60 protein-coding genes (2 of these 60 running past the window's edge) are annotated in these 54,137 nt (G+C 62.9%); 34 read left to right on the plus strand and 26 right to left on the minus strand.

The features are described 5' to 3' along the window. A protein-coding gene (locus NKH67_RS17195) for a hypothetical protein (RefSeq protein WP_352474765.1) crosses the window boundary here: on the plus strand, window positions 1–159 show its 3' portion. 75 nt of this gene lie to the left of the window's left edge; the window shows 159 of its 234 coding nt (coding positions 76–234); the start codon falls outside the window, past its left edge; the stop codon is at window positions 157–159. Between the two features lie 106 nt (window positions 160–265). On the opposite strand, the gene NKH67_RS17200 is transcribed toward NKH67_RS17195, so the two are convergent. Further along, window positions 266–580: a hypothetical protein gene (locus NKH67_RS17200; RefSeq protein WP_353031416.1), complete on the minus strand. Its 315-nt coding sequence runs from the start codon at window positions 578–580 to the stop codon at window positions 266–268. A gap of 74 nt (window positions 581–654) precedes the next feature. Next, the gene (locus NKH67_RS17205; RefSeq protein ID WP_353031414.1) at window positions 655–1,173 is read right to left on the minus strand and encodes a metallophosphoesterase; all 519 of its coding nucleotides are present in this window, start codon (window positions 1,171–1,173) and stop codon (window positions 655–657) included. Window positions 1,174–1,400: 227 nt separating this feature from the next. Here NKH67_RS17205 and NKH67_RS17210 point away from each other — a divergent pair, with 227 nt between their 5' ends. After that, window positions 1,401–1,730, plus strand: a complete 330-nt coding sequence (locus tag NKH67_RS17210) for a hypothetical protein (protein ID WP_352539898.1) — start codon at window positions 1,401–1,403, stop codon at window positions 1,728–1,730. A gap of 94 nt (window positions 1,731–1,824) precedes the next feature. Beyond that, entirely contained in the window at window positions 1,825–2,373 is a 549-nt protein-coding gene (locus NKH67_RS17215) for a DNA-3-methyladenine glycosylase (RefSeq protein WP_352539897.1), read from the plus strand. 33 nt (window positions 2,374–2,406) lie between these two features. Here NKH67_RS17215 and NKH67_RS17220 read toward each other — a convergent pair whose 3' ends face one another. Next, complete coding sequence (locus NKH67_RS17220) at window positions 2,407–2,829, minus strand: DUF3606 domain-containing protein (RefSeq protein WP_352539896.1); 423 nt, start codon at window positions 2,827–2,829, stop codon at window positions 2,407–2,409. A gap of 23 nt (window positions 2,830–2,852) precedes the next feature. On the opposite strand from NKH67_RS17220, the gene NKH67_RS17225 reads away from it, so the two are divergent. Both NKH67_RS17225 and NKH67_RS17230 read left to right on the plus strand, forming a co-directional pair. Next, window positions 2,853–3,371 carry an EF-hand domain-containing protein gene (locus NKH67_RS17225; RefSeq protein WP_352539895.1) on the plus strand — a complete coding sequence of 173 codons (519 nt, stop codon included), beginning with the start codon at window positions 2,853–2,855 and terminating at the stop codon, window positions 3,369–3,371. A 171-nt stretch (window positions 3,372–3,542) separates the two neighbouring features. After that, window positions 3,543–3,884: an antibiotic biosynthesis monooxygenase family protein gene (locus tag NKH67_RS17230; RefSeq protein ID WP_352821576.1), complete on the plus strand. Its 342-nt coding sequence runs from the start codon at window positions 3,543–3,545 to the stop codon at window positions 3,882–3,884. A gap of 31 nt (window positions 3,885–3,915) precedes the next feature. On the opposite strand, the gene NKH67_RS17235 is transcribed toward NKH67_RS17230, so the two are convergent. From NKH67_RS17235 to NKH67_RS17285, 11 genes are all read right to left on the minus strand, one after another. Then, window positions 3,916–4,749 carry an SMP-30/gluconolactonase/LRE family protein gene (locus NKH67_RS17235; RefSeq protein ID WP_353031389.1) on the minus strand — a complete coding sequence of 278 codons (834 nt, stop codon included), beginning with the start codon at window positions 4,747–4,749 and terminating at the stop codon, window positions 3,916–3,918. An 11-nt stretch (window positions 4,750–4,760) separates the two neighbouring features. After that, on the minus strand, window positions 4,761–6,536 hold the full coding sequence (locus NKH67_RS17240) for a CoA-transferase (RefSeq protein ID WP_352473027.1): 1,776 nt from the start codon (window positions 6,534–6,536) through the stop codon (window positions 4,761–4,763). Then, on the minus strand, window positions 6,533–7,318 hold the full coding sequence (locus tag NKH67_RS17245; protein WP_352473028.1) for an enoyl-CoA hydratase/isomerase family protein: 786 nt from the start codon (window positions 7,316–7,318) through the stop codon (window positions 6,533–6,535). Before NKH67_RS17245 ends, NKH67_RS17240 begins: the two co-directional genes overlap by 4 nt. 2 nt (window positions 7,319–7,320) lie before the next feature. Then, on the minus strand, window positions 7,321–8,526 hold the full coding sequence (locus NKH67_RS17250; RefSeq protein WP_352473029.1) for a CaiB/BaiF CoA transferase family protein: 1,206 nt from the start codon (window positions 8,524–8,526) through the stop codon (window positions 7,321–7,323). Between the two features lie 18 nt (window positions 8,527–8,544). Continuing rightward, window positions 8,545–9,330, minus strand: a complete 786-nt coding sequence (locus NKH67_RS17255; RefSeq protein WP_352473030.1) for an SDR family NAD(P)-dependent oxidoreductase — start codon at window positions 9,328–9,330, stop codon at window positions 8,545–8,547. A gap of 1 nt (window position 9,331) precedes the next feature. After that, complete coding sequence (locus NKH67_RS17260; protein WP_352501149.1) at window positions 9,332–10,327, minus strand: ABC transporter permease; 996 nt, start codon at window positions 10,325–10,327, stop codon at window positions 9,332–9,334. A gap of 30 nt (window positions 10,328–10,357) precedes the next feature. Then, the gene (locus tag NKH67_RS17265; protein WP_352473032.1) at window positions 10,358–11,890 is read right to left on the minus strand and encodes a sugar ABC transporter ATP-binding protein; all 1,533 of its coding nucleotides are present in this window, start codon (window positions 11,888–11,890) and stop codon (window positions 10,358–10,360) included. Continuing rightward, window positions 11,880–12,863, minus strand: coding sequence for an ABC transporter permease (locus tag NKH67_RS17270; protein WP_352473033.1), 984 nt, complete (start codon window positions 12,861–12,863; stop codon window positions 11,880–11,882). Before NKH67_RS17270 ends, NKH67_RS17265 begins: the two co-directional genes overlap by 11 nt. A gap of 139 nt (window positions 12,864–13,002) precedes the next feature. Then, window positions 13,003–14,034, minus strand: coding sequence for a sugar ABC transporter substrate-binding protein (locus tag NKH67_RS17275; protein WP_352473034.1), 1,032 nt, complete (start codon window positions 14,032–14,034; stop codon window positions 13,003–13,005). Between the two features lie 23 nt (window positions 14,035–14,057). Further along, complete coding sequence (locus NKH67_RS17280) at window positions 14,058–14,909, minus strand: IclR family transcriptional regulator (protein ID WP_352473035.1); 852 nt, start codon at window positions 14,907–14,909, stop codon at window positions 14,058–14,060. Beyond that, the gene (locus tag NKH67_RS17285; RefSeq protein WP_352501150.1) at window positions 14,909–16,051 is read right to left on the minus strand and encodes an extracellular solute-binding protein; all 1,143 of its coding nucleotides are present in this window, start codon (window positions 16,049–16,051) and stop codon (window positions 14,909–14,911) included. Before NKH67_RS17285 ends, NKH67_RS17280 begins: the two co-directional genes overlap by 1 nt. Before the next feature lie 610 nt (window positions 16,052–16,661). Here NKH67_RS17285 and cyoA point away from each other — a divergent pair. From cyoA to cyoD, 4 genes are read left to right on the plus strand one after another with little or no spacing between them, the layout of a single operon-like run. Beyond that, complete coding sequence (gene cyoA, locus NKH67_RS17290; RefSeq protein WP_352473037.1) at window positions 16,662–17,585, plus strand: ubiquinol oxidase subunit II; 924 nt, start codon at window positions 16,662–16,664, stop codon at window positions 17,583–17,585. 2 nt (window positions 17,586–17,587) lie between these two features. Further along, window positions 17,588–19,594 carry a cytochrome o ubiquinol oxidase subunit I gene (cyoB, locus tag NKH67_RS17295; RefSeq protein WP_352473038.1) on the plus strand — a complete coding sequence of 669 codons (2,007 nt, stop codon included), beginning with the start codon at window positions 17,588–17,590 and terminating at the stop codon, window positions 19,592–19,594. Then, window positions 19,591–20,241: a cytochrome o ubiquinol oxidase subunit III gene (gene cyoC, locus NKH67_RS17300; protein WP_352449535.1), complete on the plus strand. Its 651-nt coding sequence runs from the start codon at window positions 19,591–19,593 to the stop codon at window positions 20,239–20,241. Before cyoB ends, cyoC begins: the two co-directional genes overlap by 4 nt. Then, complete coding sequence (cyoD, locus tag NKH67_RS17305; RefSeq protein ID WP_352473039.1) at window positions 20,238–20,666, plus strand: cytochrome o ubiquinol oxidase subunit IV; 429 nt, start codon at window positions 20,238–20,240, stop codon at window positions 20,664–20,666. Before cyoC ends, cyoD begins: the two co-directional genes overlap by 4 nt. 78 nt (window positions 20,667–20,744) lie before the next feature. On the opposite strand, the gene NKH67_RS17310 is transcribed toward cyoD, so the two are convergent. Both NKH67_RS17310 and NKH67_RS17315 read right to left on the minus strand, forming a co-directional pair. Beyond that, window positions 20,745–20,942, minus strand: a complete 198-nt coding sequence (locus NKH67_RS17310; protein WP_352501151.1) for a hypothetical protein — start codon at window positions 20,940–20,942, stop codon at window positions 20,745–20,747. Between the two features lie 46 nt (window positions 20,943–20,988). After that, complete coding sequence (locus NKH67_RS17315; protein ID WP_352473041.1) at window positions 20,989–21,456, minus strand: YbhB/YbcL family Raf kinase inhibitor-like protein; 468 nt, start codon at window positions 21,454–21,456, stop codon at window positions 20,989–20,991. A gap of 156 nt (window positions 21,457–21,612) precedes the next feature. Between NKH67_RS17315 and NKH67_RS17320 the strand changes: the two genes are divergently transcribed. The 3 genes from NKH67_RS17320 (at window position 21,613) to NKH67_RS17330 (ending at window position 23,501) form a co-directional block, all read left to right on the plus strand. Further along, the gene (locus NKH67_RS17320) at window positions 21,613–22,806 is read left to right on the plus strand and encodes a DUF3182 family protein (RefSeq protein ID WP_353031393.1); all 1,194 of its coding nucleotides are present in this window, start codon (window positions 21,613–21,615) and stop codon (window positions 22,804–22,806) included. A 90-nt stretch (window positions 22,807–22,896) separates the two neighbouring features. After that, complete coding sequence (locus NKH67_RS17325) at window positions 22,897–23,268, plus strand: SpoIIAA family protein (protein ID WP_352501152.1); 372 nt, start codon at window positions 22,897–22,899, stop codon at window positions 23,266–23,268. Window positions 23,269–23,285: 17 nt separating this feature from the next. Continuing rightward, window positions 23,286–23,501 carry a hypothetical protein gene (locus tag NKH67_RS17330; RefSeq protein WP_352501153.1) on the plus strand — a complete coding sequence of 72 codons (216 nt, stop codon included), beginning with the start codon at window positions 23,286–23,288 and terminating at the stop codon, window positions 23,499–23,501. Between the two features lie 39 nt (window positions 23,502–23,540). Here the strand turns inward: NKH67_RS17330 and NKH67_RS17335 are convergent, their stop codons facing one another. Further along, complete coding sequence (locus NKH67_RS17335; RefSeq protein ID WP_352473045.1) at window positions 23,541–23,804, minus strand: hypothetical protein; 264 nt, start codon at window positions 23,802–23,804, stop codon at window positions 23,541–23,543. Between the two features lie 258 nt (window positions 23,805–24,062). Then, complete coding sequence (locus NKH67_RS17340) at window positions 24,063–24,500, minus strand: Lrp/AsnC family transcriptional regulator (RefSeq protein WP_352473046.1); 438 nt, start codon at window positions 24,498–24,500, stop codon at window positions 24,063–24,065. 129 nt (window positions 24,501–24,629) lie between these two features. Here NKH67_RS17340 and rocF point away from each other — a divergent pair, with 129 nt between their 5' ends. Continuing rightward, window positions 24,630–25,550, plus strand: coding sequence for an arginase (rocF, locus tag NKH67_RS17345; RefSeq protein ID WP_352473047.1), 921 nt, complete (start codon window positions 24,630–24,632; stop codon window positions 25,548–25,550). 3 nt (window positions 25,551–25,553) lie between these two features. After that, a complete protein-coding gene (gene ocd, locus NKH67_RS17350; RefSeq protein WP_352473048.1) occupies window positions 25,554–26,621 on the plus strand; it encodes an ornithine cyclodeaminase in 1,068 nt (355 codons plus the stop codon). Between the two features lie 16 nt (window positions 26,622–26,637). Here ocd and NKH67_RS17355 read toward each other — a convergent pair whose 3' ends face one another. Beyond that, complete coding sequence (locus NKH67_RS17355; protein ID WP_292655465.1) at window positions 26,638–26,799, minus strand: hypothetical protein; 162 nt, start codon at window positions 26,797–26,799, stop codon at window positions 26,638–26,640. A gap of 270 nt (window positions 26,800–27,069) precedes the next feature. Here NKH67_RS17355 and NKH67_RS17360 point away from each other — a divergent pair, with 270 nt between their 5' ends. From NKH67_RS17360 to NKH67_RS17375, 4 genes are all read left to right on the plus strand, one after another. After that, entirely contained in the window at window positions 27,070–29,019 is a 1,950-nt protein-coding gene (locus tag NKH67_RS17360) for a PrkA family serine protein kinase (RefSeq protein ID WP_352449545.1), read from the plus strand. Window positions 29,020–29,038: 19 nt separating this feature from the next. Then, the gene (locus NKH67_RS17365) at window positions 29,039–30,361 is read left to right on the plus strand and encodes a YeaH/YhbH family protein (RefSeq protein WP_352473049.1); all 1,323 of its coding nucleotides are present in this window, start codon (window positions 29,039–29,041) and stop codon (window positions 30,359–30,361) included. Further along, a complete protein-coding gene (locus NKH67_RS17370; protein WP_352473050.1) occupies window positions 30,361–31,899 on the plus strand; it encodes a SpoVR family protein in 1,539 nt (512 codons plus the stop codon). Before NKH67_RS17365 ends, NKH67_RS17370 begins: the two co-directional genes overlap by 1 nt. 102 nt (window positions 31,900–32,001) lie before the next feature. Then, the gene (locus NKH67_RS17375; RefSeq protein WP_352473051.1) at window positions 32,002–32,493 is read left to right on the plus strand and encodes a DUF1772 domain-containing protein; all 492 of its coding nucleotides are present in this window, start codon (window positions 32,002–32,004) and stop codon (window positions 32,491–32,493) included. Window positions 32,494–32,610: 117 nt separating this feature from the next. Here the strand turns inward: NKH67_RS17375 and NKH67_RS17380 are convergent, their stop codons facing one another. Continuing rightward, window positions 32,611–32,856, minus strand: a complete 246-nt coding sequence (locus NKH67_RS17380; RefSeq protein ID WP_023720508.1) for a hypothetical protein — start codon at window positions 32,854–32,856, stop codon at window positions 32,611–32,613. 48 nt (window positions 32,857–32,904) lie between these two features. Continuing rightward, window positions 32,905–34,905: a protein-L-isoaspartate(D-aspartate) O-methyltransferase gene (locus tag NKH67_RS17385; RefSeq protein ID WP_352501154.1), complete on the minus strand. Its 2,001-nt coding sequence runs from the start codon at window positions 34,903–34,905 to the stop codon at window positions 32,905–32,907. A gap of 301 nt (window positions 34,906–35,206) precedes the next feature. Here NKH67_RS17385 and NKH67_RS17390 point away from each other — a divergent pair, with 301 nt between their 5' ends. Both NKH67_RS17390 and NKH67_RS17395 read left to right on the plus strand, forming a co-directional pair. Next, complete coding sequence (locus NKH67_RS17390; RefSeq protein ID WP_352473053.1) at window positions 35,207–37,618, plus strand: phosphoketolase family protein; 2,412 nt, start codon at window positions 35,207–35,209, stop codon at window positions 37,616–37,618. After that, complete coding sequence (locus NKH67_RS17395; protein WP_352473054.1) at window positions 37,618–38,799, plus strand: acetate/propionate family kinase; 1,182 nt, start codon at window positions 37,618–37,620, stop codon at window positions 38,797–38,799. Before NKH67_RS17390 ends, NKH67_RS17395 begins: the two co-directional genes overlap by 1 nt. A 16-nt stretch (window positions 38,800–38,815) precedes the next feature. On the opposite strand, the gene NKH67_RS17400 is transcribed toward NKH67_RS17395, so the two are convergent. Continuing rightward, window positions 38,816–39,031 carry a KTSC domain-containing protein gene (locus NKH67_RS17400; protein ID WP_352473055.1) on the minus strand — a complete coding sequence of 72 codons (216 nt, stop codon included), beginning with the start codon at window positions 39,029–39,031 and terminating at the stop codon, window positions 38,816–38,818. Window positions 39,032–39,142: 111 nt separating this feature from the next. Here NKH67_RS17400 and NKH67_RS17405 point away from each other — a divergent pair, with 111 nt between their 5' ends. Continuing rightward, entirely contained in the window at window positions 39,143–39,745 is a 603-nt protein-coding gene (locus NKH67_RS17405; RefSeq protein WP_352473056.1) for an alpha-ketoglutarate-dependent dioxygenase AlkB, read from the plus strand. Window positions 39,746–39,799: 54 nt separating this feature from the next. On the opposite strand, the gene NKH67_RS17410 is transcribed toward NKH67_RS17405, so the two are convergent. After that, on the minus strand, window positions 39,800–40,264 hold the full coding sequence (locus NKH67_RS17410) for an NUDIX hydrolase (RefSeq protein WP_352501155.1): 465 nt from the start codon (window positions 40,262–40,264) through the stop codon (window positions 39,800–39,802). Window positions 40,265–40,383: 119 nt separating this feature from the next. Between NKH67_RS17410 and ku the strand changes: the two genes are divergently transcribed. The 4 genes from ku to NKH67_RS17430 all read left to right on the plus strand — a co-directional run bounded on the left by ku (window position 40,384) and on the right by NKH67_RS17430 (window position 43,693). Then, window positions 40,384–41,217, plus strand: coding sequence for a non-homologous end joining protein Ku (ku, locus tag NKH67_RS17415; RefSeq protein ID WP_352473059.1), 834 nt, complete (start codon window positions 40,384–40,386; stop codon window positions 41,215–41,217). Window positions 41,218–41,367: 150 nt separating this feature from the next. Further along, a complete protein-coding gene (locus NKH67_RS17420; protein WP_352501165.1) occupies window positions 41,368–42,711 on the plus strand; it encodes a PAS domain-containing HWE histidine kinase family protein in 1,344 nt (447 codons plus the stop codon). A gap of 75 nt (window positions 42,712–42,786) precedes the next feature. After that, window positions 42,787–43,158 carry an avidin/streptavidin family protein gene (locus NKH67_RS17425; protein ID WP_352473062.1) on the plus strand — a complete coding sequence of 124 codons (372 nt, stop codon included), beginning with the start codon at window positions 42,787–42,789 and terminating at the stop codon, window positions 43,156–43,158. Window positions 43,159–43,276: 118 nt separating this feature from the next. Then, window positions 43,277–43,693 (plus strand): HD domain-containing protein, encoded by a 417-nt coding sequence (locus NKH67_RS17430; RefSeq protein ID WP_352473064.1) that lies wholly within the window; start codon window positions 43,277–43,279, stop codon window positions 43,691–43,693. 31 nt (window positions 43,694–43,724) lie between these two features. On the opposite strand, the gene NKH67_RS17435 is transcribed toward NKH67_RS17430, so the two are convergent. Beyond that, complete coding sequence (locus NKH67_RS17435) at window positions 43,725–44,135, minus strand: DUF427 domain-containing protein (RefSeq protein WP_352473066.1); 411 nt, start codon at window positions 44,133–44,135, stop codon at window positions 43,725–43,727. Between the two features lie 182 nt (window positions 44,136–44,317). Here NKH67_RS17435 and NKH67_RS17440 point away from each other — a divergent pair, with 182 nt between their 5' ends. From NKH67_RS17440 to NKH67_RS17450, 3 genes are all read left to right on the plus strand, one after another. Beyond that, window positions 44,318–45,133, plus strand: coding sequence for an endonuclease/exonuclease/phosphatase family protein (locus tag NKH67_RS17440; RefSeq protein WP_302893445.1), 816 nt, complete (start codon window positions 44,318–44,320; stop codon window positions 45,131–45,133). A gap of 63 nt (window positions 45,134–45,196) precedes the next feature. Continuing rightward, window positions 45,197–46,597, plus strand: coding sequence for a phospholipase D family protein (locus NKH67_RS17445; protein ID WP_352473067.1), 1,401 nt, complete (start codon window positions 45,197–45,199; stop codon window positions 46,595–46,597). 467 nt (window positions 46,598–47,064) lie between these two features. Beyond that, complete coding sequence (locus tag NKH67_RS17450; RefSeq protein ID WP_352449563.1) at window positions 47,065–47,352, plus strand: hypothetical protein; 288 nt, start codon at window positions 47,065–47,067, stop codon at window positions 47,350–47,352. Window positions 47,353–47,399: 47 nt separating this feature from the next. Here the strand turns inward: NKH67_RS17450 and NKH67_RS17455 are convergent, their stop codons facing one another. Continuing rightward, window positions 47,400–47,861, minus strand: coding sequence for a cytochrome c3 family protein (locus tag NKH67_RS17455; protein ID WP_352473070.1), 462 nt, complete (start codon window positions 47,859–47,861; stop codon window positions 47,400–47,402). A gap of 202 nt (window positions 47,862–48,063) precedes the next feature. On the opposite strand from NKH67_RS17455, the gene NKH67_RS17460 reads away from it, so the two are divergent. The 6 genes from NKH67_RS17460 (at window position 48,064) to NKH67_RS17485 (ending at window position 52,975) form a co-directional block, all read left to right on the plus strand. Beyond that, window positions 48,064–48,402 (plus strand): hypothetical protein, encoded by a 339-nt coding sequence (locus NKH67_RS17460; RefSeq protein ID WP_352473071.1) that lies wholly within the window; start codon window positions 48,064–48,066, stop codon window positions 48,400–48,402. Beyond that, window positions 48,399–49,496, plus strand: coding sequence for an FAD-dependent oxidoreductase (locus tag NKH67_RS17465; protein WP_352473073.1), 1,098 nt, complete (start codon window positions 48,399–48,401; stop codon window positions 49,494–49,496). Before NKH67_RS17460 ends, NKH67_RS17465 begins: the two co-directional genes overlap by 4 nt. A gap of 62 nt (window positions 49,497–49,558) precedes the next feature. After that, entirely contained in the window at window positions 49,559–50,530 is a 972-nt protein-coding gene (locus NKH67_RS17470; protein WP_352473074.1) for an SDR family oxidoreductase, read from the plus strand. A 4-nt stretch (window positions 50,531–50,534) separates the two neighbouring features. Continuing rightward, window positions 50,535–52,250: an HAD family hydrolase gene (locus tag NKH67_RS17475; protein WP_352473075.1), complete on the plus strand. Its 1,716-nt coding sequence runs from the start codon at window positions 50,535–50,537 to the stop codon at window positions 52,248–52,250. A 105-nt stretch (window positions 52,251–52,355) separates the two neighbouring features. Continuing rightward, complete coding sequence (locus tag NKH67_RS17480) at window positions 52,356–52,508, plus strand: peptide ABC transporter permease (protein ID WP_352473077.1); 153 nt, start codon at window positions 52,356–52,358, stop codon at window positions 52,506–52,508. A gap of 23 nt (window positions 52,509–52,531) precedes the next feature. Beyond that, window positions 52,532–52,975, plus strand: coding sequence for a PPC domain-containing DNA-binding protein (locus NKH67_RS17485; protein WP_023677099.1), 444 nt, complete (start codon window positions 52,532–52,534; stop codon window positions 52,973–52,975). Window positions 52,976–52,985: 10 nt separating this feature from the next. On the opposite strand, the gene NKH67_RS17490 is transcribed toward NKH67_RS17485, so the two are convergent. Beyond that, window positions 52,986–54,137, minus strand: partial view of a DUF763 domain-containing protein gene (locus NKH67_RS17490; RefSeq protein WP_352473078.1) — the 3' portion only. The gene runs 111 nt beyond the window's last position; only the last 1,152 of its 1,263 coding nucleotides appear in the window; its start codon lies off the right edge, out of view; the stop codon is at window positions 52,986–52,988.

Raw genomic sequence — 54,137 nt, forward strand, 5'->3', positions numbered from 1 at the left:
TTGCTGGAGGACTGGTTTGCGCCGGGAACCGGCATGAACCCGGTCAGCAAAGAGGCGCTTGCCACCGCCAAGAACTATGGCTGGCGCTTCGAATGCGAGTTCAAGCATTACCCCGACCGCAAGGAGGGCGTGTTCTGGAAGTGGGTGCCGGCGATCTGACCGGCGCTGGACGGTTCATCGTTCCGCGGAAACGCAGAACCTGTCTATCTTATTGTTTGACGCAAATACCGGACGGAAAACCGCTTCACACTTTTCCTGGAATTGCTCAGCCTCCGCCTATCGGCGTCATCACCTTGCCGGTTCCGCCGCATTCGGGGCAGGTGCGGCCGTCGATCATGCCTGACCCTGCACAGCGGCGGCAAATATTCTCGCCAGCGCCTGGAGTGCCTGCGGGGACTTCGTCCGTGTTGGTCTGAGCGGCTTGCCGGGGGTTGCCCTGCAGCTTGTTTCTCAGCCGGGCGACCCAGCCTTCGTCGACCTCGAGCGGCCTGCTGCTGTCGTCCGGCAGGCCTTCGCCGGATTGGCCGATGGTTTCATGGCGCGGCCGGTCGTTCGCGCCTGTCGTGATCTTCTGAGCCATTGCGTTTTGCCTTTACGCCTTGCAATTTTCGAACGCCTCAGCTGCGCAGAGGTTCCGGTTGCGGCCAGCCGCTTTCAGCCGGGTTTTGCTCGCGCCGCCCTTCGGCCGCGGCTGGCAAGGATGGTGGTCAGCGTGACCGGACGAAAATCCCAGCTGTCGACGCCGACGTCATACTGGCGCGTGACCGGGGTCAGCCTGCCGTGGGAATGGCCATGCAGGTCGATCGATTTCCTGCCGATCTGGTTCCAGGTGCGAAAAGGATAGTGGCAAAGGATCAGCAGGCTGCCGTCGAGCGCCAGCTCCTTGTAGTGTTGCGTGCTCGCCCAACCTGTGGCCTCAATGGTGGCCGCAGCATCGTTGTTGCCGATGATCAAATGCTTGCTGCCATGAAGAGACGCCAGAAGCGACGACACGAACGTGGCCGATCCCCTGGCAAAATCGCCGAGATGCCAGACCTCGTCGTCCGGGCCGACAGTCTCGTTCCAGAACGCAATGAGCGACCGGTCATGTTCCGCCAGCGAGCCGAACGGGCGGCTGTCGATGCGTAAAATGCGCGGGTCGCTGAAATGCGTGTCGGCGGTGAAGTAGATCATGCGCTGGAGCCTGTTTCGAACTGCCGATCTGGGCGCGTGGCGCACCAAGTCCATGTTGCTCTCCCGATGCTTGCTCAACCCGCTCGATCGCCGGTTGTTCCTGTAAGCGGGCCCAGGCGGTTTCCGCTCGTCGGAACTTCAAAAAGGGGGAACTTTGAAACGGGGGAACTTTGAAATGAGACGCAGGTTAGAATGCTTGAGGCCGATGCTCTGAAAGGACCTCGACGATGACCGACGCAGCACCTCTTGGGCGAAGCCCGGCTCAGGCGCGGGGCGATATCGACGCCGGGCGCGAAGGGGACAAGACCCCGGGCATCGATCCGGCTGCGGCTCCCATGGAAACGGACGCGGAATCCGCCGGCAACGCTCCGCCGAAGAGCCCTGCCGCGCGCCATGAAACGGCGAAGTTTACCAACCAGGCGAGCTATGCCAATGCGATGCGCCCGCTGACGGATGAGCCCGACGTCCAACCGAGCAGATATTGGCCGGTGCTGGTGATTGCCGCCATCGTCGTGCTGGCCGCGGCGGTTTTCATCGGCGCAGCCATGCTGCGCTGAATACCTTCATCCGAGAGCTGTGGCTGGACATTTCGTGTCCGGTCCGGGAACTTGCTGACGCGCCAGGTCCAGGCGCGATCGAGTCTGCCGCACAATGACCACGACCCATCGTTTCTTTGCCCGTGACGCCACCACCGTGGCGCGCGACATGATTGGCGCCTCGCTGCTCTTGCACGGCGTTGGCGGCATCATCGTCGAGACCGAGGCCTATCGCCCGGATGACCCGGCTTCGCATGCGTTCGGTGGCAGGACGGTGCGCAACGGCGCAATGTTCGGCGCCCCAGGCAGCGCGTATGTCTATCGCTCCTATGGCCTGCATTGGTGCCTCAATGCCGTGTGCCTGCCCGGCAGTGCCGTGCTTGTCCGCGCAATCGAACCGCAATCCGGGCTGGAGGTGATGCGGGCCAATCGCGGCGTTGACGATCCCCGGCTGCTTTGTTCGGGACCGGGTCGCCTTTGCCAGGCGCTGGCAATCGACAAATCCCATGACGGGCTGCCGCTGGACGTGCCGCCATTCGAATTCAGGCAGCCGGGCGACGCCAGCGCCGTTCTGACAGGCCGCCGGATCGGCATTTCCAAGGCTGTCGATGCAGAGTGGCGGTTCGGCCTGCGCGGCTCGGACTATTTGAGCCGCAAGTTCTGACGCCCGCGGCAGCGGCAGAGCAGTTGCCTGGCATCACTCGTCGGGTTTGCCGAGATGCATGGGTGTCGCCTGCTGGCGGGCTTCCCTGGTCACCTCGTCGGCTCCGGCAGGTGAAATCCCTCGCAATGCCTTCGCAGCTACGGTCAGGCGCCCGCGATCATTGCCGAAGCTCTTGATCAGCTGGCGGACCTGATCGGCGGTGATGCCGTTCTGTTGGGCAAAATACTCGACTTCACGGTCGTCTTCCGTAGAAACGCGGTCGCGCTCGCGGAAATCTCGCTTGCTCTTATCGTCGGCCATTTTTTCCTCCTGGTGGAGCGTCGCATCCATCCATGGCAACGTGGACAACGAGCTTTCGTTGCCGCGATCGGGCGGACTTTTCCGCCGTTGTGCCGACTGCCCAGGAACCATGAGGCGAGCAGCCGGTTTGGCTTGGATGCAGACATATTCGGCCACAATTCATACCGATGGAGAATACGATGACGCTCGCAAGCAAAACCACTGTAATTGTCGCGGCGCTGGCCATGTTGGCCGCGCCGGCATTCGGCCAGACGAGCCCACCTGCGCCCGCCGCGCCGGCACCGGATCGTGGCGCCGAACCGTCGCCCGGAGTGATCGGGCAGAGCCAGGATGCCATGCGCGATATGATGCGCCAGATGATGACTGAGATGCTGGAGGAGAGAATGCAGGAAGATCGCGCGCCCTGGACAGAACGGCGAGGTCCCGACCGCTGGCATCGCGACTACAGGATGGGCCCGCCTGAGCGAGGGTGGGAGATGGGAGGGCGCGGCGGCATTCCACGCGGGATGCATGGCGCGAAGATGCGAATGATGTTCGCCATAGTAGATGCGGACGGCGATGGCGCGCTTTCTCAGAGCGAAGTCCAGGATTTCGTCGGGCGAATATTCAACGCCGTCGATGAGGACGGTGACGGCAGCGTCGACATGCAGGAAATCCGGTCCTTCTTCCACGGAGGCGGCGCCGAGGATCAGGAGTAAGTCTCCTGCCGGTCGGCAGGAGGCCTGTCTGGGGCAGCGCGAGCTCGTTCGGCCGGGGAGGATAAAAAGTCGCCGGCAACTGGATACCAGGCTGCCAGCCGGGGAGATGCGTTCCTTGGCTGGCCTTGCCGAACGCCGCGGACCAAGCAGACCGGCAGGAATTCATTGGCCATGACAGAGAAAGCTACGGAGAAAACCCCGACCATCGCTCGTATCTGGCGCGGCAGAACCGCGCCTGAAAAGGCGGATGCCTACGAGAGTTACAATTACGAGGCCGGCATCAAGCCGCTGATCGAGAAGGCGCTGGGCGTGCAGACCTTTCGCGAGGACACGCCGACCCATTCGGAATTCGTGACGATCTCCTATTGGGAAAACGTCGAGGCGATGGCGGCGTTCACCGGCGGCGATCCGACGAAAATCCACCATCTGGAGCGGGACGAAGAGTTCCTGATCGAGCTGCCGTCGCGGGTGCAGGTGTTGCGCATCCGCTCCAGTCACGGCCGCCTCCAATAGCCCTGAGGAACGCCGCCCGGTTCGGCCCGATCTAGGAAATCGCCTTCAAATCGATCTCGGTGATGTGCCAGCGGCCGAGATTTGCGGTGTAGAGCTTGTCGCCCTTGAAGGCGATGTTGGTTGGGTGGGCGAGCGTCGTTGCCGCCGGATCCTCGATCAGCACCTCGAGCCCGCTATCCTTTCGCCAGCGGTAGATGCGGCTCGGCTCGTAGCATGAGATGAACAGCGAACCGTCCGGCGCCAAGGCGACGCCATCGGGAACGTTGTTCACGCCGTCCACGACGAGCTGGCGAGGTCCTGCCGTGCCGTCGGCACGGATCGGCACATAGCTGAGGCAGGCTGCATGGCTTTCCACGACGTAAAGCCCATCGCCACCCGGCGCCATCGCCATGCCGTTGGCGAAGGCCATGGTCTCGCTGCACCACAGGCCGCCTTCGCCGGTCTTAAAATCGTAGCGAAAAATGCCGGAGCGGTTGTCTTCGCCTACGCTGTCCGACACGTAGAGCCAGCCGCGCGCCTCGTCGATCACGGGATAGTTCGGCACGCGGATGCCCGCCGAGGCGAAGCGCGTCATATCAGCCGTCGCGGCATCCCAGCGAAAGGTCGCCGAATGTCTCAAATCGCATGCAAAACAGTTTCCCGCGCTATCGAAGGCGATGCCGAGCAGAAAGCCTTCCGTGCCGCCCATGCGTTCGACCGAGCCGCCATCGGCGGCCAAGCGCAGCAGGTCGCCGGTTTCGGTGCCGCACCAGATCGAGCCGTCGCGATGGATCGCCACGCCTTCCGGATGCGCGACGCGCGGGCTGGTGAAGATGCCATCGAAGAAGACCCCCGCGGCCGACATTTCGAGCAACGGCTTTGCCATGCGCACCCCCTTCAATCCGGTGCAGTATGCGACCGCTGTGCGGCGATGCAGCGCTCGACCATCCGCCGGTCGGTGGCGAGGATCTCGGCGATCAGGGCGCTGCGCTCCCTCGCGCTGACGAATTCGAGGCGCCGCAGACCGAGCGGGTCGATGCGGTTTCGCAGGATGTCGAGCGTCTCGTTTGAGGGTAGCGCAACTTCGCGGCAATCGGCATCGAATGTCAGGGCAAAGCCGGTGGCATCCTGGAGCTGCTGGCGCGTCACGCACGGCATGGTCTCGATGACGGCCAATTGCCGGCTCTCCCCGTCGAGCCGAAACACGCAAAGGTCGGTGAACACCAATGCCGCGCCGGTCCGATAGCCCATCGGCTCGCGTTCGGCCTCAGTCAACAGGCCGCGCGCCGAGCTGGCAATCTCGACCGTCTCGACCAGCGACTGCACGGAATGGCGGGGGACGTAGAGCAGATAATCGCGATGCATGTTGGCGACGTCGGCCATGCCGCCTTGCCCGGGCAGCCGGATAAGGCTGCCGTCACACTTGCGCAGCGCAATGGTGTTGACGCGCCCACGGCGGTCGACCTGCGCGGCACCGACGATCTCATGCGTCACCGCGCCGGCCTGATAGTAGGTCGAATAGGTGTCGTCGCCGCCGGCATGCGCCACCGCCGTTTCGCAATCGAGGCTTTCGATCAGCGACAGGATCATCCGGCTCGGTGCTATGTCGAGATGGCCGCAACTCATGGTGGCGATGATCATGTCCGGCGCGTGCGTCGCTTTGGCCAGCCGGTAGGCGACATTGGCGAGCGGCGACACCGCGCCGGCACTGGCAAAGCTCTCATTGTCGAGCTCAGCGGCGATGCGGGCGGCGATGATCTCGTCGATGGACGCCTCCTTGTTGCCGTGCACGAGCCTGGGCATTGCGAGGACTGTTTCAGCGCAGACTTTTGCAGCATCTTGAACCCGCTCCGGCACGCCTTCCGAAGGCATGCCCAGGCTGTCCGACAAAGGTATTTCCTTGGCCGCGAACGCCCCCGCCAACGCTTGATAATCCGTCACATAGAATGGCAGGCAGGAGGCGGGATAGGCGCCGCCTGCTGCCAGCGCGATCGCCGACACCTGGTTGCGGGTCAAAATGCTCTGCCGACCATCATGCCGCAGCGCTCCGACCGGGACGATCTCCTCGACCGTCACCAGCACCTGGCGCGCCGCGCCGGCCATGGCGAAATCCAGCGCCCGTGGTCCGATGATCTGGACATTGCCGCTCTCGTCGGCACGCTGGGCATGGACGACGAACGTATCGAGCCGCAAGGCCGGGATGATCCCGGTCGTAATTCCCGCGATCGGATCGGGCGCGGCGATCGCACCCGGCACGCGCGCCAGCATGTCCGAACCCTCCGGAAGCTGAAACGGCATCGACGGCACGTTCTGCTGCCCCGCCCGCAGCGCCTGGATCATAGCCAGCGCCGTCCAGTCGCGGACCGGCACGGCATTGGTCTCGGCGGCCGCGCGGAAGCGCGGCGGCAAGCCAAAAATATCGAGGCTGGAAAAGCAGATATCGACCGCCGCCACGGCATTCGCTTCGAGAAGCAGTTCGAGCGGCAGGCCGCCGGCCCAGCAGACATAGCGAAGATCCTTGACGCCCAAGCGGGCGATGGCCCGCAGCAGGGCGATCGGCAGCCGGGCAAAATGATGGCCACCGACACCGAAGACGTCGCCGCCGCCGACCATCGCCGCCAGGCCCTCGACATCCGTGAAGCGCGGCCGGTTTTGCTTGACCAGGGACGTCATTGCCCAGCCTTCGCCCGCGCGGCGCTTTTTTCGGCGAACGCCTTCACCCGCTGCTGGCCGGTCTCGCTACGATAAAGCCCGCCCAGTACGTCGCGCTCCATGGCAAGGCCTTCCGCCAAGTCGCCCGACACGGCGTGCGCCGTCAGCGCCTTCAATGCCTCGATCGCGGCAGCCGGTTCGGCGGCTATCATGCCGGCGAGTTCCAGCGCCCGTGGCATCAGCTTTTCGGCGTCGACGACCTCGTTGACCAGCCCGGCGGCGACGAGCTCGGAAGCCGGCACGATGGCGCCGGTCATCAGCAAAAGGTTGGAGCGGTTGCGGCCGAGCTTCTGGACGCTGCGCTGCGTGCCGCCGCCGCCCGGGACCAGCCCGAGCTTGATCTCGGGCAGGCCGAGCTTCGCGAATTGGTTGGCGATGACGATGTCGCAGCACAGCACCAGCTCCATGCCGCCGCCGAGCGCAAAGCCGTTGACCGCGGCGATGACCGGCTTGCGGTTGTTCTCGACTGCCGCATACATGCGCGTGCCGGCGGCCTGGAAGGCGTCGAACTCGATAGCTGTCTGGGCAGCGTATTCCTTGATGTCGGCGCCGGCCATGAAGCCGCGCCCCTCGCCGGTCACCACGATCGCGCCGACGCTGTCATCCTGCGACAGCGCCTCGAAAACCTCGGTGATCTCGCTTTGCATCAGCCGGTTCATGGCGTTGAGCTGATCAGCGCGCCGGAAGGTGACGACTGCGACGCGCCCGGATATTTCCAAGGTGAGTGTCTGGTAAACGCTCATCGTCAGGCAGCGTCCACGGTCATGTCGCCGGACGCCTCCAGCGCGGCGATCTCGTCGCTGTGGAGGCCGAACTCGGCCAGTATCTCGCGGCCATGCTGGCCGACCAGCGGCGCCGGCCGCTCGATGGTTGCCGGCGTCTCGCTCATCTTGACCGCCGGCGCGACCACCCTGACCTTGCCGCCGCGCGGATGATCGTAGCTGGTGATCATGCCCAGGTGCTTGACCTGCGGGTCCTCGGCTGCGCGCCTTATGTCCTTCACCTCGGCACACCAGATGTCGGCTGCCAGCAGCCGCGCCAGCAGGTCCTGCGTGGCAAACTTCCTGGTTTCGGCGTTGACCTTGTTGAACACCTCGTCGCGCCTGTCGAACAGGGTCTTCAGATCGTCGTAGACGGCAAGCTGCGGCGCCTCCAGCACTTCATACAGCGTCTTGAACGGGCTCATGGCGATCGACACATAGCCGCCGTCCTTCGCTTCATAGACACCGAACGGCGCCTGCATGCCGGGGTGGCCGATGCCGGAATTCGGGCGCACGAAATCCTCGCCGAGATTGAGCACGGCGACATATTCCTGATTGAGATGCGCCAGCATGCCGGCGAGCAGATTGACCTCGATCTTCTGGCCCTTGCCGGTCTTCTCGCGATAGTAGAGCGCCGACAGGATGCCGTAGACCATGTTCATGGCGCCGATCTGGTCGGCCAGGCCGGCACCGGCCGGAACAGGAGCCTGATCGCCGCGGCCGGTGTTGGAGATCAGCCCGGACAATCCCTGGATCAGCATGTCCTGGCCGGGGCGCTCGACATAGGGGCCTTCCTCGCCATAGCCGGAGCCCGAGCAATAGATGATGGCGGGATTGACCGCCCTGAAATCCTCGTAGCCATAGCCGAGCCTGGCGAGCACGCCGGGGCGGAAATTCTGCACCACCACATCGGCCTTCTCAGCCATGTCCATGATGATGGCATGCACCTTGCGACTTTTCAGGTTGAGCGCGATGGAGCGCTTGTTGCGGTTCCAGGCGAGGAAATTCGGGCTTTCGGAGCCGCCGACCCATTTGGCGAAGAAGGTCATGCCGCGGAACATGTCGCCGGCGCCGGCACGCTCGATCTTGATGATGTCGGCGCCCATGTCGCCGAGCAGCTGCGTGGCGAACGGCCCTTGCAGCAGATGGCTGAAATCGAGAATGCGGACGCCTTCGAGGGCTTTGTTCATTTCATGTCTCGTTGGTTGTCAAAGCAGGTCGGGTACGTAGCGGGGTGCCGCGGTGAGGCCGCCGTCGACGCGCAGGTCGGTACCGGTGGTGAAGCCGGCGGCGTCGGAGGCGAGATACACGGCGGCTTCGGCCACCTCGGACGGTTTGCCGATGCGGCCGAGCGGATGCATCTTGACCCAGGCTTTGGCGAGATTGCCGCCGATCTCCTTGACCAATTTGTCGTTCATCGGCGTGTTGATGGTGCCGGGCGAGATCGAGTTGACGCGGACGTTGAGCGGGCCGAACTCGACCGCCATCTGGCGCGTCATCGCCATCACCGCACCCTTGGCGCCGGCATAGGCGGTCCAGCCGTCGAGCCCGATATGCCCTTGTGCCGAGGCCATGTTGATGATCGAGCCCGATTTCTGCGCGATCATATGTGGCAGCGCATATTTGCAGCCGCGGAACACGCTGGTAAGGTTGACCGCGATCAGCCGGTGCCACTGCTCGTCGCTCATTTCGTGAACCGGCATGCCGCCGATGGCGATGGCGGCATTGTTGACGAGAATATCGAGATGGCCGGTCTTGCCGACGGCTGCGTCGATCAGGGCGGCGATGTCGGCCTCCTCCGCCACGTCGCAATGGATGTAGTCGGCGCGGTGGCCGGCGGCGCGCAGCTCGGCTGCGAATTTTTCACCCTTCTCGTCGGCGATGTCGCCGAGGAAGACGTGCGCGCCTTCCCTTGCCATCGCCTCGCTGATCGCGTGGCCGATGCCGTCGGCGGCGCCAGTGACGATTGCGGTTTTCCCTTTGAGACGATCCATATCAGCCTCCAATGGCGCGCCGGCGCTTTGCTTCGTCGAAGGCGACGGCGGCAATGATGATCATGCCGGTGATGACCAGTTGCCACTCGGTCGGCAGGCCGAGACCGCGCAGGCCGTTGGACAGGAACTGCAGGATCAGCACGCCGAGCGCCATGCCGGTCAGGCTGCCTATGCCGCCGGCAAGGCTCACCCCGCCGAGCACGGTGGCGGCGACGACCTGGAACTCGAAATTCAGCCCGGCCGTATGCTGCGCCGAACCGACGCGGGCTGCCAGGATGATGCCGGCTACCGTCGCCAGCAGCGCGCTGATGATGAAGCAGGTGAACTTGACGCGGCGCACGTCGTAACCCGCCAGCCGTGCCACTTCCGGATTGCCGCCGACGGCATAGATCTGCCGCCCGAACGGCCGGTGCTGCATCACGTAGGCGAAGACGGCGAGCAGGACGATGGCGATGACAGCCGAATAGGGAACGACGTTGAACAGGCGGCCGTCCGACAGCGCGATGAAGCTGTCGAGCGCGGCGTCGTCTGGAATAGCACGCTGGCCGGTATAGAGATAAACGCCGCCGCGCATGATGAACATCGTGCCCAGGGTCACGATCAGCGAGTTGATGCCGGCATAGGCCGTCAGATAGCCATTCACGACGCCGATGATCAGCCCGAACAGCAGCGCGCCGCTGATGCCGAGCAGCAGAGAATTCGTGTCGTTCATGATGATGATCAGCGGCAGTGCGATCGTCGCCAGCAGCGAGCCGATCGAGATGTCGACCTCGCCTGATATGAAGACGATGGCGCAGCCGATGCCGGCTGTCAGCGCCAGCGAAGCCTGACCGAGCACATTGGTGATGTTGCGCACGGAGAAGAAATTCTCGGCGGTGAAGGAAAAGAACGCGATCACCAGGATGAGGCAGAGGAGCAATGCCAATTCCTGCCGCGCGACGAGCCGCGCCAGCATGGACGGCCCAGCTTTCATGGTGTCGGTGCTTGCCAGGCTCATCGCTTGGTCCCTTTGCGAAGCGTCATCGTCTTAGCCGATTGCCGCATTGAGGATGTTCTCCTGCGTGGCCTCGTCGCGAGGCATGATCGCGGTGAGGCGGCCTTCGCACATCACCGCGATGCGGTCGGCAAGCCCCAGCAGCTCGGGCATTTCGGACGTCATCATGACGACCGCCAGGCCTTCGCCGGCGAGCCGGTCGATGAGCGCAAAAATCTCCGACTTGGCGCCGACGTCGATGCCGCGGGTCGGTTCGTCGACGACGATCACCTTGAGACCGCGCATCAGCCAGCGCGAGATCAGCACTTTCTGCTGATTGCCGCCGGACAGATTCTTGACCTGCTGGAACAGGCTGGGCGTCCGGATGCGGAAACGGTCGACATAGTCCTGCACCGCCTTGCGTTCACTGACCTTGTCGACGAAGCCCATTCTGGCGAAGGCGCCGAGTGAGGCGAGGCTGGCATTCTGGTAGACCGGCAACTCGCCCATCAGCCCCTCGCTCTTGCGGTCCTCGGTGAGCAGGCCGATGCCGAGCCGGACGCCGGTGTGCGTTTCGTGCGGCAGCAGCCGGCTGCCATCGACCGAAATGGCGCCGGAAGTGATCGGGTCGTAGCCGACGATGGCCTTGGCGAGCTCGGTCCGGCCGGCGCCCATCAGGCCGAAGAAGCCGAGGACTTCGCCGGCATGCGCCTCGAACGACACATCCTTCAGCTTCTTGGCGGTGCTGAGCCCTTCAACGGAAAGCGCGACCTTGCTGCCCGGCGCGCCGCGCTTGCGCGGGAACAGGTTTTCGATGCGCCGGCCGATCATGTCCTGGATCAGCGTGTCGCTGGTGTGTTGGCCGATCGGCCTGGTCGAGACGTGGCGGCCGTCGCGCAGCACGGTCACGGTGTCGGCGATCTCGAAGACCTCATCGAGCTTGTGGCTGACATAGAGCACCGCGATGCCCAGCGCGGCCAGCCGGCGGATGACGGTGAACAGCAGCGAGACCTCGTTAGGCGTCAGCGAGGAGGTCGGCTCGTCCATCACCACGACGCGGGCCTCATGGGCGAGTGCGCGGGCGATCTCGACCATCTGCTGCTGGCTGACCGGCAGCGATCCCGTGCGCGCCGCCGGGTCGACGTTGAAGCCGATACGCTTGAACAGAGCGGCCGCATCGGCACGGATCTTCTTCCAGTCGATCGAGCCGCCTTTGCCGGTCGGATAGCCTTCGAGGAAGATGTTTTCGGCGACGCTGAATTCGGCGATCAGCGCGATCTCCTGGAACACCACCTTGATGCCCTCTTTCAGGCTATCGCGCGGCGACCTGATGTCGGCCTCGCGGCCGCGCAGGCGGATGGTGCCGGCATCCTTGCCGTAGACCCCGGCCATGATCTTGATCAGCGTCGACTTGCCGGCGCCGTTCTCGCCCATCAGGGCATGGATTTTGCCGGGTTCCAAGGTCAGATCGACATTGTCCAGCGCCACCACGCCGGGAAAACGCTTGCCGATGCCGCGCATCTCCAGCGCCGGCACGCTTTTGTCGACAGCCACGGTTTCGCCGGGGTGAAGGAAATCAACCGACATTGGCTCTGTTCCGCACGATGTCGAGATAGGTCGCCAGGATGATGACGATTCCGGGCACCACCATCTGCAGATCCTGGTTCCAGCCGAGGATGATGATGCCGTTGTCGATGACCTTCAGCACGAGCACTCCAAGCAATGTGCCGAGCAGCGAGCCGCGACCGCCAAGTAGGCTGGTGCCGCCGAGGATGACGGCGGCAATCACCGTCAGCTCGAAGCCGCGGCCGGCGGTCGGCTGGCCGGCATTCATCAGCGACGACAGGATCATGCCGGCGACGCCGACGCACAGGCCGGTGACGACGAAGGTGAACAGTTTCAGCCGTTGCGAGCGCACGCCGGAGAGACGAACCGCGCGCTCGTTGGCGCCGACAGCGTAGAGATAACGGCCGAGCGTGGTGAAGCGCAGCGTTGCCGCGGCCAGCGCGAAAATCACCGCGGCAACGACCACGGGCAGCGGGATCGCGCCCATATAGCCGGCGCCGAGATCGGTGAAGCCGGCAAGCCGGTGGTGGTTCTGCACCGCCTCGCGGGTGAACAGGTAAACGCCGCCCTGCAGCATCATCATGGTGCCGATGGTGGCAATCAGCGAGTTCACCTTGAGCCTGGTGACGACGAGGCCGTTGAACAGGCCGACCGCGCCTGAAAAGGCGAGCGCCGCCAGCAGCCCGAGCGTCAGGCTGTGCGTTGAATTGAGCACGGCCATGCCGATGCAGCCGACAAAAGCCAGCGACGCACCGACCGACAGGTCGACTTCCGCAGTGATGATCAGCATCGTCATGCCGGAGGCAACGATCAGCACCAGCGCGCATTGGCGCAGGATGGCGATGATGTTGGCCTCGGAATAGAATTGCGGCGCGGCAATCGAAATGGCGATGCAGAGCACGGCCAGGATCACGCCGAGCACCAGCTGGCTGCTGCCCAGCAGCTGTCCGCCGATGAAACGCCTTGGCGCAGAGGATTGCGTAAGCTCGCTCATGTCCATTTCATTTCCGGGCCATCGGGTGCCGTCGCGGTTTCGAACCTGCCGGCCAAAACAGGACGGTTGCCCTGTTTTGCCGTTCGGCATATCCGATCCGCCGCCCTTCCCGCCGTGCGGGAAGGGCTACCCGGAATCCTTACTTCTTCAGATCGGCGGAAGTTTTCATGCATTTTTCCGGTGGCTGAAGCGCATTGACGGCATCCCATTTGATTTTGCGTGTGGTGCCATCGTAGTCGTAGAACTTCTTCCAGTCGTCGCCGTTCATCGGCGCGGTCGGGCTGACGATGTGTTCCGGCACCTCTTCGCCATTGAAGAGCTTAACCGCTGCATCGATGGCGGTGTAGCCTTCCTTTTCCGGGAACATCGCGGCCTCGATGCGGTAGGACGGCTCGTTCTGCATCGCATTGATGAAGGCGAGGCCTTCGCCGCCGGTGCCGACAGTCAAGAGGCCGTCCTGCGACTTGCCGGCCGCTTTCCAGGCCTGAAGGCCGCCGAGCGAAGAGGAATCGTTGATGCCGTAGATGATGTTGATGTCGGCGTTCTTGGCAAGAGCCGCCGAAGAGACTTCGAGCGCGCGATCGGGATTGCCGCCGCCGTCGAGGTCGTGGACCATGACCGCGTCGGGGATGATGGTCTTGAGGCCATCCATGAAACCCTGCGACCGCAGCACGGTGGCGGACAGCAGCGGCAGGCCGACATTCATCACCTTGGCTTTGGCTTCGAGCTTTTCCTTGGCGTATTTGCCGGCTTCGACGCCGGCGGTGTAGCCGGTGTCGTAGTCGCAGATCGCGACCATTGTGGTCATGCCCTTGACCGGATTGCCTTCGAGCACGACCGGAACGTTGTTGGATTTCGCCTGGCGCAGCAGCGGCACGACGCCTTCCTCGTTGACGGGCGTGATGATCAGGACGTCGACGCCCTTGGCCATGAAATCTTCGGCGGCGGAGACCTCCTTGGCAACGTCCAGATTGGCGTCCTGCACCTCGAGCTCGATACCGAGTTCCTTGGCGCGGGACTGCATGCCCTTGATGACGTTCTGATACCACTCATGCGTGGCGTAGTTGGTGACGTAGCCGATGCGCTTCGGCATGTTTTCGGCGTGTGCCGCGGCGGCGCTCAGAGCAAGCACCGCCGCCGAGGCAAACAGCATCGATTTGGACCAGTTCATGTTTCTTCTCCCTGTATTTCTTGTCAGTTGCTGAACGGATAGTCCCGCCGTTCCGGGTCGGCACGTGAAGAGGCGGCAGCTTCGCCCGCGCCCAGCGCCGCCGATATCGCCTCGGCCGCCGCCTTCGTCCGCTCGAACACGGTGCTGCGATCGAAGCGGGCGGCCTTTTGCGGCAGGAAGGGGACGGTGAGCGCGGCAATGACGGCGCCGGTATGGTCGCGCACCGGCATCGAAATGTTGGTGCAGCCCTCGACAGCCAGCGAGGCGCGCATTTCATAGCCGAGCCTTGCGACTTCGTTCAGCCGCGCTTCGATTTCCGCCCGGCTGCCTTGGCCTTCGCCTGCAGCGACGATCCGTTCGACGATGCGGTCGCGCTCGGCGCGGCTCGAATGCGCCAGCAGCACCGCGCCGGAGCTCGTTTCGAGGATCGGGAAATGCGAGCCAAGGGCAACCGAATAACGCATCGGCAAAGGCGAATCGATCTGCAGCACGACCAGTGCGCTCTCGCCTTCGCGCACGACCAGATGGCAGCTCTGGTCGGCATTGGCGGCGAGGCCGCGCATCACCGGCAGCGCGCATTCGACCAGGCGGTTCACCGGGGGATGCATATGCGCCAGTTCGAACAGCTTCAGCGACAGGCGGAAGCGGTCCGATTGCGTCCGGAAAATGTAGCCGCGCTTCTCCAGCAGCAGCAGGATGCGGTATATCTCGTGAATGGAGCGCCCCATTCCGGTGGCGATCTCGGTCTGGGTCAGCGGCTCGCCGCTGGCAGCCATGAATTCCAGTATGTCGAGCGCCTTCTCCACAGCGGGCACCCGATAGCCGTTGCGGCCGCTTTCGCCTTCGTCGACGATCTGGGCAATATCGGCGGCCATTACGCGACGCTCCGTTGCGGCTGGCTATGCCTGGTCTCGCGATAGAGCCGGTTCAGCCGATCCGCGAGCTCGGCCGCCTGCAATTCGCCGGCGATCGCCGCCGCGGCATGAGGGGCGCATTGGCGGAAGAAGCTGATGAAGCCCGGATGGGTCGGGCGCAGATAAGAGGCTTCGATCGTCGCCAGCGTCGAGGCGAAGAAGCCGCCCGAGAGCGCGTTGACCTCGGTATCCTGCCACGCCGCCAGCGACCCCGGCTGTCCGCCGGATTTCACATAGTCGCCGCGCTGATAGCCGGGCGAGCACAGAAACAGCGCGTAGTCGATGGCGGCTTGCTTGTGTTGCGATTGGGCGCTGACGCCGATGCCGGCGCCGCCGAGCAAGGCGCCGGCGGATCGCGGCGTCGGCACGTCGGCGAAGCGCAGATACGGCCTGTCGGCCCTGGAGGCATAATTCACATAGCCGAAGGCGAACGGCACGTAGACCACGTCGTCATGCGCGATCATGTGATCGTAGCAACGGATCGGGTTCCATTTCGGCGAGTTCGGATGCGACAGCGCCGCAAGCTGGCGCAATTGCCCGACGGCCCGCTCGATTTTTTCCCCGGCGATGAACTCGTCGCCGTCTTCCCGGGGCTCACCCAGCGTCAAAAGCAGGCACATGGCGTCAGTCGGCACCAACGGCAGCCCAAGCCATTTGCCGTCCTTCAAGGCGCGCCGGCCGAGCTCCAGCACCTCGTCATGGCTGCGCGGCAGCGGTCCGTAGCGCTCCAGGAGATCGGGGCGATACGAGGCAACCTGACAGGCAGCATCGATCGGCAACGCCCATTGAAGCCCGTCCCTTGCGTAGGATTGCCAGGATGCGCCGACCGAATCCCGTTCGAAGCCGTGGCGCTGCTCGGCCGACAAATCGAACGGCACCATCAGCCCGCCTTCGGCAATATCGCCGATGAACGGATGGTCGAACACGACAAGGTCATAGGCGCCGAGCACCGGACCAAGCGCGCCCTCGCCGAACTCATAGAGGCTGCGGCGGTCCCATTCGATCTCAAGACCGGGATTGGCGGCACAATACGGCCCGATGCTGGCGTCGAGCGGACCCCAGCAGCGTCGGTGATCCCACGCGAGGCCGCGCAGCCTTGTCATGCCGAAATTCCTCCCAGAGGCGGCCATGCGCCCGCCCAGCCGATTAGTAGCAACTATTTTTACCTAGACAAGTAGTTTTTACATACGCAAAGGCAGTCCTCGCTTCCGTTTGGCGAGAAAGCCGCCCAACCATCCTTGGTGCGCATCGCGTTGCCGCCGGCCTGCAACCAAAGGCTGCGATGGATCTGGCTTTTTGGGAACTTTCGCGACGAACATTCGTTCGGTTGGCGCAGCCATCTGGAGCAGCATCATTGGAATCAGCAGCCACGTCGCAGGGAGCGGACTAAATGGACCAACCGTGGGCGGGGCCATGAACCGGTTTACCGCCTTGGCATTCGCCACGTTTCTGGCGATAACTTCGATCTGGGCACTGTTTCTGATTTCTTAGGATTTGGCTCTGGTTGCTTGGGATTTGCCGCTGGTTTTTAGGATTTGGAGGGTTCTCGACAGGTTGACCGCTTAACGATGACGTCCGCCGCGTGTGGTTCTGCCAGCCGGAGCCCCGTGCGTGAAGAAACTGTCGCCAGGAGCACACCGGCGCGCACATTCGGGGGTTGGCAGCCACGCTGCCTGCAACGTTCCATCGGTTTTCAGGAAACGGCGAGATCTCATGCTGCTGAGGGTGATCGTTCGAAACTGTGCCGCCATCCGTCTTGGCTGCCTCGGCGCGACGATTTTGCTGGTCGGGTTGCTTGCCGGCTGCCAGGGCGGTGTGCTCGACCCGCAAGGGCCAGTCGGCGCCGCGCAGCGGACGATCCTGCTCAATTCGGTTGCTATCATGCTGGCCATCGTCATCCCGACGATCGTGGCGACGCTGGGTTTTGCCTGGTGGTTCCGGGAAACCAACACAAGAGCGCGGTACCTGCCGGAATGGGCCTATTCCGGACGCATCGAACTGGTGGTCTGGTCGATCCCCATCCTCGTCATCCTGTTTCTGAGCGGCATCATCTGGATCGGGTCGCATGACCTCGATCCAATGAAGCCGCTGGATTCGCAGCAAAAGCCGCTTGTGGTGCAGGTCGTCTCGCTCGACTGGAAATGGTTGTTCATCTACCCCGAGCAGAATGTCGCGAGCATCAACCAGCTCGTGGTGCCGGCGGCCAGGCCGGTGCATTTCTCGCTTACCTCGGCAAGCGTCATGAACGCGTTCTTCGTGCCTCAGCTTGGCGGCATGATCTATACGATGAATGGCATGACGACGCAGCTTCACCTGCAGGCGGATCAGCCCGGCGAATTCTATGGGCGGTCGGCCCATTTCAGCGGTGACGGTTTTCCAGGCATGCAATTCGTGCTGCATGCCGTCGCAGCGGATGCCTTCGACGCGTTCGTCAATTCGGCGCGAAGCCAGGGACAGGCACTCGACAAGGCCAGCTACCAGGAACTGGCCAGACAGAGCATCGACGTGCCGCCTTCGACCTATCGCTCGGTCGAGCCGGACCTTTTCCATGAAATCGCGACGCAGGGCGTTCCGCCCGCGCCCGGTCCCCAGGCCGGTCGCCCCGAGCCGAGCGTACCGCCCAAGACAGGAGGCTGACAATGCTCGGAAAATTGAGCTGGGACGTCATTCCGTTCGATCAGCCTCTGCCGATGATCGCCTCGGCGGTCGTCGCCCTGGCAATCCTCGGCGTGCTGGCCTGGGTCTTCCTGGCCGGCCATTTCCCCTATCTCTGGCGCGAATGGATCACCAGCGTCGATCACAAGCGGATTGGCGTGATGTACACGCTGCTGGCGCTGCTGATGCTGCTGCGCGGCTTCAGCGACGCCGTCATGATGCGGTCGCAGCAGGCCCTCGCCTTCCAAGCGCCCGGCTATCTGCCGCCCGACCACTTCAACCAGGTCTTTTCCGCCCACGGCACCATCATGATCTTTTTCGGGGCGATGCCGTTCGTCATCGGCCTGATGAACCTGGTCGTGCCGCTGCAGCTCGGCGTCCGAGACGTTGCCTTTCCGACGCTCAACTCGGTGAGCTTCTGGCTCACCGCCACCGGTGCGCTGCTGGTCAACATCTCGCTGGTGATCGGTGAATTCGCGCGTACCGGATGGCTGCCCTATCCGCCGCTCAGCGAGACCGCCTATTCGCCGGGCGTCGGCGTCGACTATTATCTGTGGGCCGTGCAGATAGCGGGCGTCGGAACGCTGCTCACCGGGATCAATTTCGTCACCACGATCCTGAAGATGCGGTCGCCCGGCATGAGTTACCTCAGGATGTCGATGTTCTGCTGGACCTCACTTGCCGCCAGCCTGCTCATCGTCGCCGCCTTCCCGATCCTCACCGCCACGCTCGCGATGCTGACGCTCGACCGCTATTTCGGCTTTCATTTCTTCACCAATGAAGCTGGCGGCAACATGCTGATGTTCGTGAACCTGATCTGGGCCTGGGGCCATCCCGAGGTCTACATCCTCGTCCTGCCGGCGTTCGGCATCTTCTCGGAGGTCATCTCCACCTTCTCCAGCAAGCCGCTGTTCGGCTACCGCTCGATGGTGGCCGCGACGCTCTTCATCTGCATCGTCTCCTTCATGGTGTGGCTGCACCACTTCTTCACGATGGGCGCCGGCGCCAACGTCAACGCCGCGTTCGGCATCGCCACCAGCATCATCGCTGTCGGTACCGGCGTGAAGATCTATAACTGGATGTTCACCATGTATGGCGGCCGCATCCGCTTCGCGACGCCAATGCTGTGGTCGCTGGGCTTTATGGTGACATTCGTCATCGGCGGCATGACGGGTGTGTTGCTGGCGGTGCCACCGGCCGATTTCCTGCTCCACAACAGCCTGTTCCTGGTGGCGCATTTCCACAACGTCATCATCGGCGGCGTGCTGTTCGGCGCCTTCGCGGGATATACCTACTGGTTTCCCAAGGCATTCGGCTTCCGGCTGCACGAGGGCTGGGGCAAGCTGGCCTTCTGGCTGACGCTGATCGGGTTCTACGCCACCTTCGTGCCCCTCTACACTGTCGGCCTGCTCGGCATGACCCGCCGCATGCAGCATTTCGACGTGCCGGCCTGGCATCCGTGGGTGCTGGTTGCCGGCGTCGGCATGTTGATCACCACCGCCGGCGTGGTCGCGCAGATCGTACAACTCGTCGTCAGCATCCGGCAGCGCGCGGCGCTTCGCGACGCCACCGGAGATCCCTGGGACGGCCGCTCGCTGGAATGGGCCACGCCCTCGCCGCCGCCGGTCTTCAACTTCGCCGCGCTTCCGCATGTCGAGGGCGAAGAGCCCTACTGGAGCATCAAGCAGCGGGCACGCGAGCAAAACCGGCTGCGCGACGAGCCTGACTACGAGCCGATCGAGATGCCGCGCAACAGTCCCACCGGGTTCATCTGCGCCTTCTTTGCGACCGTGATGGGTTTTGCCCTCATCTGGCACATCTGGTGGATGGTGGCGCTCGGCGCGCTCGGTGCTTTGGCCACCTTCGTCGTATTCGCGTGGCGCGACATCCCCGAATACGTCATTCCTGCCGCCGAAGTCGCCCGGATCGACCGCGCCAACCGAAGTGCGCGCCGCGAGGCGCTGGCCACTTACACGGGGCCAAGGCCATGACCGCGATCGACGTTCGAGAGCGTGACCCCTACCGCCTCCATGGCGGGCACGGCCATGCACCCGGCCACGGCGACGGCGGCCCGGCACCGATCCGGATCGTCGTGGGCTACGGCTTCTGGATCTTCCTTCTGAGCGACATCGTGATGTTCTCGGCCTTCTTCGCGGCCTATGCCGTGCTGGCGGGCAAGACGGCGGGCGGGCCGAGCGGGGCCGAGCTGTTCGACCTGCGCAACGTCGCGATCGAGACGGCCGCTTTGCTGTTGTCGAGCTTTACCTGCGGTCTCGCCAGCCTTGCCGTGACAGCGCGGCGAAGCTCCTGGTTCTATGTCGCGATGGCTGTCACCTTCGTGCTCGGCGCCAGCTTCATCCTGCTCGAGTTGCGCGAGTTCGCGCATATGGTTGCCAGCGGTGCCGGACCGACGCGCAGCGCTTTCCTGTCGGCGTTCTTCACGCTGGTGGGATGCCATGGCCTTCACGTGACGGCGGGGCTGCTGTGGCTGCTCACGATGATGGCGCAGATCTTCGCCAAGGGATTCCGCGACGATATTCTTCGGCGTTTCATGTGCTTCAGCCTGTTCTGGCACGCCCTCGACATCATCTGGGTCGCCCTGTTCACGGTGGTCTATCTCCTGGGAGCAAGTCGATGAGCAATGCGGACGATCGCCACGCGCAACGGCGCGACACCGATGGCCTGGAGCGCTACGACATCGATACGGCGCCGGGTGACGAATACCTCGGCGACACCGAGGTCGGATCCGGGCTACGCGGCTATGTGATCGGCCTCGGGCTGGCAACGCTGCTGACCATCGCCTCGTTCTGGTTGCCCGGAACCAACCTGATATGGGCACCCGGCATTCCGGTGGCGCTGGTCGTGCTGGCGATCGCCCAGATGGGCGTGCATCTCGTCTTCTTCCTGCACATCACGACGGGACCGGACAACACCAACAACGCCCTGGCGCTTGCCTTCGGCGTGCTGATCGTAGTTCTGGTGATCGGCGGCTCGATCTGGATCATGGCCAATCTCGACCACAATTTGATGCCGATGAATGCGATCATGAACATGAACCGCTAGCGATTTGAGGCGCAGCGCAGTGCCTCCAGCCCGGCCTTGCCCGCCGCTTCAGACGCGTTGCCGGATGACGGACCGGTATCAGCTGCGCTGGCTGGAGTTTTGATTTTTGCGATCCTGCGGCGATATCGCGCCTTTCGAGGCCTTTGAGCCGCCGCCCCACTCCTGGGCTTTCCGTGCCTGATCGCCTGCTTCCTTCGATGCCTCGGCCTTGTCGCTGCCGCTGGCTTTCTTGCCGGATATGGGTTGGTCGACAGGGTTTGATTTGTTGTCCATCATGCTTCTCCGTTTGTGCCGAACCAGGCGACGGGGTGGCGTGGCGTCCTCAAGCCCGTTCGAACGTGCCGACGAGCTCGGCCTCTCCCACGACGTGCGGCTCGGCCTGTTTCAGCACGTCTTCGACGGCAGCCTTCTCGCCGAGATGAAGCGTCTCGGCGTCGAGTGCAAGAAGCCGGAAATGGTAATGGTGGAGCCCATGCCCAGGCGGCGGCTGGGGGCCGTCATAATGAGGATTGCCGAAATCGTTGACGCCGTGTCCGAGGCTCTCGGTCTTGGCGCCGGCGGTCGTGCCTTCGGGAAGAAAGTTGCGCTGTGCGTCGATGTTGTAGACCGCCCAATGACGGAACGTGCCTGAAGGGGCGTCGGGGTCCTCGACGGCCAGGACGAAGCTTTTGGTTCCTTGCGGGGCGTCCGTCCACTCCAATGGTAGCGAGACGTTGCCGCCGTCGCGGGAATAGCGCGGCGGTATTTTGTCGCCATCGGCAAAGGCAGAGCTTTTGAGCGTGAAAGCCATGGTCTCCATCTCCCTGTCTGACGTTCCCTCATAAACAGCTACGAGCCGCCGATGTTCCGGTCGCCGCCCCGGTCAAACCGGATAGCCGGCCGTTGGCCGGAACATTCGCCGAGGAAGCGGGTTTTTCGGTTCGGACGCATTGCCGCGGAAACGGCAATGGGCTCGGCAATGGACGAAGGGCGCGACATGACCGGGCTAAGCGGTAAGCAACCAAGCGGGGCGAAAGGTGTTGTGGTCGCATTCTCCGCGCCGGGCGGCGAGACCATCTATGCCCACGAACGGGAAACCGTCGCTGCCGTCGCGCGCACGATTGCAGCGTTGAAGGGATTTTCCTTCCGCGAGGGCCTGCGTGACGGCGGCGGTGACAGTCGCCGAGTGTATTTCGTGCCGGACGACAGCCTGCTTGCCGCCGATGCGGTCCAACTGGGCATCAACGGGCCCGACGACCTCTTCGGCGGCGTGGTGCCCTGGCGCCTCGCAACCACCAAGGCCATAACCCACGAGCTGGTGGACGGGTCGGCGGCACGACCAAAAGAATGGCCAGCCGGCTTCGGCAGAGCCGTCGGCGCGGCCGTACTGCCCGGCTATACCGCATTTTCACGCGATGACGCGCTGCGCGCAGCGGAACGTCTGCTGCAGCTCGGGCTGGTCCGGTTCAAGCCACCGCGCGCATCGCGCGGCCGCGACCAGCATACCGCCGCGACCGTTGCCGACATCGAAAGGCTGCTGGAACGATATCCATCCTCCGACCTGACGGAATACGGCCTTGTTCTCGAAACGGAGCTTCGCGACATCGTCACGCTGAGCATTGGCAGAACGGCGATCGACGGAACATCGGTCGCCTATTACGGGGTGCAGCGAATGACGGCGGACAATGCCGGACAGCCCGTTTACGGCGGATCCGATCTGGTCGTCGTGCGCGGCGGATGGGAGGCGCTGGACGGGCTGCAGCTTTCTCCGGCGCTAGGTTTGGCTGTGGCGCAGGCGAGGATCTACGACGCCGCGATGGATGGCTATCCCGGATTCTTTGCGTCACGGCGCAACTACGACATCGGCCAAGGTGTCGATTCCTCGGGCATCTGGCGATCGGGAGTGCTGGAAGCCAGCTGGCGGATCGGCGGCAGCAGCAGCGCCGAGCTTGCGGCAATGGACGCCATGAAGCGCGACCCCGACGTGCAGATCGTGCATGTCTCCGCCGTCAAGCAGTTCGGCAGCACTGCCCACCTGCCGCTGAACGCAGCAATCCATTTCCACGGGGAGGACCCCGAGGAGGGTCAAATCACGCGTTATACCGTCGTCACCCAGGCGATCCGAGCGCCGGTCGGGGAGGCCGGCCGATCGTCATTTTAGGTCGAAGTGAAACACGCTTTTGGCAGGGAACATCCGCGAATGGCCCGAGTTTGTTTCGGGCAGGCAGCAAGTCAGAGACCGGAGGAAAAAATGATCGAGATGATTGCCGCTCCCCAGAACGTAGCCGCCTTTCGTGTCGCCGGCACTGTGACGGCGGGCGACTACGACAAAGTCATCCCGGCAATCGAAGCGAAATTGAGCGACCATAAGGACATCGGCGTCCTGACCGATCTTGCCGATTTCGAGGACATGACGGCTGGCGCCTTGCGGCGTGACCTGCAGTATGGGCTGAGCAAACTTGGCGAGCTCCACCGCTTCAAACGTGCCGCGGTGATTTCCAACAAGCAGTGGATCAAGGCCGCCACGGAAATGACGGACGCGCTGTTTCCGCAAATCGAGGCGCGGGTTTTTCCGGAGGGCGAAAAAGCCCAGGCCCTGAAATGGGTGGCGAGCGTGCAATAGCGGTGTTGGGGATTGCCATGCCGTTCGACAAACGACAGGATCCGCAAGGCCTCTGGGAGGTCTATGACAGCGAGAGCGACGAAGCCGTCGTGGTCGGCGGGTTGCCGCTTTCCGGTCTCGACGAAAGCGAAGCCGATGAAGCGATTGAAAAACTCAATCGGGGCGATCTGACGTCGGACAACATCCCCGAGACGGTTCGGTCAGGGTGGCCTCCGACCAAGGACGGTTTGTGATGACAGCCTGACGGACGTCACCGAGGACCGGTCGCGGATCTACGACGAGGCCTTGACCCCGAGCTTGCGGGCTTTGTCCTCAAATTCGTCGCGAATATCCTCGATCGTCGGCAGATGCAGGCGCCGCAGCTGGGCGTGCAACTTTTTGGCGGCATCTGAGCTCAGGTCGCGCTTGAAATTGGTCGCGACCTCCTCGGCCGAGCCGTAATGGCGATAGCGCTCGATCTCGGTCTTCGTGGCCTGCTGGACGTGTTCGAGCGTCTTGCGTCCGGCATCGGATTTTCCGTCTGGTTTGGCCCGCATGACCGGATTGAACGCTTTGCTGATAACGAATTCGACCAGTTCCTGCTAGGCGTGAGCCATGATTGTTCTCCCTCGAAGAAGGGCTGTCCGAGCCCAGAACGGTTCATAGGCGGGAAACGCTGAACCGATCTCTCTTGTTTTGATGCAATTCCGAACGGAAAACCGTTTCACACTTTTCCTGCAATTGCTCTAACCGCGGCGGCAATTGAAGGTTCCCTGGCTTGGGATTTCATTGCCGCTGGAGGTCAAGGGCGAAGATCACAGCCGCGCCTTGGTGGTGCGCGGCGTTGCCAGGAGCAGGCTTGTTTCGCTGCCGGTAATTCCGGGAATCAGCCGGATACGTCTCAGCACCGCATCGAACTCGCTCAGCGTCTGGGTTCCGAGTTCTATCACCAGGTCCCACCGGCCATTGGTCGTGTGGATGGTCGAGACCTCGGAGAAGCCGCCCAGCGCCCGGATGACGCGATCGGCGGCATGGCCCTCGATCTCGATCATCATGATGCCACGCACCCGCTGATCGACCGCGTCGGCGCGTAGAATGACGGTGTAGCCGACGATGACGCCGTCTCTTTCAAGTCGCTCGATCCGGGACCTTACCGTTGCCCGGGAGACACCCAGGCTAATGGCAAGGTCGGAAATGCTGCGCCGGGCGTCGTGCCGCAAAGAGGTGATGATCTGCTCGTCGAGACGGTCCATGTTCGCTCACAACGGAAGTAGATGCTGCCGCTATGGTAAGCCACTTCGACAAATTTGCCAATTTGACATGTTCATTCTGCCAGCGATGCGGGCTTCACTAAAGGCATCGTAATTTGGTGGGTTATGAGAATGCATTGCACGATCGTGGGAGCACCGATCCAGGCCGGCTCCGGCAGGATGGGCTGCGAGATGGGGCCGAGCGCGCTTCGCACGGCCGGTCTGGCCGGCGCGCTGACCGAGCTTGGCCATACGCTGACCGACCTCGGAACGATTGTCCCTGCCGATATGCGCCCTGTCGTACACGGCAACGCGGCGGTGAAGGCGCTGCCGGAAATCGCCGCCTGGACGGCAGCGATCAGCGAAACCGCCTATGCCGCAAGCGCCGATGCGATGCCGATCTTTCTCGGCGGCGACCACAGCATTTCGGCCGGCACGCTCGCCGGCATAGCCCGCCGCGCGGCGAATGCCGGTCGCCCGCTCTTCGTGCTGTGGCTCGACGCCCACCCCGATTTTCATACGCTCGACACGACGACCAGCGGCAATCTGCATGGCGTGCCGCTGGCCTATGCCAGCGGGCAGCCCGGCTTCGAGGGCTATTTCCCCCGGCTTGCAGCACAGGTGGAGCCGGCTTGCATATGCGCGCTGGGGATCCGCAGCGTGGACCTGGCGGAACGGGATGCATTGCGCAGAGCCGGCGTGACGGTCCACGACATGCGTTCGATCGACGAGCACGGCATAGCGCAACTGCTTCGCGCCTTTCTCGAACGGGTGAGCGCCGCCAATGGCATGCTCCATGTCAGCCTCGACGTCGATTTTCTCGACCCGTCGATCGCCCCGGCGGTGGGCACCACCGTTCCCGGCGGCGCCACCTTCCGCGAGGCGCATCTGGCGATGGAAATGCTGCATGACAGCGGCCTCGTCACCAGTCTCGACCTGGTCGAGCTCAACCCATTTCTTGACGAGCGCGGCCGCACCGCCACGCTTTTGGTTGACCTGACCGCAAGCCTGATGGGCCGGCGGATCATGGACCGCCCGACGAGGGGGTTCTGAGCCATGACTGCCAATTTGAACATCGTCCCGTTCGTCAGCGTCGACCGCATGATGAAGCTGGTGCTTGCCATCGGCATCGAGCGCTTTCTGGTCGAGCTTGCCGCCTATATCGAAGAGGATTTCAGGCGCTGGGAGCTGTTCGACAAGACGCCGCGCGTCGCCTCGCACAGCATTGACGGCGTCATCGAGCTGATGCCGACCAGCGACGGGCAGCTTTACGGCTTCAAATATGTCAACGGGCATCCGAAGAACACGCGTGACGGCCGCCAGACCGTGACCGCTTTCGGCGTGCTTGCCGATGTCGGCAACGGCTATCCGATGCTGCTTTCGGAAATGACCATCCTGACGGCGCTCAGAACCGCCGCAAGCTCGGCCGTCGCGGCGAAATACCTCGCTCCAGAGGCCGCCAGTTGCATGGCGATCATCGGCAATGGCGCGCAATCGGAATTTCAGGCGATCGCCTTCAAGGCGCTGCTTGGCGTCGACAGGCTGCGCCTCTACGATATCGACCCGGCGGCCTCGACCAAATGCATGAAGAACCTTGCCGGCCTGGGCTTCGACATCAAGCTCTGCGCGTCGGCGCAGGAGGCCGTTGAGGGTGCAGAGATCATCACCACGGTTACCGCCGACAAGCGGTCGGCAACAATCCTGACCGACAACATGGTGGGATCCGGCGTGCACATCAATGCGGTAGGCGGCGATTGCCCGGGCAAGACCGAGCTGCATCGCGACATTCTGCTGCGCTCGGATATTTTCGTCGAATACCCGCCGCAGACGCGCATCGAAGGCGAGAGCCAGCAGCTCGATGCGGATCATCCGGTCACCGAATTGTGGCAGGTGATGACAGGAAAGGCAGCAGGCCGGACGGACGCCCGACAGATCACATTGTTTGATTCCGTCGGCTTTGCGATCGAGGATTTTTCCGCGTTGCGTTACGTTCGCGATCAGCTTCAGCGGACCGGCCTTTACGAGGAACTAGACCTTCTGGCCGATCCCGATGAGCCGCGTGACCTGTTTGGCATGCTGCTGCGCGCCGAAAAAGCGACCGGGCTGGCGGCCGCCGGCAGCTGAGCTGCGATCCTGTCGGTCAGTCCTTCTTTTCCTGATACAGGCGCTCGGTGGCGCGCTCGCTTTCCCTGCGCTCCGCCGGGCCGCGACGGCGCTGCGTGAGCAGGGCGTAGGCGATCAGGATTGCCAGCAGCAGTGGACCGCCTGCAACAACGAGCAACCACAAACTATTCCCAGACATCGACCGTCTCCTTTCCCTCACAACCGGGAAGGACCCGAACCGTTCCTCCGTCTTGTTGGGAGTCGTCAGCGGGGCGCGGTGCAATTCAGGATTTTATGCCTCGGTCAGGACGTTGCACGCCTTGTCTGCACTCAGGATGTCCTTATCTAGACTCTTATCCTTCGATCACATGCACTCTCTGCGAAGTGAAGGGAACCACAAGGGCTTTCTGACATTTGGTTGTTCAAGAGACAAACGTGCAGCCACACCGGCTCCGGGGCTAGGAATACCATGCGTGAGAATCAATCCGACGTCTTCGATCTGTTTTCCGAGGTTTACAAGAATGCGGCTCAGGAGGAGATAAGCCTCCAGCAATATCTGCTTGCCTGCCGCGAGGACAAGTCGATGTACGCCTCGGCACCCGAACGGATGGTCGAGGCGATCGGCGAGCCGACCTTTGTCGATACCAGCAAGGACGAGCGGCTCGGCCGTATTTTTTCGAACCGGACGATCAAGATCTATCCAACCTTCGCCGACTTTTACGGCATGGAGGATACGATCGAGCGTATCGCCGGTTATTTCCGCTATGCCTCGCAAGGGCTCGAGGAACGCAAGCAGATCCTCTATCTGCTTGGCCCGGTCGGCGGCGGCAAGTCCTCGCTTGCGGAGCAGCTGAAAAGGCTGATGGAGCAGCGTCCGATCTATACGCTGAAGGTCGGCGGCCAGGTCAGCCCGGTCTTCGAATCGCCGCTCGGGCTGTTCGACCCCGACCGCATGGGCGACCTTTTGGAGGACAAATACGGCATCGCCCGACGGCGGCTGAACGGCCTGATCTCGCCCTGGGCGGCCAAGCGCCTCGACGAATTGTCCGGCGACATCTCCAAATTCAGCGTCGTCAAGCTGATGCCGTCCAGGCTGCGCCAGATCGGCATTGCCAAGACCGAGCCGGGCGACGAGAACAACCAGGACGTTTCGGCCCTGGTCGGCAAGGTCGACATCAGGCAGCTGGAAAACTTCAGCCAGTCCGATCCGGACGCCTACTCCTATAGCGGCGGGCTGAACCGGACGACGCAAGGGCTGCTCGAATTCGTCGAGATGTTCAAGGCGCCGATCAAGGTGCTGCATCCGCTGCTGACCGCCACCCAGGAAGGCAGCTACAACGGCACCGAGAATTTCGGCGCTTTCCCCTATCAGGGCATCATCGTTGCCCATTCCAACGAATCGGAATGGCTGCAGTTCAAGAACAACAAGAACAACGAGGCGTTCCTCGACCGCATCCTGGTGGTCAAGGTGCCGTATTGCCTGCGCGTCACCGAAGAGCGGCAGATCTACGAGAAGCTGTTGCGCGAAAGCGAATTGGCTAACAGCCCCTGCGCTCCGGAAGTGCTCGATATCCTCAGCCGGTTCACCGTCTCGACCCGCCTGGCCGAACACGACAATTCGCCGCTCTACACCAAGATGCGCGTCTATGACGGCGAGAACCTCAAGGAAACCGATCCCAAGGCGAAGTCGGTCCAGGAATACCGAAACGCCGCCGGCGTCGACGAAGGCATGACCGGCGTCAGCACCCGCTTCGCCTTCAAGATCCTGTCGCAGACCTTCAATTACGACACCGAAGAGGTGGCGGCCGATCCGGTGCATCTGATGTACATCCTTGAAGAGGCGATCAAGCGCGAGCAGTTCCCGAAGGAGACCGAGGCGGACTATCTCGATTTCATAAAGTCGGAGCTGGCCACCCGTTATGCCGAGTTCATCGGCCACGAGATCCAGAAGGCCTATCTGGAATCCTACAGCGAATACGGCCAGAACCTGTTCGACCGCTATATCGCCTACGCCGATGCCTGGATCGAGGATCAGGACTACAAGGATACCGATACCGGCCAGATCCTCAATCGCGAGGTCTTGGACAACGAATTGTCGCAGGTCGAAAAGCCGGCCGGAATCGCCAATCCCAAGGACTTCCGCAACGAAGTGGTGAAGTTCACGCTGCGCGCGCGGGCCAGAAACCATGGCCGCAACCCGTCATGGACAAGCTATGAGAAGCTGCGCGAAGTCATCGAGAAGCGGATGTTCGGGCAGGTCGAGGACCTGCTGCCAGTGATCAGCTTCGGCTCCAAGCAGGACAGCGTGACGGAGAAGCGGCATACCGAATTCGTGCAGCGGATGATCCAGCGCGGCTACACCGAGCGCCAGGTCCGCCGGCTGGTGGACTGGTACATGCGGGTGAACAAGGCGGGTTGAAGCCAGCCCGGGGTAACATATGCCGATCTTCATCGATCGCCGACTGAACCCGAAGGACAAAAGCCTCGGCAATCGGCAGCGTTTCCTGCGTCGGGCGCGCGAAGAGTTGAAGCGCACCATCCGCGATCAGATCCGCGCCGGCAAGATCGCCGACGTGGACGCCGAGCATGCCGTTTCGATGCCGGCGCGGGGTACCGGCGAGCCGAGCTTCAACGATGCCAGGAACAGCGGCAGCCGCCAGCACGTCCTGCCCGGCAACAAGCATTTCACCCCAGGCGACCGGCTGCCCAAGCCCGGCCAGGGCGGCGGCATGGGATCAGCCCCGGGCAGAACCGAATCGGAGGACGATTTCCGTTTCGTGCTGTCGCGCGAAGAGGTTCTCGACCTCTTTTTCGAAGACCTCGAACTGCCGGACATGGTCAAGCTCAACCTCAAGGAGATCCTCGCTTTCAAGCCGCGCCGGGCCGGCTTCGCCGCGACCGGCTCGCCGACCAACATCAATGTCGGGCGCACGATGCGCAACAGCCATGGCCGCCGCATAGCACTCAGGCGCCCCAAGCAGGAGGAACTCGACGCAATCGCGCAGGAGATCACGTCGCTGGAGGCGAAGCCGCAGAACGCCGAGAGGCGCCAGCGCATCGTGGCGCTGCAGGAAGAGCTTGAGCGACTGGAGCGCCGCCGCAAGCGAATCGCCTATGTCGACCCGGTCGACATCCGCTTCAACCGCTTCGACGCCCAGCCGGTGCCGAATGCCAATGCGGTGATGTTCTGCCTGATGGACGTGTCCGGCTCGATGGGCGAACGCGAGAAGGATCTGGCCAAGCGCTTCTTCGTGCTGCTGCACCTGTTCCTGAAACGGCGCTACGACCGGACCGAGGTGGTCTTCATCCGCCACACGCACGAGGCGCAGGAGGTGGACGAGGAGACCTTTTTCTACAACACCCAGAGCGGCGGCACGGTGGTTTCCACGGCGCTCGAGGAGATGCACCGCATCGTCGAGCAGCGCTATCCCAGCCGCGAATGGAACATCTATGTCGCCCAGGCCTCGGACGGCGACAATTTCGTCACCGATTCGGAGCGCTGCATCACCCTGCTCGACGAACAGATCATGCGGCTTTGCCAGTACTTTGCCTATGTCGAGATCCTCGACGAGCGCGAGAGCCACATCTTCGGCGCCACCGACAACGGCACGTCGCTGTGGCGTGCCTACAGTGCGGTCAAGCTGAGGTGGTCGAACTTCCAGATGAGCCGCATCGCCACGGCGGCCGACATCTACCCGGTTTTCCGCCAGCTCTTCGCCAGACAGCCGGGTTATCAAAAGAGCGGTGAAAGAGGGGGCTGATGGCGAGCAGATCCGGGTTGTTGTTTTCCGGTTCCGACTGGGATTTTAGGACGCTGTCGCGCGCCTACGAGACCATCGAGGCGATCGCCACCGAAGAGCTCCACCTCGACGTCTATCCGGTACAGATGGAGATAATCTCGTCCGAACAGATGCTCGACGCCTATTCCTCGGTCGGCATGCCGCTGATGTACCGGCACTGGTCGTTCGGCAAGCACTACCTCTACCAGGAATTGCTCTATCGCAAAGGCGGACGGGGGCTCGCCTATGAACTCGTCATCAATTCCAATCCCTGCATCGTCTATCTGATGGAAGAAAACACCATGGCCTTGCAGGCCCTGGTGACGGCGCACGCGGCACTCGGCCATAACCATTTCTTCAAGAACAATTATCTGTTCCAGCAGTGGACGGACGCCAGCGCCATCCTCAGCTATCTGGACTTTGCCAAGGGTTACATTGCCCGCTGTGAGGAGCGGCATGGCGTCGATGCGGTGGAAGAGATCCTCGATGCCGCACATGCGCTGATGGAGCAGGGCGTGTTCAGATATCACCGGCCGCCGAAGCTGTCGTCGGAAAAGCAGCGCGAGGGCGTTCGCGAGCGCCTGGAATACGAGGAGCGTTCCTACAACGACCTATGGCGCACGCTGCCGCCTTCGAAGGACGGCGCCAAGCCCCGCGAGACGGACATCATGGCGGAGCGCAAGAAATCGCTCAAGCTGCCCGAGGAAAACCTGCTTTATTTCCTGGAGAAGAACAGCCTGATCCTGGAACCCTGGCAGCGTGAGGTCATCCGGATTGTCCGCGTCATCGCGCAGTATTTCTATCCGCAGCGCCAAACGCAGGTGATGAACGAGGGCTGCGCCACCTTCGTGCATTACACGCTGATGAACCTTTTGTTCGACCGCGGCCTGATCGGCGAAGGTGCCATGCTGGAGATCCTGCGCAACCATTCGAACGTGATCTTCCAGCCGGGCTTCGACGATCCGCGCTTTTCCGGTATCAACCCTTACGCGCTGGGTCTCGACATGATGCAGGACATCCAGCGCATCTCGACCGCGCCGACCGCCGAGGACCGCGACTGGTTTCCCGATATCGCCGGCAATGGCGACTGGCGCCAGACCCTGCTGGACGCCTGGGCCAACCATCGCGACGAGTCCTTCATCCGCCAGTATCTGAGCCCTACCCTGATCCGGAAATGGCGGTTCTTTGTGCTTGCCGATGCGGCCAACGATCCGCACTACGAAGTCGCCTCGATACACAATGAGCGCGGCTACGAGAGCATCCGCGCCGCACTCGCCCACAGCTACGATATCGGCGCCAGCCGGCCGGACATCCAGGTGGTGGACGTGGACCTGCTCGGCGACCGGCATCTGCGCCTGCAGCATAAGGTCAAGGACGGCATAGTGCTGGAAGGCGGCAGCCGCGACGCCACACTGCGGCATATCCGCAAGCTCTGGGGCTACGAGGTCAGCATGGTCGCGGTCGACGCGCAGACCGGCGCCACAGTCCACGAACGGTCGACCAGCCAGATCGGGGAATGACCGAACCGGACTTGCCGGCGAAGTCGGGTGTCGTTGCCTTTACCGGATCACCAACCACCCTATCTACGCGCGCACCACGAGGGCATGGTCGGGAGCAGGAACATGCGCGCATTGACGATCGCCACGCTTCTGTTGGTCGCCGTGTCGATGGCGCTCTCGCTCGCGCACGCTCTAGAATTGCCCGGCAAGTTGCGCCTCAAGGAGGCCACCTACAGATCAGTGCAGGCGATCTACTATCCCGGCTTCACGATCGGCGGGTTCGCCGAGATCGGCGGCATCATTGCACTCGCCGTCCTGCTTTACCTGACGCCCTATCCAAGCGCCCGATTCTGGTGGACCTTGGCGGCGCTTGTCTTCCTGCTGGCGGAGCACGCGACCTATTGGTTGGTCACGCACCCCGTCAATAATTTCTGGGTGCAAGACACTGCCCTGCCGAAATCCGCCGCGACGTTCTTTTCAATGTTCTCTCGAAAGCAGACCGGCGACTGGAGAGATTTGCGCAACGTCTGGGAGGCTTCGCATGTCGCCAGGGCAGGCCTGGCGATGCTGAGCCTCGTCTCAATTGCTGTCGCCGCGACATTTTTTGTCGAATAGCGCCAGGGATCGAGACGGCGCCCTCGTCCGCCAATTTTGCGGCCACGAACGCTGCATCCGTCAGATCAGGGAACGGACCCGGCGCCGTATTGTCTTAACGTCAAGCGATCCGGCCGTTCAGCGGTCGGCGCGATGCTTGTTGTGGGCGCTTTCCTGGTGCTCGCCGCGGATGATGTTGCGATCGTCGGGATCGGCAATATCCTTCGGGTCCGATCTGAGCTCGGCACCGCGCCGGAACGCCTCGCGCTCTTGCCTGGTCTTTTTCAAATCCGCTTCCGCGTCGAAATCCTTGCCGGCGTTTTTGGTGTTCTCGCGCTCTTCGATGATGCGCAATTGCTGCTCATGAGTCTTTTTTCCGGCCATCGGTGACCTCCTTCTTTTGATTTTCCGCTTTCCCAGGGTCCAAATTCGCTACAGCCCGAAAGGATAGGTCTCGGGAAGGCCTGTCCCCGCATGTTCCGGCCCAAGCGGCGTCACGGCACAGGTTTCATCGAACCAGACGAAAGCATCGAACTGGCGGGCGAGCGAGGCGTCCGCATAATGGCTGTGGAGCTCGGTTTCGGGCCGGTAGATGACGCCGATAAAGCGTTCCAGCCGGCGCTCCAGAAGCCGTTCGCGCAGCGTGTCGTCGCGCTCGAAATCGAGCAGGAAAGGCGAGACGCCGCTGTCGTGGCAAAGCCGCTCATAGCTGTCGTTGTGGGAAGGCCGAACCGGTTTCACTTCCATGTCGCCGTCCCAGTCGGTGGCGGCGGCCACCGTCCCGGAATGCGTACTGAGCCCGATCAAGGCAACCTCGTCGCCAAAACGCTGGCGGCAGAGCTGGCCGATATTCAGTTCGTCCCTGACGATCCCCATTTCGGTATAGCGGGCATCGCCGATATGGGAATTATGTGCCCATACCACCGCCTTGGCATTCGGGCCGCGGGCCTGCAGCAGGTGCTCCAGCGTTTCGAACATGTGGGTGTCGCGCAGGTTCCAGGATTGCGCGCCGCCATAATACATGGTGCGGTAATAACGCTCGGCGGAGGCGACCAGGCGGGCGTTCTGGGTGGCGTCGAGGAAATCGATACCGTCCTGCTGCGCATAGTCGAGCTCTCTGGAAAGCAGTTCCCGGCATTGCTCGAGCACGGCCTTCTCGCATTTCTGGTAACCGGAGGTGAGTGCGACACGGCCATAGGTGGCCGGGTCGTTCTGCCACGGCGTCAGGCAGCCATAGCGTTCGCGCGCGATCCTCGCCGCCTGCGGATCGACCCGGTCGAGATATTGCAGGACCGCCGCAATCGATCCGCCCATATTGTAGATGTCCAGGCCATTGAATCCGGCCCGCCGGGAGGATTTGCTGATCCGCTCATTACGCACTCGCATCCAGTCGACGAACGCCGCGACGTCGGTGTTGCGCCACATCCAGGTGGGAAAGCGCTGGAACGGCGGCGCGGCGCCCGGCCGCGGCGGCCGATGGCGGACATAACGGTCGATCGCCGCGGCATCGGGCCAGTCGGCCTCGACCGCGACGATGGTGAAGCCATGCTTCTCGATCAGCCTGCGAGTGATCGCGGCGCGCGCACGGTAGAACTCCGACGTGCCGTGGCTGGCTTCGCCGAGCAAGACGACGCGGCGGTCGGCAAACCGGTCGAACAGCGCACCGAAGGCCGGATCGTCGAAATCCGGAAGCGGCTCGGCGGCGGCCGCGATCATCTGCGGCAGGCTGCTCCTGCGCTGATGCCGGTGCGGAAGCTCGGCCGCTATCTGGCTGTCGCTGCCTGGCTCGCCCCAGCCTTGCTCGCCGATCAGCGGAACAAACCGCACGCCGCCGAAATCCTCCTCGGTGTAGGTTGCGGCGCCGGTCCGGGTGACCTTGAGCAGGCGCTGCGAGTCGAATTCGTCGCCGACCGGGATGACAAGCCGGCCGGCGACGTCGAGCTGTTCCTGCAGAGCGAGAGGTGCGCCGGGTCCGGCGGCCGCAACCAGGATCGCATCGAAGGGTGCCGCCTCTGGCCAGCCCTTGGTGCCATCGCCGGTGCGGACTTCGATATTATCGTAGCCGAGCTTTTTGAACCGTTGCCTCGCCGTTTCAGCCAACGCGGCGTGGCGCTCGATCGTGTAGACGCGTTCGACGATACGGCTCATCACGGCAGCCGCATAGCCTGATCCGGTGCCGACCTCGAGGACGTGGTCACCGGCTCCGACCTCCGCCATTTCGATCATGAACGCAACGATATAGGGCTGCGATATCGTCTGACCTTCGGCGATCGGCAGCGGCCCGTCCTCATAGGCGAATTCTTCGAAACCAGGCTCGACGAAAGCCTCGCGCGGGACCTCGCGCATCGCTAGAAGGACATTGCGGTCGCGAATGCCACGGCGGCTCAGGTGGATATCGACCATTTGGTTGCGGGCATGGGAGAGATCGAGCATCTTTCTGCTCCTCCTAGGGCTTCCGCTGCAATCGCCCAACCTGCTCAACGGCACTTCGGCCGGCTCATATCTCAGGGCCTCGGCGGTCCCCTTGGATTCAAGCAATGCGGTGCATCTTCCTAACCGTTGGCAAGCCCCGAGGTTCCCTAAAAGACCGACCCGCTTTTGTCTGGCGAGGCGCGTTGCAGGATCGACAAGCGGGCGCCGGCCGCGCCGCCCAAACTTATTTCGAGGCAAATCCTTTCTCCGACGCGACGCCACTCCAGATAACGACGGACGAGGGTATTCCGGAGGCATTTCCATGAACGACGAGGCCCGCACCGCAGCGCACACGACCGGCCTTGACCAGATCGATCTGATGGACCGCTACTGGCGCGCCGCGAACTACATCTCGGTTGGCCAGATCTATCTGCTCGACAATCCGCTCTTGCGCGAGCCCTTGCGGCCCGAGCACATCAAGCCGCGGCTGCTCGGCCATTGGGGCACGACGCCCGGCCTCAATTTCATCTATGTGCATCTGAACCGGATCATCCGTGAACGTGGTCTCGATGTCCTGTTCATCTGCGGTCCGGGTCACGGCGGCCCGGCAATGGTCGCGAACACCTGGCTCGAGGGCACCTACAGCGAGATCTATCCCGAGGTCGGCGGGGACGAAGACGGCCTGCGAAAGCTGTTCCGGCAGTTCTCGTTTCCCGGCGGAGTGCCGAGCCACGCCGCTCCGGAGACGCCCGGCTCGATCCACGAAGGCGGAGAACTCGGCTATGCGCTGGTCCATGCCTTCGGCGCCGCCTTCGACAATCCGAACCTTGTCGTTGCCTGCGTCGTCGGCGACGGCGAAGCCGAGACCGGCCCGCTCGCCGCGGCCTGGCATTCCAACAAGTTCCTGAACCCGGCATCCGATGGTGCCGTCCTGCCGATCCTGCATCTCAACGGCTACAAGATCGCCAACCCGACGATCCTCGGCCGCATGGAAGACGAGGCGTTGCGCAGCCTGTTCCTCGGCTATGGCTACGAAACCTTTTTTGTCGAAGGTCATGAACCTGCCGCGATGCATCGCGAGATGGCCCGCACGCTCGATACGGTGCTCGACCGGGTCCACTCCATCCAGGAGCCCGCACGAGCCGCGGGCTGGAAGGGAGAGCGGCCGCTGTGGCCGATGATCGTGCTGCGCAGCCCAAAGGGCTGGACCGGGCCGAAAGAGGTCGACGGCAGACGAGTCGAGGATTTCTGGCGTTCGCACCAGGTGCCGGTGTCGAATGCACGCGGCGATGCGGCGCACCGCCAGATCCTGGAAGACTGGATGCGCAGTTACGAGCCGGAAAAACTGTTCGATAAAGGCGGCCATCTCCTGGCGGAGCTCGCGGCGCTGGCGCCCACGGGGTCAAGACGCATGGGCGCAATCCCCTACGCCAATGGCGGCCTGCTGAAACAAGACCTCGTGCTTCCCGACTGGAAAGGCCTGGCGCTCGACGTACCGCGTCCGGGCGGCACTGTCGGGGAGGCGACGCGGACCGTCGGGAGCTATCTTCGCGATGTGATCCGCTTGAACGCCGAGGCCAGGAATTTCCGGCTGATGGGACCCGACGAGACGTCCTCCAACCGCCTCGACGACGTGTTCGAGGTCACGGATCGGATCTGGATGGAGCGGATCGAGCCCTACGACGTCCATCTTTCCCGTGACGGCCGCGTCATGGAAGTGCTCAGCGAGCACCTTTGCCAAGGCTGGCTGGAGGGCTATCTGCTGACCGGCCGCCACGGCCTGTTCTCGTGCTACGAGGCGTTCGTCCACATCGTCGATTCCATGGTCAACCAGCACGCCAAATGGCTGAAGACCTCCGGTGAACTTGCCTGGCGCAAGCCGATCGCCTCGCTCAACTACCTGCTGACCTCGCATGTCTGGCGACAGGATCACAACGGCTTCAGCCATCAGGACCCGGGCTTTGCCGATTTCGTCGCCAACAAGAAGGCCGACACGGTAAGGCTCTATTTCCCGCCCGACGCCAACACGCTGCTGTGGATCACCGACCATTGCCTGAAAACCTACAACCGCATCAACGTCATCGTCGCCGGCAAGCAGCCGGCGCCGCAATGGCTGTCCGCCGAGGACGCGGAAGCGCACTGCCAGGCCGGTGCCGGCATCTGGGAATGGGCCGGGACGGTTGCCAAGGGCGAAGAACCGGATGTGGTCCTGGCTTGCGCCGGCGACGTGCCGACACTGGAGACGCTTGCCGCAGCCGACATCCTGCGCTCGGGCATTCCAGACCTGAAGATCCGCGTCGTCAATGTCGTCGACCTGATGATCTTGCAGTCGAATTCCGAGCATCCGCATGGCTTTGCCGACGACAGATTCGACGCACTGTTCACCAGGGCCAAGCCGGTCATCTTCGCCTATCACGGCTACCCCTATCTCATTCACCGTCTGACCTACCGGCGCGCCAATCACGACAACATGCATGTGCACGGCTTTCGCGAGGAAGGCACGACGACGACGCCGTTCGATATGGTGGTGCTCAACCAGCTCGACCGCTATCATCTGGCACTCGCCGCGATCGCGCGCGTGCCGGGGCTGGCCGAGCGGGCGAAGGATCTTGCCGCGGCGTTGCACGGGAAATTGGCTGAGCACACGACCTATGTCCGCGAACATGGCGAGGACATGCCCGAGATCCAGAAATGGTCCTGGCCGCAGGACGGCGCGACGAGGGCCGGCGATTGATGCGACGATCGATCCTTGCGTTGAATGCCGGCTCGTCCAGCATCAAGTTCGGACTTTACGACCTTGCAGCGTCCGCCGAGCCGGATCTTGCCTCGCGCGGTTCGCTGGATCTGGGCGATGCGCCAAGACTGACCGCGAAAGCCGCCGATGGGGAGCTGCAGTGCGATCGGCCACTTGCCGCGGACGCATCAGGCGACATGGGCATCGGCCAGATGCTGCAGTGGATCGAGAACGAACTTGGCGGAAGGAAACTGATCGCCGCCGGCCACCGCATCGTCCATGGCGGACGCGTGTTCGTCGAACCTGTCCGCCTGACGCCGACAATTATCGAGGCTCTCGACAGGCTGACCCCGCTTGCGCCATTGCACCAGCCACGCAGCCTCGCACCAATCCGGGCGCTTGCCGCGCTGCGGCCCGACCTGCCGCAGGTCGGATGCTTCGACACGGCCTTCCATCGGACCATCGAGCCTCTGGTCAGCCGTTTTGCGCTGCCGCGCCGCTATGAGGCGGACGGCATCCACCGCTACGGCTTTCACGGGCTTTCCTACGAATATGTTGCCGGCCGGCTCAAGCAGATATCGCCCGATCTGGCGGCGAAAAGAACCATCGTCGCCCATCTCGGCAACGGGGCGAGCCTGTGCGCCATGCGCGACGGGCGAAGCGTCGATACGACGATGGGCTTTTCGGCGCTTGACGGCCTGGTCATGGGCACACGCTGCGGCGCCATCGACCCCGGCGTGCTTTTGTACCTGCTGCTGGAACGAGGTGTTTCGGGAGAGGCGCTGCAAGACATGCTCTATGAGGAATCCGGCCTGCTCGGCGTGTCCGGCATTTCCGGCGACATGCGCACGCTGGAGGCCAGCGACGACCGCCGGGCGCGCGAAGCGGTGGAGCTTTTCGCCTTCCGCGCCGGCAGGGAAGTTGCCGCCCTCGCCAACACGCTGGGTGGGCTGGAATGCCTGGTGTTCACCGGCGGCATCGGCGAGCACTCGGCCCCGGCCCGCAAAGCGATTTGCGGCAGGCTTGGCTGGCTCGGCGTGGCGATCGACGAGGCCGCCAACAAATCCCATGAAGCGCTCATGAACCAGACGGACAGCAAGGTCGAAGTCCGCGTCGTCGCAACCGACGAAGAAGGTGTCATCGCCCGCCACACGCGCAAGGTGATGGAGGGGCCCGGCTGAGGCGGATGGCCTCGGCTCAGCTCGAATGGCTCTGCTCGACCAGATGGTATTTGTACCGGTCGCGAATATGCGCGTTGAAGAACCGGCCCTTCGACGAGGCTTTGCGGAATGCCGCGTGGACCTGCGGCGGCACGTCCTCGTAATCATAGCGGTTTCCGCTCGGGACGAACCATACGGAGAGTACCCTCGTCGCCGGCTGGTAATCGATGCTTCTGATCGCAGTTGAAGGCATTCTCAACAAGTCCAATCCACGCCGTCGTGTGAATAACCCTGCACGGAGAGCGAGGTTCCTTCCTGCCGAAGTAGCCTTGCCGCTACGGGCCGGCTTCACCAAATACGGTTGATGCCACCGCTCAAGACATCGGCTGCAGCCCGCCAGGGCGATCTCTTTGCCGCCGCCGACGACCTGCCGGAAGGATTCCGCTACCAGCCCGAACTGATCACGCCGGACGAGGAGGCAGCGTTGGCGAGCCAGCTCGCAACCCTGCCTTTTCAGCCCTTCGACTTCTATGGCCATCTGGCAAACCGGCGGGTGGTCGGTTTTGGGCAGCGTTATGATTACGACCGGGGCGAAGTCGTCGAGGCACCGCCGATACCCGGCTTTCTGCTGCCGCTCAGGGAAAAGGTTGCAGCCTTTGCCCGCTTGCCCGCCGAAACCTTCGTGCAGGTGCTGATCAACGAGTACCGGCCGGGCGCCGGTATCGGCTGGCACCGCGACAAGCCTCATTTCGAGGCGGTCGCCGGCGTTTCGCTGCTGGCCGCCTGCAGCTTCCGCCTGCGCCGGAAAAACGGCACGCGATGGGACCGCAAGACGGTCACCGTCGATCCAAGATCGGCCTATCTGATGACGGGTGCTGCGCGCAACGAATGGGAGCACAGCATTCCGCCGGTTGCCGAGCACCGCTATTCGATCACGTTGCGCACGCTGCGGCCGCAACGCGCTTAAAGCAGAGCGGGAGCAAGCCCGAGCACTGCCCTTAAGAACTGGGCTGAAACAAATTCATCCGTCGCCATGCCGACCGGCAAACTCCGCCAGCATGGCGCGCTGGCCTTTCAGGATCTTGAGGTTGGCTTCAGGCAGGGAGAACCAGCCCGCTCTGTCGACTTCGGCAAATTCCTTCATCGAGCCGGACCTTGGCGGCCATTCCATGACGAAGGTGTTGCTGTTGATGGCGTCGCTGTCGAAATCCGCCTCGACGCACCATGCGATGACGAGCTTGCCGCCCGGTTGCCTGTAGCTGCCAAGGTGTTCGAAAACGCCATCGATGGCGACGCCTAGCTCCTCTTCGGCCTCGCGTTTTGCTGCCGCCAGGTCGTCCTCGTTCTCGTCGACCAAGCCCTTCGGGATCGACCATGCGCCGTCGTCCTTCTTCGCCCAGAATGGTCCGCCCGGATGCACCAGCAAGACCTGGAGATGTCCTTCCCTTCGGCGAAAGATGAGCAATCCTGCGCTGCGTTGGGCCATCCCGCTATTCCCCTGACGAAACTGAAACGAACGTCCGGGCCGGCATATGGAACAGCCTGCCATGGCGGAACGATTTCGGCTCGCAGCCGTTCCGTCCGTTCGACAAATGAGTGATCGACATGGCGACGCCGCGAGCTGCCTGGAAGGGCTTTATGAAAGTCGGATCGGTTTCCTGTGGCGTCAAGATCATTGGCGCCGTCAGCGAGGCCGAGAAAGTGCATTTCAGGATCCTGAACCGCAAGGACGGTCTCCCGGTCAAGAGCGCCTATCTAGACGAGGAGACCGGCGACACGGTCGAGGCGGCGGAGCAGGTAAAAGGCTATGAGGTCGAAAAGGGTGAGTTCATCCATATAGAGCCGGACGAAATCAAGAAACTGAAGATGGTATCGCAGCATACGCTCGAAATCGGCGAGTTCGTGCCTGCCGCCGAAATCGACGCACGCTACCTCGAAAAACCCTACTATCTCGTTCCGGCCGACGCGCCCTCCACGGAGGCTTTCGCGGTGATCCGGGACGCCATGGCCAGGAAAAAGGTAGCAGCCCGCTCCTGCGTCGTGCTCTACCAGCGAGGCCGAGAGGTGCTGATCCAGCCGCTGGGCAAGGGCATGGTAATGACGGAATTACGCAACCACAATGAAGTGGTCGCGGCGGACGCGGTGTTCGAAGGGCTGAAGGCTCGCAAGGTCGATCCCGAGATGCTGGAAATCGCGCAATTGCTGATCGACAAGAAGCCGGCCAAATTCGACCCGTCGAAGTTCGACGACACTTATGAACAGGCGCTGGTTGCAATGATCGACGCCAAGCGCAAGGGCAAGAAACCGCCCAAGCCGGCACCTGAGCCCAAGACGAACGTCATCAATCTCGCCGATGTTCTGCGCAAAAGCCTGGCGCAGGAAGGCGGCAAGGCTCCCAGCAAAAAGCCGAGAACGGCCCCGAAACGCAAATCAGCCTGAATGTCCGAAAGCGGATCGAACGGAACCGAAAACGCTCGCGCGCATTTAGATGACGTAGCAATCCGTCGGCAAGCCAAGCGGAGCGGGGGACTGGTGGACGTCGTTGAACTAAGGACTGGCGGGATCCCGCAAGTTTCCTCCGCCGATCTGATGCAGGCGTTGCCTGTGGCCGTCTACACTACCGACAAACAAGGCTACATCACCTTCTTCAACGAAGCCGCTGCCGATCTGTGGGGATATCGTCCGGTTATCGGCCAGGATCGCTGGTGCGGGTCATGGAAGCTTCGCCACCTCGACGGGCGACCGATGATGCATGACGAGTGTCCAATGGCCGTTGCCTTGCTCGAAGAGCGGGACGTTCGTGGGGGCCGGGCGATCGCCGAGCGGCCGGACGGCCAACTCATCCCGTTCAGTGCGCATCCGGTCCTGCTTCGCAATGAAGCCGGCGAGGTTGTCGGTGCCATCAACACCCTGCTCGACCTGCGCATGCAGACGCTGGCCGACGACGCCGGCATAAGGCTCGCCGCCATCGTCGAATCCTCGATGGACGCCATCGTGTCCAAAGACCTGAACGGCATTATCACCAGCTGGAACGACGCGGCACAACGCCTGTTCGGCTATACGCCCGCCGAGGCGATCGGGCGCCCGGTGACGATCCTCATCCCGCCCGACCACCTGGATGAGGAAGCCATGATCATCAGCCGCATTCGCGCCGGCGAACGGATTCCTTCATACGAGACTATCCGGCAGCGCAAGGACGGCACCCTGGTTCCGGTTTCGCTCACCATCTCGCCGATACGCGACGGCATCGGGCGTATCATCGGCGCCTCCAAGATCGCGCGCGACATCAGCCCCCACAAGGAAAGCGAACGGCGCATCCGCACACTCATGCGCGAAGTCAACCATCGCGTTAAAAACCAGTATTCGGTGATCGTCTCGATGATCCGCGAGACCAGCAAGCTGGCGGGTACGCCAGAGGCCTTCCTTTCACGGGTCCGGGAACGCATCATGGCCCTTTCGGAATCGCACGACCTCCTGGTCGATGCGGAATGGCGTGGCGCGACCATCGGCGAATTGATCCATGCACAGACCAAGGCCTTCGCGACACAGGCCCGTCTGTCGATGAGCGGGCCGACGATCATGCTGCAGCCGAACGCGGTGCAATATCTCGGCATTGCCTTTCACGAGCTGGCCACCAATTCGGTAAAGCACGGAGCGCTGTCGCACCATGACGGACGGGTCGAGGTCGAATGGACCGTGACCCCAGCCGCCGATGGCAGCGACGGCTTCCGCTTTGTCTGGCGGGAACTGGACGGACCATTGGTGGATGAAAACACGCGACGCGGTTTCGGAACGGTTGTGCTCAAACGCGTCACGCCGCAGGCGCTCAGCGGCACCGGCCGCCTGGAATTCGCCAGGCACGGCATCACCTGGACGCTGGAAGCGCCGCTGCGCTTCGTTCAGATGTCGATGGCTGGCATCGCGGCTGATTGAAGGCCGCTACACCGGCCGCGGCTTGGCGGCCGTGTCGCAACGCAATCCCCATGGAGGCAATCAGGAGGAGCAGCGATGAGTTGGCTGGGCATCTGGCAAAACCAGTACGGGTCGGTGGTCGAACTGACCAGCGAAGAGGGCGGACGGATCAACGGAACCTTCAGGACGGCGCTGGAGGACAGCGCCTTTTTCGGCATGACGTTGCCGCTGTTGGGAGCCTGCCATGGAGATGTCATCGGCTTCACTTGCGCGGCCGAAGGGCGGGTCGGAGCCGCAGCGGTGAGCTATACCGGCATTCTCAGGGATGGGAAGCTGGAGATGCTGTGGCACACCGTTGCGGATGCCGCTTTGTCGGCGGAAAAGGAAGGTGCCCCGGCCCGAGCCAGGAAACTGCCCGCCTGGCGCGCCTTTGGAACCAGCCTCGACAGTTTTGAACGCGTGTCCTGACGCGTCGCGCCCGCCGCTCGCAAGTGAGGCAGCAGGGTCCCGCGGCGCGTAGGAACTCGCACCGACGATGGCGCGTTGGTGCGCCAGGACATGCTCTGTTCGTTACGGGGTCGACCCAATGAGCGTGCTTTATCGCGCAGCGAAAATCGCCGAACAGGCTCATGCCGGGCAGACGGACAAGACAGGGCGGCCATATATCGAACATTGCCGCCGGCTCGTCGATGCCGTCGAAACGCTCGACCAGAAAGCTATCGCCTATCTTCACGACGTCATCGAAAAAGGCGACGGCTGGAACCGCGACCGGCTTGAGGCGGCCGGGTTCGGGCCGTCCATCGTGTCTGCCGTCGACGCCATGACGCGGCTGCCGAACGAGGACGATGCCGCGTTCGTTCGCAGGGCTGCGGCCAACCCGCTGGCGTTGCCTGTCAAGCGCGCCGATCTTGCCGACAATCTATGGCAGGCAAGGCAGATCGGGGCCTCGACGGCGAAATACGAAGACGGCTTGCGCATCCTCAGAGAGGAGTTCGCGAGCTGACGGACCGCTGGCGGCTGTCGCCGATGTGGGTCTACTCGGTGACGTGCGGCGTGTGTCGCTTGTCTTCCGCGGGATCGGCGTCGATCCGCGCCCTGCCGGGATCGAACGCACCGTGGCGGGCGATCGCCAATGCCGGGGTGTCGGGCGTCTCGTAGGCCCACATGAAGTCTTCTGCCGACGAACCGACCGCATGAACACGCCAATAGCTTGCCGTGCCCTTCAGCGGGCCGTGGCTCGTCGTGTTCGTCTTCTCCAAGAGGTCGAAATAGATGTCCTCGAAGGGTATGTAGAAAACAGGATCATGGCCGTCTTCATAGAGCACCTTTGCCCGCTCGCTCGACGCAATAATGGCGTCGGAGAACCGGACGGTCACGGTGCCATCGAACGGGACAATCCTGAGCGGGCCTGGGCGGGGGGCGGAATCTGCGGCTAAGGACTGCATTCGACTTCTCCGTTGACTGCGCTGCCTTCCCGAAACGTGTTGTTGCCCGTCAGGGTTCCAGACCGCCGGCGCGCCGAGCCCGGGTGGTGGAACGGTTCTGCAAGGTCGTCGTTGTTTCAGACCTCCGCACGCGTCATAATCGCAATGGCCGCCACTCACCGACTCAACAGCAAATGGATAACATGCTGGATCGATCGCCTACCCTTCCAAGGTCGCTTGGCGCTGCGCTGCGAAGGGAAGTGCCGCGGTTTACGGCACCCGGCAATGAAATTTCGTGCACCACGGTCGCATCCTACAATGTGCATAAATGCGTCGGCACCGACGGCAGGTTCGATCCGGAGCGGGTCGCGGCCGTGGTTAAGGAACTCGACGCCGACATCATTGCTTTGCAGGAGGCCGACGAAAGAACCGGAAGCAGGCAAGGTTTGCTGGATCTCGCAGCGCTCGAGCGGGACAGCGACCTCGTCCCCACCCATGTCCCGGAAAACCGCCGCAGCCATGGCTGGCACGGAAATCTGATCCTGGCACGCCGCGGCGTGGTCGAAAGCGTGAACCAGATCCGGCTGCCCGGCCTCGAGCCGCGCGGTGCGGTTATCGCGGACCTGGAACTGAAGGGCGTCTCCCTCAGGATCATAGCCGCACATTTCGGCTTGCTGCGGCGGTCGCGCTCGCAGCAGGCCAACGCGCTGGTCGAAGCCACGCACCCGGTTCTGCGGCCAACAATCCTGCTCGGCGACCTCAACGAATGGCGCGTCCGCAACAGGTCTTCGCTGCTGGCCCTGCTGCCGCATTTCGGTCCGATCGATGCGGTTCTGCCGAGCTTTCCGTCGCGCTTTCCGCTGTTTGCGCTCGACCGCATCCTGGCCAGGCCGCCGCACCTGATTTCCAGCATCGAGGTGCACAAGACGCCGCTGGCGCAGCGGGCTTCCGATCATCTGCCGATCAAGGCCCGGCTGAACCTGGACGCGATACGGCAGCCGCGGCTGCAACCAGAATGAACCTGAAGGGTTGTTAGTCAGATTTCAGACGGTTTGCTTCGCTGATGTTTATCGGTGCACTTCATGGATACAGCCATCTCGCGGTTTGCCCGGGACAAGATCGCTGCCGGCAATAGCGGGCTGCTGCTGATCGCCGACAATTATGACGCGTTTGCCGCGCGAATCCTTGCTGCGCGCAGTGCCACAATCAGCCTCGACCTGATGTACTATCTCTGGCACGACGACCATAGCGGCCGGCTGCTGATGCAGGAGGTCGTCAAGGCGGCGGAGCGCGGTGTCCGCGTCCGCATGCTGCTGGACGATATCAATCCGCGCAACAGCGACGCTGCTTACCTGGCGCTCAACAGCTACAAGAACATCGAGCTGAGGCTGTTCAACCCCAGCGGCATGAGGAACGGCAGCATCTTTCGCTCGCTGGAGATGGTCGCCCGGCTGTTTGCGATGACCCGCCGCATGCACAACAAGGCCTGGATCGCCGATGAGGGCTTGGCCATCGTCGGCGGAAGAAATATCGGCGATGCCTATTTCGACGCTGCGGAGACGAATTTTCGCGATCTCGACCTGTTGCTTCTCGGTCCTGCCGTAGGGCAGACGATGCAGATATTCGAGGCGTTCTGGAATTGCGAGGCGGCAAAGCCGATCCAGCTGCTCAACCCGGCTGCGGTGGGCTCGCGCGCCGATTTCCTCGACAATCTCGATGCGACCGCAGACGGCCAGCTTTTGAACAGCCTCAGTGCCTGGCGCACGATCACGGAGTTCATTGCAGCGCACAGCGACGTCTGCTGGACGAAAGGCGTTCGCGTCATTTCCGATCCGCCGGAAAAGGTGCGCGGCAAGCGGCGCAGGAACTGGCTGACGAAAGAGCTGCTTCCCGCTATCGCGGCGACCAGGCAGCGCCTCGAAATTGTCTCGCCCTATTTCATCCCCAGCCGCACCGGGTTGGCCATCCTGTCGAAGCTGGTGGATCGTGGCGCCGAGGTTGCAATCCTGACCAACTCGCTCGCCGCGACGGACGTCGCCGCCGTGCACGGCGCCTATGCCAAATACCGCCGCAAGCTGCTTAAAAAAGGTATCCAGCTTTTCGAATTGCAGCCCTTCGACCGCCAGGCCAACATCTCCGTTTTCGGTTCAAAGGGAGCCAGCCTCCACACCAAGGCCTTCACGGTCGACGATACGCTCGGGTTTGTCGGCTCCTTCAATTTCGATCCGCGTTCGGTGTCGTTGAATGCGGAAATGGGCGTGCTTTTCCATGATACCAATCTGGTGATGGAGTTGCGCCGGCTGTTCGAGCACGAAAAGTCACCGCAGACGAGCTATCAGCTGGTCCTGGACAAAGGCGCCTTGCGGTGGCTCGGCATGGCGGATGGCGAGATGCGGCAATATTCGCGTGAACCGGAGGCCAGTCTCTATCGGCGCATCGTTGCAGCGCTGGTTGGGTGCCTGCCGATCGAATCGCAGTTGTAGAAGCGACGGATTTGTCGGAACGCAACTCTTTGTCGGAACGGAACTCGGGGATCACGAGTTGTAACCCGTGTCCGGAGCATGCCGATGAAGACCACGATATACAGTTTTCTTGCTGAGCTCTTGCCGTTCTGGATGGCGCATAAACGCAAAATGCGCGCCGACCGCGCCGCCGAGTGGCCGGCACGACCGGCTGCTGCGGATGACGATGTTCGGCCGTCAGGCGATCCTAATCGAGCAGCACCGGCGCGGCGGCGCAACACGTCCTAAGGGCAGAATGATCCCGCTCCAACTGTCTGGCTAGCCGCATTTCCGCGACGCCGATAATCCCATTTGGCTGCAGAAGCTCGAGCCCTTAGGGCGATCACGCTATCGTCAAGTATCGCTATTCGAAATCCGGCGTTGCCAAGCATCCATTTTGCAGCACGTACGTTAATGTGCACTACAGGTTGCCGCTATAGGTGAGCGCCATGAGTGATAGTGCGATAGAATTCTTGCAGGACTGGATCCACGAAAACGTTCATGTGCCGCCGCCTCCGATCAAGCTTGAAAGGGAGGCGGAAATCCTCGCCAGGGAATGCAAGGAAGAGGCTGCCGATGCCGGCGTACCCATCGAAGACATCGAGGAAGAGGTCGGCGACCTCAAGGACCTGCTCGTCGCCAAGCTTGAAGACGCAGCCGAGGACGAGGCCCGGCAACTCAACGGCCACGGCCAAAAGATTTCTACGCTGGCGGCCGGGCAAAAGCGGGCCGTATGAGGCCGGTCCGAGCGCAGGCAAGGCATCACGAGGTGCGCCGCTTCGGCCTATTGTCCGATCATGTCGTCGACCTCGCCATGGCACGTCTCGCAGGCGACGCCTTTAGCGATATGGATCGAATGATTGAAATAGACGAAGTCAGGGACACTGTTCACCCGCTGCCACTGCAATGGCTGCCCGGAGGCAAGGCTTGCCCGTACCGGAGCCAGCATGTTCGCGTTGGTGAAAAGCTGCGAATGCCAGGTCATGCACACCTCGCTCGCCGGCAGACCCGCCGATGACGAAGTCTCGGCGCCGCTATGGCAATAACGGCAATCGACGCCAAGCTCGCCGACATGGTGCCTGTGGCTGAACGGCACTGGTTGCGCCAACGGCCGGCCAACGCCGGTGACGAAGTCCGAACGCAGGATGGCGGTGCCACCGAGAGCCGCAAAGATCGCCATGAAACACGCGCCCCACAGAGCGAAGCGTGAAATGCCGTTGGCGCTCCTCGAAAAGACCTGCGGCATTCCCTCGCCGATTTCGCATCCAGCAAATCGTATTCACCCCCCAAAACCCCTAACTGCGGCTGCGTGGGTAAGTTCCGGCTGGAGCAGCGGAGATCACAGAATGGTTACCCCGCCCTGGCCCATCAGGTCGGGCTGACCGGAAACCATCGAACCCTCCATACGTTCGGATGAGGTCACGTTCTGTTTCACCCGGATAAGCATCATGACCATCCCCCACCCCCATCCCATTCGCCGCCGGTCCGGCGTTGCCTTCTGGTGGACGATGTTCGTCGGCGCGCTGCTGACGATCCTCGGCCTGCTGATCGGAGGGGGTGGTGCCTGGCTGATCGCGCTGGGCGGATCCTGGTACTATCTGCCCGCCGGGATCGCCCTGCTGGCCGCCGGCAGCCTGCTGCTTGCCGGCAATGCCGCCGGTGTATGGCTTTACGTCCTGACCTGGCTGGCGACCCTTGCACCCGGCAGCCACCATTTCATGGAGAGACCAGGATCGGCGACGCCATCATTGCCTACGCACTGCCAAAAAGCTGACGCCCGACGATGACGGCTTCGCGGGACGCTTCCATCCTGATCGTCGGTGCCGGCCCGACCGGGCTGACGGCGGCAGTCGAACTGGCAAGGCGCGGCATTGCACCTCGCGTCATCGACCGCAAGGAAGGCCCTACGCCGCTCGCCAAGGCGGTCGGCATCAGTTCGCATAGCCTGGACGTCCTTGAACCGTCCAAAGTCGCTGCCCGGTTGCTCGCCGAGGGATTGAAAATTCGTCGAGCCCGTTTCTACTTCGAAGGACGAGCACTCGGCGAGATCGATTTCTCGATCCTGCCGCACCGCCATAATTTTCTGCTGTCATTGCCGCAGCGCGACACCGAATCGCTGATGACCGACACGCTCAAGGGATTCGGCGTCGACGTCGAATGGCGAAGCACATTTGTCAGGATGGCCGAGCACAAAGGCCGGGCCGAGGTGCGGATCGAGGCGCCAGACGGCCGTGACGAGGCAAGTTTCGACCTTGTCTTCGGAGCCGACGGTGCGCAAAGCACGGTGCGTGATGCCATCGGCATCGGCTTCGATGGCTACACGCATCGGCGGCAATGGAGCATTGCCGACGCCGACATCGACGATTGGCCTTATGAGCCGATGGCCGCCCACGCATTTCTTCACAGGAACGGCGACGTCGGTTTTATCATCCCGATCGGCGAGAAGCGCTATCGCGCGGTTTCAAACAGCGAGGATGCGTTGGCGCGCATCCCCGGCAATTACCGGATCACGCGGTTGTTGCGGGCCGACCGCTTCCATATTCCGGTACGACAGGCGCCGCGCTATCAAACCGCATGCGTCTTCCTGGGAGGCGATGCCGCGCATGTGCATTCGCCGTTGGGGGCGCGCGGCATGAATCTCGGCATCGAGGACGCCGCGTCATTCGCCAGGCGTTTCGTCGACGGCACGCTTGCCGGCTACACAAGCGAACGCCACCCGGTGGGGCAACGGTGGATCACGCTCAGCGAGCGCATCCTCTCGGTGGCCCAATCGGACAACGGCATCATGCAAGGCGTCAGAAACGCGGCCTTCAGCGTCGTCGGCCATCTGCCGCTGCTGCAACGGCCGCTGCTGGAGCGTGTCGCCGGGCTCAAGGAATGACGTGGTCGCATAAACCTTTTCGCCGGACATGCGTTGTTGGGTTTCAAGCCAGGGAGATGACCATGCAGATGAAATCGGAAGTCGCCGGCGAGGCCGCCAAGCAACGGCACATCCAGCGCCGGATCGACGAGAAGGACAAGTCCAAATCCAATGGCAGGCAAAAAGGCGCCATGCAGGCCGGTGCCCGCAAATATCCCGAGCCGCCCTTCCCCGAGCAGCACCAGCCGAAGCCGGGGCATGAATGGGCGATCGAGCCGGCGCCGCTTTACGATGCGCCGTACTATATCGGATCGAAAAAGCTCGATGGCAAAGTGGCCGTCATTACCGGCGGCGATTCAGGCATCGGCCGTGCGGTGGCCGTGCTCTATGCGCGTGAAGGCGCCGATGTGGCGATCGTCTATCTCTCGGAGGATAGGGACGCCAGAGATACCAAAAGGGCCGTCGAAGCGGAAGGCCGGCGCTGCATCCTGATCAAGGCGGACGTCAGCGAACGCAACCACTGCCACAACGCGGTGGCTGAGATCGTGCAGGAGTTTGGGCGGATCGACGTGCTGGTCAACAACGCCGCTTTCCAGATCCACTCCAGCGATTTCAGCGAGCTGACCGAGGAGCATTTCGACACGACGCTGAAGACCAACCTCTACGGCTATTTCCACATGGCGCAGGAGGCCGTGCCGCACATGAAACCCGGTTCGGCGATCATCAATACCGGTTCAGTGACCGGCATCGAGGGCTCGAAGCAACTGGTCGATTACTCCATGACCAAGGGCGGCATTCATGCCTTCACCCGCGCGCTCTCAGGCAACCTTGTCGAGAAGGGCATAAGGGTCAACGCCGTGGCGCCAGGCCCGGTTTGGACGCCGCTCAACCCCTCGGACAAGGAAGCCGGCGATGTTTCGAAATTTGGCGCTGACACGCCGATGAAACGGCCGGCCCAGCCGGAGGAGATCGCGCCGGCCTACGTGTTCCTCGCTTCGCCGCACTGCTCGAGCTACATCACCGGCGAAATATTGCCGATCGTGGGCGGCTATTGACGGCATGTATTTCATTGCCCTGGCCACTGATTATGACGGCACGCTGGCGCATGAAGGGGTCGTTGCCGAGAAGACGCTTGCGGCGCTTGAACGGTTCAAGAAGAGCGGCCGCAAACTCATTCTCGTCACCGGGCGCGAGCTGCCCGACCTCAAGCGCGTCTTTCCCGAAGTCGCGATTTTCGACAAGGTGGTCGCCGAAAACGGCGCGCTGATCTACACGCCGGCCAGCGAGGAGGAGCGGACGATATCTCCGCCGCCCGCCCCCGAGTTCATCGCCAAACTCAGGAAACGCGGTGTCAAACCGCTTTCGGTCGGACGCTCGATCGTCGCAACCTGGGAACCGCATCAGGCTACCGCGCTCGAGGTCATCAAGAAATTGGGGCTGGAGCTGGAAATCATCTTCAACAAGGGCGCGGTGATGATCCTGCCCAGCGGCATCAACAAGGCGACCGGGCTGACAGCTGCGCTTCAGGACCTCAGACTGTCGCCGCACAACGTCGTCGGTGTCGGCGACGCCGAAAACGACCACGCCTTCCTGCGCGCCTGCGGCTTCAGCGTGGCCGTCGACAACGCACTGCCGGCAGTCAAGGATATGGCGGATCTCGTGACACGCGGCGCGCGCGGAAAAGGCGTCGAGGAACTGATCGCCAAGGTGGTCGAGCGCGATCGCGAGCTTGTGCCGAGCCGCGACGGCATTGTGCTTGGCTCGGAGAATGGCAAGGAGGTGTATCTGTCGCCAACCGATACGGTGCTGATCGCCGGCAGCTCCGGCATCGGCAAATCGACCCTGGCGACCGCACTGACGGAGCGCTTCGTCGAGAGAAAGTTCCAGTTCTGCATCTTCGATCCGGAAGGCGACTACGATGGCCTCGAAGGCGCCGTCCGGCTGGGCGACGGCTCGAACACGCCGACGAAGACTCAACTGCTCGATCTCCTGGGGAAGCCGGACAACAATCTGGTCGTCAATGGCCTGGCGCTGCGCGTCAACGAGCGGCCGGACTTCTTTGCCGACCTGCTGCCGGGCCTTGGCGGTGTTCGCTTCCGCACGGCACGACCACACTGGCTGATCATCGACGAGGCGCATCACCTCTTGCCGAAGCGGCGCGACGACACGCCAATGGTGCTGGCCATGGAATTGCCGGGCACGATCCTGATCACGGTTCATCCGGACGCGATCTCAACCGAGGCATTGCGGCTGGTCACCGCCGTCATCGCACTCGGCCCCAAGGCGAAAAAGGTCATCAAGACGTTCTGTCGCGAGACCGGCACCGAACCGCCAAAGGACAAGGACCTGAACTCTCCAAAAGACGAGCGCGTGCTGTTCTGGCGGCCGCAGGCGCGCAAGAAACCTGCCATGGTCGAGCCGATCGAACCGCGGCAGTCGCTCAAGCGCCACAGCCGCAAATATGCCGAGGGCCAGCTGGACGAGAAGGGCAGCTTCTATTTCCGCGGCCCCGACAATGCGATGAACCTCCGCGCCCATAATCTGATGATTTTCGCCCAGATCGCCGAGGGCATCGACGACAGGACCTGGGAACATCATCTGCGCGCCGGCGACTATTCCGAATGGTTTCGCCACCAGATCAGGGACAAGGAACTGGCGCGCGAAACCGCCGAAGCGGAGAAAGACGGCACACTTTCGGCGCAGGAGAGCCGCAACCACATCCTGGACGCAGTGCGCCGCCGCTATACCGCGCCCGCCACCGCGCCAAAGGAATAGCTGCAACGGCGCCCCGCCGTGGAACCTCATCCGCCAAACGAGATTGTGTTCTATCGGGCGCCAGATCCATTCAATGCCGAATAATGCCCCGGAAGGAGACGATGGATGAGCAGCGACCGGGACAAGAATGGTCCTGTCTTTTCGGCGGAGCAGGCGCGGCAGGGCGAGATCATCCTGCGGACGCGGGCGCGCCGGATCATTTTCATCGCCGGCCTAGTGGGTCTCGTCTTGCTGGCATTGCTGGTGTGGTGGATTTGAATTCCTGACGCTGGAGCGAAATCATGAAATCACAGCTTGTTGCCGAAAGCGCCGGACAGAGAACGTTCGTCGTTGTGCTTGATCCCGGCGAAGAGGCGTTTGCGCAGCTGACGTCATTTGCGGTCGACCGTGGCGTCGGCGGCGCGTCGCTGACCGCGCTCGGCGCTTTCGAAAGTGCAACCGTCGGCTGGTTCGACCCTGGAGAAAGGACCTACCGGAAAATCCCCGTCCGGGAACAGTGTGAAGTGCTGAGCGCGATCGGCGATGTTGCCATCGGCGACGACGGCAGGCCCAGCTTGCACGTCCACGCAGTCCTTGGATTGAGTGACGGCACCACGAGGGGCGGTCATCTGCTGGACGGCATCGTGCGGCCGACGCTCGAGGTCACATTGGTGGAGACGCCTGGCCATCTGCGCCGCAGGCACCGTCCCGAACTCGGCGTCGCCCTGATCGACTTGGAGGCTTGATCCGAGCCGATCACTTCGTTGATTTGACTGCGGCCGTTTCGGGTACGACCTCCCAACCGAAGACGCTGCGGCCGCCGAGCAGATGCGATTGCTCGAACTCCCCGGCGACGATTTCCTTCAGGCTTGGGCCGGTGACATAGCGCTCGACCTGCCTCGACTGGTCGTCCAGCCGCCGCAACGCGCCGATCTCTTCATCACGGCCGAGCCTGGCCTTCTGGACAGCCGACTTCAGCACGCCGATCGTCTCGTCATAGACCTTCAGCGGCACCGGAAACGGGTGCCTGTCCTTGCCGCCATGCGCCAGCGAGAAGCGGCCGGGATCGGAAAATCGGCACGGCGCGCCATGCACCACTTCGGCGACCAGCGCCAGCGCCCGCACTGTGCGCGCGCCGACATTGGGCACCAGGAGAAGCCCGGCGAAATCTGTCGGGCCGCGCTCGGCCGCCGCGGCGATGTTGCCGTGCAGGCGGCGCATGACGACATCGCTTTCGTGTACATCGTGGTGCGCCGGCATCACCAGATGCGGCAGCAGCTTTTGTGCCGGCTCCGGCGCTGGCGCCGAACCCCGCTCCAAAGCGGCAAGCTCCCTCACGATGCGATCCGGTCCAAGGCCGTGCAGAAGGTCCAGTTGTCCCTGGCGCGACGCTTCGGCGCGGCGGTCGGTCAGGTTGACGATCTCGCCCTGATTGGCGCCCTCGATGGCAGCATGCGGTTGGTCGACAAAGCTCTTCAGGCCCTCGGACAGCCAGTGATAGCGGCGCGCCACCTTGCTGTCGCCGTTCATGCCTTGCTGCACCACCACCCAGTTGCCGTCATCGGTGACGATGAAGCCGTGCAGATAGAGATCGAAACCGTCCTGGACCGCGGCGCTGTCCACCTTGGCGACAAGCCGGCTGGCAGTCGCGAGGCCTTGCCCGTCGAGGCCGACACGCTCGCCGATCAGGGCAAGCTCGTGCGGGGTCTTGCGCGAATGCGCGCCGCGGCCGCCGCAAACGTGGATGCCGAGTTCGCCGGAAAGCGGCGACAGACCGCGCTTCAACGCTCCGACGACGCTGGTGGTGATGCCGGAGGAATGCCAGTCCATCCCCATCACGGCGCCAAAAGACTGGAACCAGAACGGATGCGCCAGCCGGCGCAGCAATTCATCGCGGCCGTAATGGTG

It is taken from the genome of Mesorhizobium sp. M0968, assembly GCF_040319065.1.
GTDB lineage: Bacteria > Pseudomonadota > Alphaproteobacteria > Rhizobiales > Rhizobiaceae > Mesorhizobium.

Excerpts from the sequence above, each read along its gene's own strand:
- NKH67_RS17200 (WP_353031416.1), bottom strand. The coding sequence starts at position 580 with ATGGCTCAGAAGATCACGACAGGCGCGAACGACCGGCCGCGCCATGAA.
- NKH67_RS17205 (WP_353031414.1), bottom strand. The coding sequence starts at position 1,173 with ATGATCTACTTCACCGCCGACACGCATTTCAGCGACCCGCGCATTTTA.
- NKH67_RS17210 (WP_352539898.1), top strand. The coding sequence starts at position 1,401 with ATGACCGACGCAGCACCTCTTGGGCGAAGCCCGGCTCAGGCGCGGGGC.
- NKH67_RS17215 (WP_352539897.1), top strand. The coding sequence starts at position 1,825 with ATGACCACGACCCATCGTTTCTTTGCCCGTGACGCCACCACCGTGGCG.
- NKH67_RS17225 (WP_352539895.1), top strand. The coding sequence starts at position 2,853 with ATGACGCTCGCAAGCAAAACCACTGTAATTGTCGCGGCGCTGGCCATG.
- NKH67_RS17230 (WP_352821576.1), top strand. The coding sequence starts at position 3,543 with ATGACAGAGAAAGCTACGGAGAAAACCCCGACCATCGCTCGTATCTGG.
- NKH67_RS17235 (WP_353031389.1), bottom strand. The coding sequence starts at position 4,749 with ATGGCAAAGCCGTTGCTCGAAATGTCGGCCGCGGGGGTCTTCTTCGAT.
- NKH67_RS17240 (WP_352473027.1), bottom strand. The coding sequence starts at position 6,536 with ATGACGTCCCTGGTCAAGCAAAACCGGCCGCGCTTCACGGATGTCGAG.
- NKH67_RS17245 (WP_352473028.1), bottom strand. The coding sequence starts at position 7,318 with ATGAGCGTTTACCAGACACTCACCTTGGAAATATCCGGGCGCGTCGCA.
- NKH67_RS17250 (WP_352473029.1), bottom strand. The coding sequence starts at position 8,526 with ATGAACAAAGCCCTCGAAGGCGTCCGCATTCTCGATTTCAGCCATCTG.
- NKH67_RS17255 (WP_352473030.1), bottom strand. The coding sequence starts at position 9,330 with ATGGATCGTCTCAAAGGGAAAACCGCAATCGTCACTGGCGCCGCCGAC.
- NKH67_RS17260 (WP_352501149.1), bottom strand. The coding sequence starts at position 10,327 with ATGAGCCTGGCAAGCACCGACACCATGAAAGCTGGGCCGTCCATGCTG.
- NKH67_RS17265 (WP_352473032.1), bottom strand. The coding sequence starts at position 11,890 with ATGTCGGTTGATTTCCTTCACCCCGGCGAAACCGTGGCTGTCGACAAA.
- NKH67_RS17270 (WP_352473033.1), bottom strand. The coding sequence starts at position 12,863 with ATGAGCGAGCTTACGCAATCCTCTGCGCCAAGGCGTTTCATCGGCGGA.
- NKH67_RS17275 (WP_352473034.1), bottom strand. The coding sequence starts at position 14,034 with ATGAACTGGTCCAAATCGATGCTGTTTGCCTCGGCGGCGGTGCTTGCT.
- NKH67_RS17280 (WP_352473035.1), bottom strand. The coding sequence starts at position 14,909 with ATGGCCGCCGATATTGCCCAGATCGTCGACGAAGGCGAAAGCGGCCGC.
- NKH67_RS17285 (WP_352501150.1), bottom strand. The coding sequence starts at position 16,051 with ATGACAAGGCTGCGCGGCCTCGCGTGGGATCACCGACGCTGCTGGGGT.
- cyoA (WP_352473037.1), top strand. The coding sequence starts at position 16,662 with ATGCTGCTGAGGGTGATCGTTCGAAACTGTGCCGCCATCCGTCTTGGC.
- cyoB (WP_352473038.1), top strand. The coding sequence starts at position 17,588 with ATGCTCGGAAAATTGAGCTGGGACGTCATTCCGTTCGATCAGCCTCTG.
- cyoC (WP_352449535.1), top strand. The coding sequence starts at position 19,591 with ATGACCGCGATCGACGTTCGAGAGCGTGACCCCTACCGCCTCCATGGC.
- cyoD (WP_352473039.1), top strand. The coding sequence starts at position 20,238 with ATGAGCAATGCGGACGATCGCCACGCGCAACGGCGCGACACCGATGGC.
- NKH67_RS17310 (WP_352501151.1), bottom strand. The coding sequence starts at position 20,942 with ATGATGGACAACAAATCAAACCCTGTCGACCAACCCATATCCGGCAAG.
- NKH67_RS17315 (WP_352473041.1), bottom strand. The coding sequence starts at position 21,456 with ATGGCTTTCACGCTCAAAAGCTCTGCCTTTGCCGATGGCGACAAAATA.
- NKH67_RS17320 (WP_353031393.1), top strand. The coding sequence starts at position 21,613 with ATGGGCTCGGCAATGGACGAAGGGCGCGACATGACCGGGCTAAGCGGT.
- NKH67_RS17325 (WP_352501152.1), top strand. The coding sequence starts at position 22,897 with ATGATCGAGATGATTGCCGCTCCCCAGAACGTAGCCGCCTTTCGTGTC.
- NKH67_RS17330 (WP_352501153.1), top strand. The coding sequence starts at position 23,286 with ATGCCGTTCGACAAACGACAGGATCCGCAAGGCCTCTGGGAGGTCTAT.
- NKH67_RS17335 (WP_352473045.1), bottom strand. The coding sequence starts at position 23,804 with ATGCGGGCCAAACCAGACGGAAAATCCGATGCCGGACGCAAGACGCTC.
- NKH67_RS17340 (WP_352473046.1), bottom strand. The coding sequence starts at position 24,500 with ATGGACCGTCTCGACGAGCAGATCATCACCTCTTTGCGGCACGACGCC.
- rocF (WP_352473047.1), top strand. The coding sequence starts at position 24,630 with ATGCATTGCACGATCGTGGGAGCACCGATCCAGGCCGGCTCCGGCAGG.
- ocd (WP_352473048.1), top strand. The coding sequence starts at position 25,554 with ATGACTGCCAATTTGAACATCGTCCCGTTCGTCAGCGTCGACCGCATG.
- NKH67_RS17355 (WP_292655465.1), bottom strand. The coding sequence starts at position 26,799 with ATGTCTGGGAATAGTTTGTGGTTGCTCGTTGTTGCAGGCGGTCCACTG.
- NKH67_RS17360 (WP_352449545.1), top strand. The coding sequence starts at position 27,070 with ATGCGTGAGAATCAATCCGACGTCTTCGATCTGTTTTCCGAGGTTTAC.
- NKH67_RS17365 (WP_352473049.1), top strand. The coding sequence starts at position 29,039 with ATGCCGATCTTCATCGATCGCCGACTGAACCCGAAGGACAAAAGCCTC.
- NKH67_RS17370 (WP_352473050.1), top strand. The coding sequence starts at position 30,361 with ATGGCGAGCAGATCCGGGTTGTTGTTTTCCGGTTCCGACTGGGATTTT.
- NKH67_RS17375 (WP_352473051.1), top strand. The coding sequence starts at position 32,002 with ATGCGCGCATTGACGATCGCCACGCTTCTGTTGGTCGCCGTGTCGATG.
- NKH67_RS17380 (WP_023720508.1), bottom strand. The coding sequence starts at position 32,856 with ATGGCCGGAAAAAAGACTCATGAGCAGCAATTGCGCATCATCGAAGAG.
- NKH67_RS17385 (WP_352501154.1), bottom strand. The coding sequence starts at position 34,905 with ATGCTCGATCTCTCCCATGCCCGCAACCAAATGGTCGATATCCACCTG.
- NKH67_RS17390 (WP_352473053.1), top strand. The coding sequence starts at position 35,207 with ATGAACGACGAGGCCCGCACCGCAGCGCACACGACCGGCCTTGACCAG.
- NKH67_RS17395 (WP_352473054.1), top strand. The coding sequence starts at position 37,618 with ATGCGACGATCGATCCTTGCGTTGAATGCCGGCTCGTCCAGCATCAAG.
- NKH67_RS17400 (WP_352473055.1), bottom strand. The coding sequence starts at position 39,031 with ATGCCTTCAACTGCGATCAGAAGCATCGATTACCAGCCGGCGACGAGG.
- NKH67_RS17405 (WP_352473056.1), top strand. The coding sequence starts at position 39,143 with ATGCCACCGCTCAAGACATCGGCTGCAGCCCGCCAGGGCGATCTCTTT.
- NKH67_RS17410 (WP_352501155.1), bottom strand. The coding sequence starts at position 40,264 with ATGGCCCAACGCAGCGCAGGATTGCTCATCTTTCGCCGAAGGGAAGGA.
- ku (WP_352473059.1), top strand. The coding sequence starts at position 40,384 with ATGGCGACGCCGCGAGCTGCCTGGAAGGGCTTTATGAAAGTCGGATCG.
- NKH67_RS17420 (WP_352501165.1), top strand. The coding sequence starts at position 41,368 with ATGCAGGCGTTGCCTGTGGCCGTCTACACTACCGACAAACAAGGCTAC.
- NKH67_RS17425 (WP_352473062.1), top strand. The coding sequence starts at position 42,787 with ATGAGTTGGCTGGGCATCTGGCAAAACCAGTACGGGTCGGTGGTCGAA.
- NKH67_RS17430 (WP_352473064.1), top strand. The coding sequence starts at position 43,277 with ATGAGCGTGCTTTATCGCGCAGCGAAAATCGCCGAACAGGCTCATGCC.
- NKH67_RS17435 (WP_352473066.1), bottom strand. The coding sequence starts at position 44,135 with ATGCAGTCCTTAGCCGCAGATTCCGCCCCCCGCCCAGGCCCGCTCAGG.
- NKH67_RS17440 (WP_302893445.1), top strand. The coding sequence starts at position 44,318 with ATGCTGGATCGATCGCCTACCCTTCCAAGGTCGCTTGGCGCTGCGCTG.
- NKH67_RS17445 (WP_352473067.1), top strand. The coding sequence starts at position 45,197 with ATGGATACAGCCATCTCGCGGTTTGCCCGGGACAAGATCGCTGCCGGC.
- NKH67_RS17450 (WP_352449563.1), top strand. The coding sequence starts at position 47,065 with ATGAGTGATAGTGCGATAGAATTCTTGCAGGACTGGATCCACGAAAAC.
- NKH67_RS17455 (WP_352473070.1), bottom strand. The coding sequence starts at position 47,861 with ATGCCGCAGGTCTTTTCGAGGAGCGCCAACGGCATTTCACGCTTCGCT.
- NKH67_RS17460 (WP_352473071.1), top strand. The coding sequence starts at position 48,064 with ATGACCATCCCCCACCCCCATCCCATTCGCCGCCGGTCCGGCGTTGCC.
- NKH67_RS17465 (WP_352473073.1), top strand. The coding sequence starts at position 48,399 with ATGACGGCTTCGCGGGACGCTTCCATCCTGATCGTCGGTGCCGGCCCG.
- NKH67_RS17470 (WP_352473074.1), top strand. The coding sequence starts at position 49,559 with ATGCAGATGAAATCGGAAGTCGCCGGCGAGGCCGCCAAGCAACGGCAC.
- NKH67_RS17475 (WP_352473075.1), top strand. The coding sequence starts at position 50,535 with ATGTATTTCATTGCCCTGGCCACTGATTATGACGGCACGCTGGCGCAT.
- NKH67_RS17480 (WP_352473077.1), top strand. The coding sequence starts at position 52,356 with ATGAGCAGCGACCGGGACAAGAATGGTCCTGTCTTTTCGGCGGAGCAG.
- NKH67_RS17485 (WP_023677099.1), top strand. The coding sequence starts at position 52,532 with ATGAAATCACAGCTTGTTGCCGAAAGCGCCGGACAGAGAACGTTCGTC.